Origin of the sequence: Pantoea sp. SORGH_AS_0659, assembly GCF_031453915.1 — a bacterium.
GTDB classification, from domain to species: domain Bacteria; phylum Pseudomonadota; class Gammaproteobacteria; order Enterobacterales; family Enterobacteriaceae; genus Pantoea; species Pantoea leporis.
Genome location: NZ_JAVJAK010000001.1, coordinates 3956020 through 4013690, shown reverse-complemented (window position 1 = coordinate 4013690; position 57671 = coordinate 3956020). Strand labels below are relative to the sequence as shown.

Here is a 57671-nt window from a genome sequence, read left to right as displayed (position 1 = left end):
GAACACAACAATTACGCGATGGACTTTATCGGTGCCTGCGAAGACATCAAGCGCGAACTGCCACACGCGATGATCTCCGGCGGCGTCTCCAACGTGTCGTTCTCGTTCCGTGGCAATGAACCGGTGCGTGAAGCGATTCACGCGGTGTTCCTCTATTACGCCATCCGCAACGGCATGGACATGGGCATCGTGAACGCCGGTCAGCTGGCGATTTACGACGATCTGCCTGCCGAACTGCGCGACGCGGTGGAAGATGTGGTGCTGAATCGTCGTGACGATGGCACCGAGCGCTTGCTGGAACTGGCGGAGAAATATCGCGGCAGCAAAAGCGACGGCGAGCAGGAGAAACAGCAGGCCGAATGGCGCAGCTGGGACGTGGTAAAACGTCTGGAATACTCGCTGGTGAAAGGCATCACCGAGTTTATTGAGCTGGATACCGAAGAGGCGCGCCAGGCAGCAGCGCGGCCGATTGAAGTGATTGAAGGGCCGCTGATGTCCGGCATGAACGTGGTTGGCGATCTGTTCGGCGAGGGCAAGATGTTCCTGCCGCAGGTGGTAAAATCAGCGCGCGTGATGAAGCAAGCGGTGGCCTATCTCGAACCTTATATTCAGGCCAGCAAAGAGGCCGGACGCAGCAACGGCAAGATTGTGCTGGCAACGGTAAAAGGCGATGTGCATGACATCGGCAAAAATATCGTCGGCGTAGTGCTGCAATGTAACAACTACGAAATCATTGACCTCGGCGTTATGGTGCCGAGTGACAAAATCCTCAAAACCGCGATTGCCGAGAACGCCGATATCATCGGGCTTTCCGGCCTGATCACGCCGTCGCTGGATGAGATGGTCAACGTCGCCAAAGAGATGGAGCGCCAGGGATTCACCATCCCGCTGCTGATTGGCGGCGCGACTACCTCGAAAGCGCATACCGCAGTGAAAATCGAGCAGAACTATAGCGGCCCAACGGTGTACGTTCAGAACGCCTCGCGCACCGTGGGCGTGGTGTCATCGCTGCTGTCCGAAACGCTGAAAGAAGATTTCGTGGCGCGCACGCGCAAAGAGTACGACACTGTGCGTATTCAGCACGCACGCAAAAAGCCGCGCACGCCGCCGGTGAGCCTGCAAACTGCGCGCGATAATGATTATGTCATCGATTGGGAAAGCTATACGCCGCCGGTGGCGCACCGCCTCGGCGTGAGTCCGGTCGAAGCCAGCATTGAAACGCTGCGTAATTACATCGACTGGACGCCGTTCTTTATGACCTGGTCGCTGGCCGGCAAATATCCGCGTATCCTGGAAGATGAAGTGGTGGGCGAAGAGGCCAAACGCCTGTTTGCCGATGCCAACGCCATGCTCGATATGCTGAGCAGCACCGGCACGCTCAATCCACGCGGCGTGGTGGGGATTTTCCCGGCCAACCGTGTCGGCGATGACATTGAAATCTACAGCAACGAGAACCGCAATCAGGTGCTGTGCGTCAGTCATCACTTGCGTCAGCAGACCGAGAAAACCGACTTCGCCAACTACTGTTTAGCCGACTTTGTGGCCCCAAAATCCAGCGGTAAAGCCGATTATCTCGGCGCGTTTGCGGTTACCGCCGGAATTGAGGAAGATGCGCTGGCCGAGGCGTATGACAAGCAGCACGATGATTACAACAAAATCATGGTGAAAGCGGTGTCGGATCGCCTGGCAGAAGCCTTTGCTGAATATCTGCACGAACGCGTGCGTAAGGTGATTTGGGGCTTTGCCGCTCATGAAAATCTCAGCAACGAAGAGCTGATTCGCGAAAATTATCAGGGCATTCGTCCCGCACCGGGTTATCCGGCGTGTCCGGAACACACTGAGAAAGCACCGATCTGGCAGCTGCTGGAGGTGGAAAAACATACCGGCATGAAGCTCACCGAGTCTTTCGCCATGTGGCCAGGCGCAGCGGTTTCCGGCTGGTACTTCAGCCATCCCGATAGCAAGTACTTCGCCGTGGCGCAGATTCAGCGCGATCAGGTGGAAGATTACGCCGCGCGTAAAGGCATGATCGTGAGCGAAGTTGAGCGCTGGCTGGCACCCAATTTGGGTTATGACGCAGATTAATAGTCGGTAACGCGCAATAAATGGCGCCGCTACGGTATGTGCACCTCTCCGTAGCGGCGCGATTTATCGCGCGGGTTTCAAACCACCCGTGCTGATGTTAATTAAATCGCGCATCACGATCTGACGTCAGGTCATACAGCTGATATTTACGACCCAGCATCTGCCCACCATCTCGCGTCAACGGCACCCAGTTCACCTGCGCGCGGCCTCGCGTTGGCGTCACGGTAAACAGATCCATCGGCACCGAAATATAGAAGCCTTTAGTGAAGTCGCCTTCGCCATAGGCTTCCGCCGACACGTTGGTTTTGGTGGCGTAGAAGCCCACCATCACGCCGCTATCAAACCGCTTCGACACATCAACGGTAACGCCTTTATCCTTCGCCAGATATTCACCGACGCTGGCTTTCACCAATACGTCCTGCATAAACCACGGACGCCAGTACGCGGTGAAATGTCCGGTTGGCGCTTTGTAATCGGTGAACTGCATCATGTTGTCCCAATCACGCTGCTTCACGTAGTTGGCATCAACCCCGAAGGCCCAGTTGCTATCTATCGGACGATACAGCACTTCGCCGCCGACGCCGCCGTACATGGTTTCCAGATAACCGCCGTAAACCTGGCCGTAGAAACCGTTGCCGAGCGCCTGCATGTAGTTGGCTTGCAGATCGTTAACGTAAACGTTGTTCTCAACGTAATCACGAATATGAGTACGCACGCGCGGCAGCGTTGAATCCGCCGGTGCGCCGTTGTAGTTGAACTTATCGTAGTTATTGGCGAGGTTGCCAAACAGGCTGCCGCCGACCAACAGGTGATCGGTAAGCCAGTAATCGGCGTTGGCCATCACGCCAACCTGATACATGTAGAAGCTTTCCGGTCCGCCGACGGACTGATTCAGCACCGGCGACAGGCTGTAGTTCAGACGATCTTTGCGGATGAAGAAACCTTGCTCGGTGGCACCGGGATCGACCGGATTTTCACGCGTCTGCTGCAGCGGCTGTTCATGCCCCAGCGGATAACCCACGAGTTCGTTATGCAGGCTGGCAACGTTGGTGCGCGTGCTCACCTGCGGCATATTGAAGCGCGACTCGGTGACGTCGATGGTATCGATGCCGGCCGGCAGGTTGTTCATGATAATGCGATTGGCGCGATCGACCCCTTCGCGCGTATCGCGATATTTGGTCTGCTCGCCGGAAACATACAACGTGCTGCCTTTGGTTTGAATATGCGGGCCATTCAGTCCTGCGTTGTACTTCAGATCGGTCAGCTGGTTTGCCACCACCGTTGGCTGCAACAGATCGCCCTGCGGCTGCGGGTTGTAGGCCGGCTTCTCGCTATCGATATGCGACTGATGCAGATCGTTGAAATTGGTGCGCAGGGTAAAGCCGAACATAAAGGTGTTGCCGCGCTCGTAGCTGGCGTTGATGTCCGCCCAGTCGGTGAGGCGATAAATCGCGCCGACGTTGACTTTACTGCGCTGATCCAAACGACCGGCGAAATCATCCTGATAATCGTTGCCTTCGTACTCCAGCTTGAGGCGCAGCGGCTGCCACGGTGTTTGATACTCTACGCCGCCAAACAGCGCCGCCGGACCGTGGAACATCTGCGAGCCATTAATTGAACCCGCTTCGCCACCGCCGGTGCGGCTACAGAAGCTGTCGCTGTAGGAGCAGAACGGGTTCTTAATGGTGCCGCTGTTGCCGAGATAACCCCAGCCCAGACCCAAGGTGAAATCGAACGGGCCCCACGCTTTGCTCGCCACCAGATATTCGCTGTCGAACAGACCGGTACCGCCTAAATCGCGTGAGCCAACCGCCACTTCTGGCAGCCAGTAGCTCTCTTGCCATAGGCGCAGCTTCACATCGAAGGCTTTATCTTTATAGCTTTGGTTGCCGCTGAAACCTTCTACTGCGCTGTAACGGCGGGTACGCACATCGGTATAGCGTACGGTGGTTTCCAGCCACGGGAACAGCTGCAGCGAGGCAGAATAGTAGCGATATTGATCGTTATCGCGGAAGTTGACGCTAAATTCGCCCTCTTTCGCCATACGCGCGGTGGGCGTCTGCATCAGGCCAACGCCACCAAAATCCGATTGAGAAGGACCGACCGGTTCAGGCCAGGTTTCCGCATGCACCTGGCAAGCGGCGGAAACAGAAGCAGCCAACAGGCTGAGAAGTAATTGTTTTTTCATCAGTCTGGTATCCGGTGAGTCAGAACGGAAAGCATGCGCTCATTCAAATCGCTGTGGCCCCATGGCAAGCTCCATGAGGTGAAACCGAGCCAGATAATGCTGCCGGGTTCCACTTCGATATGGCGATGATTCCAGTAGGCAACCGGAACTTGCTGGGTGCTGCCGGACGGCGCAATCACCGTGGCATAGCTGCGTTCCGCGCCGGACAGACGATCGTGGCCTTCGAGGTAATCACGCACTTCGCGGCCAGGCTGCCAGCGCGCTTTACCCGGATTGCTCAACGCCCCCAGCACCAGTACCTGCGTCGGCTGCGCCAGCATATAGAGGTCATAGCTGCCTTGCAGCGTGCGGTTATCCTGTGGACGCAGACGCACGTCATCGGGATCGAGCGAGGTGAACTGGCGGCCCGTTACCTGCAGCGCGCCAAGCTGGTGGATAACCGAGCCGATGGTTGCGGCCAACGACTCGCCGCTGTCGGCTTGCCAGGCGCGCAGATCGGCCAGCAGCTGCTTCTGTTGCTGCTGTGCTACCGCCGTTGCGCCGCGTTCGGCAATCACCGTGCCCGGCCACCAACTGCGCAGTTCAGGATGGGTGAGCAACTGACTAAGATTCTGCGCATCGTTAATTTGCAGTGTGTTTTTTCCCGGCAGATCGTGAACGGTGACTTGCGCCGCCGCCAGTGCGTGGCCAGCCGTGAGCAGCGTCAATGCTGCCAGCATTGGAGTTATTTTTTTCATGATTTCGCCGGCTTCAGAATGGTGGTTTCAACGGGGAAGGCATCGGCGGCCAGCATCTGGTTGGCCTGCAATACCGTGCCATCACGGTTATCGATCCAGAAGGTGTTCTGCCACTCCGCGCCTACGTTCTCCATGCGCACGGTTTCATGCCAGACGCGGCACGGTACGCGTTCACCGGCGATGTCCAGCACCGTATCGTCACCGCGCTCGAAGCGGGAAACCGCTGTGGCGGCACGCACTTTATCTTGCTCGCGCCACTGCACCACGCGCGTCCAGCTGGCACCGTGTTGCAGATGCAGCGCATCGGCGAGCGGATCCTGCGCCAGGTTACTGACGTCAGCGAGGTTGCTCGGTAAACCCAGGGTTTTGATCAGACGGCCATGCTGCATCACCAGCATCGCTTTATCCTGGGTGATCCACTTCTGCTGGCCGTTTTCGTTGTAACCGAGCACCACGAAGATGCGCGGTCCTTCATTGATGCGGGCATAGAGGCTGGCGTAGGGCAGGTTAGCAACCTGCTCGTTGGTGACCGTGACATCATCCGGGCCATTCACGGCCAGCATCACGGTTTGTTCGAGGCCTTTTTGCGTTTGTGTGCAGGCCTGCAACAACAGGCAAAGAAGTAGCAAAGAGAGTCGGCGCACGGTGTATCCCTGTCTAAATAAGCCAAGCAAAAAATAACCACACGGGTGTGTGGTTATGCTTAAAGGTGCTACATCAACGAGTGGTGCTCGTTGTGGTGGTTGTTGTTGTACCGGTATTTGCACCGTCACCGCCGCCAGAAGCAGCAATGCCGAGACCCACTAACGCACCGAGCGCGCCGATACCCACAGCGGTAGACGCGCCGGAAGAGATTGCTCCCGCCTGCGCGCCTGCTGCAGCACCAGCTTCTTCCGGCGCGGCAATCGCAGCGGAAGAAACGGCAACGTAAAGTAAGGCTGCACCGGCAACCATCAGTTTTTTCATAACAACGTTTCCTGCATTTATATGAATCAATGAATGTAGGATTTACCCAGATTTCGGGCGCGTTCAGTATAGGGCAACAAATTACCAGAGTTCAGCATGAGTAAAAGAGGGCAGGAAGTCGGGTTTTTTCTGGTGATAAATACGGCGAATTGGCGTTAGCTGCTTTTTTTTAACGCCTTTTTTCAGGCTAATAGGATAAGTGAATGCCTGCGCATTTCACGGCAGAGTTTTTCACTTTTGCACTAATTATTGGTACGGAATGGGAATAATCGGAATTTACTTATAAGGCTTAAATTAAAATCATAGATCTATCAGATGGATAAACTATTTGTCGGGCTGAATTAGGTCCATTTTTAAGCCAGGTAAGGTGCGGTAAATTGAAATGAATTACGAATTTCCTTACGCCACTTTAAGAATTTTCTAACCCTGTTTAATGCAGTAATTAATAATATTGCGTGTGAGATGGCCTGGTTGACAAAAAAAAGGCGGCAATTACGCCGCCTTATGTAAATTAGCCGGAAAATTAACGCCAGGATTTGTAGCGATTAATTAAGCCATTGGTGGAGCTATCGTGGCTGCTAATTTCAGCGTCATTTTCCAGTTCTGGCAGAATACGGTTTGCCAGCTGTTTACCCAACTCAACACCCCATTGGTCAAAGGTGAAGATGTTGAGAATCGCGCCCTGAGTGAAGATCTTGTGCTCATACAGCGCAATCAGTGCACCCAGACTGAACGGGGTAATTTCACGCAGCAGAATGGAATTAGTTGGGCGGTTACCTTCGAACACTTTGAACGGCACGATGTGCGCGACAGATTCGGCAGATTTACCCGCATCGGTAAACTCTTTCTCCACCACATCGCGTGACTTACCAAACGCCAGCGCTTCGGTCTGCGCGAAGAAGTTCGACAGCAGCTTCGGATGGTGATCGGTCAGCACGTTGTGGCTCAGTGCTGGTGCGATAAAGTCGCACGGAATCAGTTTGGTGCCCTGATGAATCAGCTGATAGAACGCATGCTGGCCGTTGGTGCCAGGCTCGCCCCAGATGATTGGGCCGGTCTGGTAATCCACTGGATTGCCTTCACGGTCAACGTATTTACCGTTGGATTCCATGTTGCCCTGCTGGAAGTAAGCAGCAAAGCGATGCATGTACTGATCGTACGGCAGAATCGCTTCGGTTTCGGCACCAAAGAAGTTGTTGTACCAGATACCGATCAGCGCCAGCAGCACCGGCAGGTTCTGCTCGGCAGGCGTGTTGGCGAAGTGCTTATCCATGGCGTGCGCGCCGCTCAACAGCTGCTCGAAGTTCTCGAAGCCGATGGAGAGAATGATCGACAAGCCGATAGCTGACCACAGTGAATAGCGGCCGCCAACCCAATCCCAGAACTCAAACATGTTGTCGGTATCAATACCGAACTCACCCACCGCTTTACCGTTGGTCGACAGCGCAGCGAAGTGCTTCGCCACGTGCTGCTGATCGCCCGCAGTTTTCAGGAACCAGTCACGCGCGCTGTGGGCGTTGGTCATGGTTTCTTGCGTGGTGAAGGTTTTAGATGCCACGAGGAACAGCGTGGTTTCCGGGCTGAGATCTTTCAGCGTTTCGGCGATATGGGTGCCATCGACGTTAGAAACAAAGTGCATGTTCAGGTGGTTTTTGTACGGACGCAGCGCTTCGGTCACCATGAACGGGCCGAGGTCTGAACCGCCAATCCCGATATTCACCACGTCGGTGATGGCTTTGCCGGTATAGCCTTTCCAGTCGCCGCTGATGATGCGCTCGGAGAAGCCTTTCATCTTCGCCAGCACCGCGTTGACTTCCGGCATCACATCTTTGCCGTCCACCACAATGGGCGTGTTGCTGCGGTTACGCAGCGCAACGTGCAGAACTGCACGCTCTTCGGTGCGGTTGATCTTCTCGCCAGAGAACATCGATTTAATGGCGCCTGCCAGATCGGTCTCTTTAGCCAGCGCCTGTAATTTTTCGAGGGTTTCCTCGGTGATGCGGTTTTTTGAGAAATCCACCAGCATCTGGTCATCGAAAGTGGCAGAGAATTTCGCAAAACGATCGGCATCTTGCGCAAACAGGTCGGCGATTTGCACCGATTTCATCTGCTCAAAATGCTGCTGCAGCGCTTTCCAGGCAGCGGTTTGGGTCGGATTGATATTTTTCATGGCAACACTCTAGTTGATATAAGAACCGTCATTCCATCCGGGGCGTCCTGCTGGCCCGGCATCCATAGCATTCTTGCACGGGGATGAGTATGACCACAGTTACTGGCTAAGGGAAAAAATTTGTGACCGTGGCCGCACTGTTTCAGGTAAATCCGGCAGCGATTGTCGGTGCTGCGCCAGCAGAATTCCCTGTGCCGCATCAGAAAAAAGCCGCTTTTGTCTGATTCGGACACTACTTTAGGCCGCTGTTGGTGGGCGCGTTTGTTCAACGATGCGTTTACCGAAGTGTAAAAGTGAGAAATCCTCAAAGTGCGGGGATGGACAGGGGGGAAAATAATCAGTAATTTATGCGCGCTACTTACACCTCCGGGTGTAAGCCAGAAGAGGCGCGTCGCCCAGGCAGTGTGTTTGAGGATCCGTATCCGCAGAGAACACATCAGGGGGTGTGACGCCGAGGTGGGGCAACACGCGGGGTGTTGCACTGTCGGCTGCAGGGGCTGAATCCTCTGGGTTGTCACCAGAATCGTCCACAGTCGGACGGTTCGCAAGGTGAAGCGCTTTTGGTGACTTGTCTACTACTGATCTTGTCTGCCCAATTCTGCTCTTCTCTTGTGCCTAGGCTGCTACTATGTCTTCCGCCCCAAAACGGAAGAAAGATAACCTGACACGGGGTTCGTAATATGTCCCAAAATCTTATCGTGGCTAAATTTGGCGGCACCAGCGTTGCCGATTTTGATGCTATGAACCGCAGCGCAGATGTTGTGCTGTCGGACGCCAATACCCGCTTAGTGGTGCTCTCTGCCTCCGCTGGCGTAACCAATCTGCTGGTTGCCCTTGCTGAAGGCCAGGAACAAGCGCAGCGCGCTTACCTGCTGGATGAAATCCGCCGTATTCAATATGCCATCATCGATCGTCTGCAATCGCCGGATGTGATCCGCGATGAGATTGATCGCATGCTGGAAAACATCACCATGCTGTCTGAAGCCACCTCGCTGGCGACCTCACATGCGCTGACCGATGAGCTGGTGAGCCACGGTGAGCTGATGTCGACGCTGTTGTTCGTGGAGATTCTGCGCGAGCGTCAGGTCAACAGCGAATGGTTTGACGTGCGTAAAGTGATGCGCACCAGCGATCGTTTTGGCCGCGCAGAACCCGAAGTGGCGACGCTGAAAGAGCTGGCCGCAACGCAGCTGCAGCCGCGCATTGCGGAAGCGCTGGTGGTGACGCAGGGCTTTATCGGTAGCGAAATCAAAGGGCGCACCACCACGCTTGGTCGTGGCGGCAGCGACTATACCGCTGCGCTGCTGGGCGAAGCGCTGCAGGCCGCGCGCATTGATATCTGGACCGATGTGGCCGGTATCTACACCACCGATCCACGCGTGGTGTCCACCGCTAAACGCATCGAAGAGATTACCTTCGAAGAAGCAGCGGAGATGGCGATCTTTGGTGCCAAAGTGCTACATCCGGCCACTTTGCTGCCGGCCGTGCGTAGCGATATTCCGGTGTTTGTCGGTTCGAGCAAAGATCCCGCTGCAGGCGGTACGCGCGTGTGCAACGAAACCAAGAATCCACCGCTGTTCCGTGCGCTGGCGCTGCGTCGTAAGCAGACGCTGGTAACGCTGCACAGCCTGAACATGCTGCATGCACATGGCTTCCTCGCCGAAGTGTTTAACATTCTGGCGCGCCACAGCATCTCCGTTGATCTGGTGACCACTTCCGAAGTGAGCGTGGCGCTGACGCTGGACAGCACCGGTTCAACCACCACCGGCGACAGCTTGCTGACCCAGGCGCTGTTGACTGAGCTCTCTTCACTGTGCCGTGTGGAAGTGGAAGAGAATCTGGCGCTGGTGGCGATCATCGGCAACAACCTGTCAAAAGCGTGCGGCGTCGGCAAAGAAGTGTTTGGCGCACTCGAGCCGTTCAACCTGCGCATGATTTGTTACGGTGCCAGCAGTTATAACCTTTGCTTCCTGGTGCCAACCCCAGATGCCGAGGAAGTGGTACGTGCGCTGCATAAGAATCTTTTTGGTTCTTAAGGCCAGTTTTTAGCATGCGGAATCAAGCCGGACCGGGTCCGGCTTTTTTTATTGGTGAAATTTTTTAAACAATAATTCAAGCCCAACGACATTCACTGCTTCGCGCCAGACATTTCTGATGAACCCCGTCATATCTCGCGAGAACCGTCTCAAATACGCTGCTATCGCCTAAAAATCACCCTAATCCCTTATTCTTCGGTTGCGCTTCAATCGCCAAAAACGATAATCCCGCCGCGAAAACATTAAATTATTTGAGGGAGCAGAGATGAAAAGATTAGTGGCTGAAACGCTGGGCACTTTCGTGCTGGTGTTGGGCGGTTGTGGTAGTGCGGTTTTGGCCGCGGCGTTTCCAGAATTGGGTATTGGTTTTGCTGGTGTTGCGCTGGCGTTTGGTCTGACGGTGTTGGTAATGGCATTTGCCGTCGGCCATATTTCGGGCGGCCATTTTAACCCGGCGGTCACCCTCGGTCTGACGGTTGGCGGACGTTTCCCGGCGGCGCAGGTTGTGCCTTATATTATCGCGCAGCTGGTCGGCGCGGTTGCGGCGGCTGGCGTGCTGTATTTGATCGCCAGCGGTAAAGCCGGTTTCGATGCCGTGGCCAGCGGCTTCGCGTCGAACGGTTACGGTGAACATTCGCCGGGGGGCTTTAGCCTGCAGGCGGGCATGATCGCCGAACTGGTGCTGACCGCCGTATTCCTGATTGTGATCATGGGCGCGACCGATAAACGTGCTCCGGCTGGCTTCGCGCCCATTGCAATCGGCCTGGCGCTAACGCTGATTCACCTGGTGAGCATTCCCGTCACCAATACCTCAGTCAACCCGGCGCGCAGTAGCGGTGTGGCGATCTTCCAGGGCGGCTGGGCATTGGAACAGCTGTGGATGTTCTGGTTGTTACCGATTATCGGTGCCGCGATTGGTGGTGCGATCTACCGCTTTGCACTGGAAAAAGCAGAGTAACTTTGCCGTATTTCAGCGGATCGGCAGCAGCCGATCCGCATTTTGCCCCGCAAGCGACTTCCCGCCTTACGTCAAGATAATGAAATGTTATGATCCCGCGTCCGTCGCTGTGGTCGTTCCCTGCGCGACATTTCATCTGTGGCAATATAAAAAAATTCCTAAGGAAGTCTGGTTATGCTCGGCAAACTTACCCGCCTGTTCCCGCTCTGGGCCGTGCTGCTCTCGGTCGCTGCTTATTATTCTCCTGGCACCTTTCTCGGCATTGGGCCGTGGGTGACTTACCTGCTGATGCTGATTATGTTCGGCATGGGCGTGACGCTAAACATTGATGATTTCAAACGCGTGCTAGTGCGTCCTGCGCCGGTGATCGCCGGGACTTTCCTGCATTATCTGGTGATGCCGCTGGCCGCGTGGGGCCTGGCGAAGCTGTTCCAGATGCCACCGGATCTGGCGGCAGGCATGATTCTGGTCGGCAGCGTGGCCAGCGGCACCGCTTCAAACGTGATGATTTATCTGGCGAAGGGCGATGTGGCGCTGTCGGTGACCATCTCATCCGTGTCGGCGCTGGTAGGTGTATTCGCCACACCGCTGCTAACACGCTTCTACGTTGATACCCACATTCAGGTGGATGTGGTCGGTATGCTGCTCAGCATCGTGAAAATCGTGGTGATTCCGATTAGCCTGGGTCTGATTATCCATCACTCCATGAATAGCGTGGTGCGCCGCGTTGAGCCTTATCTGCCGGCGTTTTCTATGGTGTGCATTCTGCTGATCATTAGCGCGGTGGTGGCTGGCAGCCAGGGCTTTATCGGTTCTGTCGGCTTGATGGTGATTGTGGCGGTGATCCTGCACAACGCGATCGGTCTGTTGGGCGGTTATTGGGGCGGTAAGCTGTTTGGCTTCGATGAATCGACCTGCCGCACGCTGGCGCTGGAAGTGGGTATGCAGAACTCAGGTCTGGCGGCGACGCTGGGCAAACTTTACTTCTCGCCGTTAGCGGCCTTGCCGGGCGCGCTGTTCTCGGTGTGGCACAACCTGTCAGGTTCGCTGCTGGCCGGTTACTGGTCGGGTAAACCGATCGATAAGAAGCAGAAGTAATATTCAAAAAAGCATCACATTCAATTCATGCACATAGCGTAGCGGCGCAATAAATTGCGCCGCTACGCTGCCTGCGCTCTGAATGTATTACAGCTTCAGATAGGTACGAATCCCATCCAGGAACATCTGCGTCGCCAGCATAATCAAAATCAATCCCATCAGGCGCTCCAGCGCGTTAACGCCTTTGTCGCCCAGCAGGCGTAAAAACAGCCCCGACATCAGCAGAATCACCACCGTCAAACCCCACGCGATCAGCAGCGCGCCGACCAGATGCGTCATTTGGTTGGGATATTGATGCGACAACAGCATCAGCGTCGCCAGCAGGGACGGACCGGCCACCAGCGGAATTGCCAGCGGCACGAGGAACGGTTCTTCACCGGCCGGCAAGCCACTCGAGCTGCTCTCCTCTGACGGGAAAATCATGCGGATGGCGATCAGAAAAAGAATGATGCCGCCGGAGATCGACACGGTTTCGGTGCGCAGATTGAGAAACGCCAGAATGCGTTCACCGGCGAATAAAAATAGCAGCATCAGAATCAGCGCAATCAGCATTTCGCGCATCAGTACCACGCGGCGGCGTTTGGGTTCCAGATGCTTCAATACCGACATAAAAATCGGCAGGTTGCCCAGCGGATCCATAATCAACAACAGCAATATGGTCGCGGATATCATTTCAGTCATGTTGGTTAGCCATTATTAGTTGTACTGCTGAAAAAGTTGGCGCAATCGAATTAATTCACTTGCCAGAAGTGCTGCATTTTGTAGAGTTGACGGTCATAGGTAAACCTGATTATTACGCAGACCGGCACGATTATCCGGCCAGTCTTTTCCTCGCACCACACGGCCTCTTTCGAGAGCACCCGAGACGGACAGAAAATGAAGAATGTAGGTTTTATTGGTTGGCGTGGCATGGTCGGCTCAGTGCTGATGTCACGCATGAGCGAAGAACGCGATTTTGATGTCATCAATCCGGTCTTCTTCTCCACGTCACAGCTTGGTCAGGCGGCACCCACATTCGGCGGTAAGTCGACCGGTGCGCTGCAGGATGCTTTTGATATCGAGGCGCTGAAGGCGCTGGATATTATTATCACCTGCCAGGGCGGTGATTACACCAGTGAAGTCTATCCAAAGCTGCGTGAAAGCGGCTGGCAGGGTTACTGGATTGATGCAGCTTCCACGCTGCGCATGAAAGATGACGCCATCATCATTCTCGATCCGGTTAACCATAACGTGATTCGTCAGGGCCTCGATAACGGCATCAAAACCTTTGTCGGCGGTAACTGCACCGTCAGCCTGATGCTGATGTCGCTGGGCGGTCTGTTTGCTAACGATCTGGTTGAGTGGGCCTCGGTGGCGACTTATCAGGCGGCATCAGGCGGCGGCGCGCGTCATATGCGTGAACTGCTGACGCAAATGGGCATGCTGCATGACCACGTGGCGAAATCGCTCCAGGATCCGGCTTCGGCAATTCTGGATATCGAACGCAGCGTGACCGATTTCACCCGTTCTGGCACTTTGCCAACCGACAATTTCGGCGTACCGCTGGCGGGCAGCCTGATTCCGTGGATCGACAAGCAGCTGGATAACGGCCAGAGCCGCGAAGAGTGGAAAGGCCAGGCGGAGACCAACAAAATCCTGCGTACCAGCAGTGTGATTCCGGTTGATGGCCTGTGCGTGCGCGTTGGCGCGCTGCGCTGCCACAGCCAGGCATTCACTCTGAAGCTGAAAAAAGACCTGCCGCTGAGCGAAATCGAACAGCTGCTGGCCTCGCATAACGAATGGGTGAAAGTGGTGCCAAACGACCGCGACATCACCATGCGCGAACTGACGCCAGCCGCCGTCACCGGCACCCTGACCACGCCAGTAGGCCGCCTGCGCAAACTGAATATGGGACCGGAATACCTTTCTGCCTTCACGGTGGGCGATCAGTTACTGTGGGGCGCGGCTGAACCGCTGCGCCGCATGCTGCGTCTGCTGATCGACTAAGCGCAGCGGCAAATCAGAAAGGCCGGGGTTTCCCGGCCTTTTTTTATTATCCAGGCTGCAAAAATTCATGCAAATTGCGCCTGACAAGTGATCCGCTTCCCTTTTTTGCTTGCCCGATAAGTATTTTTCACGATCCTCCCTGGCTTCTGCTATCCCCAAGCTATGATTTAACAGAGATGTGCCGGTTGTTAACTGTTTTTGTTTTTTCGAACTGAATGGTTGTTGTACACGGTGAAGATCTTTCCCACGGACGGTTGTGTCCTCACGGTGTACCTATGGCTCAATGAAAAGCAGCGCACCCGAGGCGATAATCCTGCCGACTCTGGTCGCCTGCGCAAAATCATAGGAAGAAAGTCATGTCAGAGCTTCCCGATCGCCAGGCGATCAATGCCCTTTTTGCCGGGAATTATGCCGATCCCTTTTCACTACTGGGTATGCACCAAACGGCTGCAGGCCTTGAAGTGCGTGCGCTGCTGCCCGATGCCTCCGATGTTTGGGTCATTGAAACCAACACCGGACGCAAATGTGCTCAGCTTACCTGCCTCGACTCACGCGGTTTCTTCTGTGGCGTGATTCCGCGTCGTAAAAACCGCTTTGGTTATCAGCTGGCGGTGAACTGGCACGGCCAGCAAAACCTGATTGATGATGCCTATCGCTTCGGCCCGCTGCTGGAGGAGATGGATGCATGGTTATTGGGTGAAGGCACGCATCTGCGTCCCTACGAAACCCTCGGCGCGCACGGCACCACCATTGATGGCGTGCACGGCACGCGGTTCGCCGTTTGGGCACCTAATGCGCGTCGCGTATCGGTGGTAGGCGAGTTCAACTTCTGGGATGGCCGACGTCATCCCATGCGTTTTCGCCGTGAACTTGGCGTCTGGGAACTGTTTGTGCCGGGCGCGGTAAACGGTCAGCTGTATAAATTTGAAATCGTGGATAATTCCGGCCAGATGCGCATCAAAGCCGATCCTTTCGCCTTTGAAGCACAGATGCGTCCGCAAACCGCCTCGATGATCTGCGGGCTGCCACCGAAAACCGAGATGCAGCCGCAGCGTAAGGCCGCCAATGCTTTTGACCAGCCGATTTCGATTTATGAAGTGCACCTCGGTTCATGGCGACGTCACACCGATAACAACTTCTGGCTCAGCTACAAAGAGCTGGCGGAACAGCTGATTCCTTACGTTAAAGAGATGGGCTTCACCCACATCGAACTGATGCCGATTAACGAACACCCCTTCGACGGCAGCTGGGGCTATCAGCCGCTCGGCATGTATGCGCCGACGCGCCGTTTCGGTACGCGCGATGAGTTCCGCCACTTCGTGGCCGCCGCGCATGATGCTGGCATTAACGTGCTGCTCGATTGGGTGCCAGGCCACTTCCCAAGCGATGATTTCGGCCTGGCGAAGTTCGATGGCACCGAACTCTACGAACACAGCGATCCGCGCGAAGGTTTTCATCAGGACTGGAACACGCTGATCTACAACTTTGGTCGCCGTGAAGTGAGCAATTATCTCTCCGGCAACGCCTTGTACTGGATGGAGCGTTTCGGCATTGATGGGCTGCGCGTCGATGCGGTGGCATCAATGATCTACCGTGATTACAGCCGCGCCGAAGGCGAATGGGTGCCGAACCAGTTTGGTGGACGCGAGAACCTCGAAGCGATTTCGTTCCTGCGTCACACCAACCGCGTTTTGGGTCGCGCCGCACCGGGCAGCGTCACGGTGGCGGAAGAGTCCACCGATTATCCCGGCGTTACGCGCCCTTCAGAAGATGGCGGCCTCGGCTTCTGGTTCAAATGGAACCTTGGCTGGATGCACGACACACTGGACTATATGAAGCTCGACCCGGTGCATCGCCGTTATCATCATCAGCTGATGACCTTTGGCATGATTTACAACTACACCGAAAACTTCGTGCTACCGCTGTCGCATGACGAAGTGGTGCACGGCAAACGTTCGATTCTCGATCGCATGCCGGGCGATGCCTGGCAGAAGTTCGCTAACCTGCGCGCCTATTACGGCTGGATGTGGGGTTTCCCCGGTAAGAAGCTGCAATTTATGGGCAATGAATTTGCGCAGGGTCGCGAATGGAACCACGACACCAGCCTCGACTGGCATCTGCTGGAAGGTGAGGATAACTGGCACAACGGCGTGCATCGTCTGGTGCGCGATCTCAATCACACCTATCGCCATTACGCGCCGCTGCATCAACTCGACTTTGATGGGCAAGGTTTTGAGTGGCTGGTGGTCGATGACTACGAAAACTCCGTGTTTGTATTTGTGCGCCGCGATCGCGACGGCAATGAAATCATCGTAGCCAGCAACTTTACGCCAGTGGCGCGTCACAACTATCGCTTTGGCGTCAACCAGCGTGGCGGCTGGCGCGAGATCATGAATACCGATCAGCACGATTATCACGGCAGCGACACGCGCAATCACGGCGTGGTACACACCGATGAGATGGAGAGTCACGGTCGGCCGCAGTCGCTGAGTTTGACCTTACCGCCGCTGGCAACACTTTGGCTGGTGCGGGAGAGCGACTGATGCTGGAGCAGGGGCAGCCGGAACCGTTAGGTGCGCACTATGATGGGCACGGCGTTAATTTCACGCTGTTCTCCCAGCATGCCGAACGCGTTGAACTCTGCCTGTTCGACGCGCACGGTGCTGAGCGCCGTTTCGCGCTGCCCGCGCGCAGCGGTGATATCTGGCACGGCTATTTTCCCGCGCTGAAGCCCGGCCAGCGCTACGGCTATCGCGTTCACGGTCCGTGGGCGCCGCAGCAGGGACATCGCTTCAATCCGGCTAAGCTGTTGGTCGATCCCTGCGCCAAAGCGGTGGCGGGTGAAGTGGCGGACGACGCGCGTTTCAACGGCGGCGAACGCGAGCCGGATGGTTTGGATAACGCCGCCATCGCGCCGAAATCGTTGGTAACTGCCGAAGATTTCGACTGGGAGGACGATCACGCGCCGCGCACGCCGTGGGGCAACACGGTGATCTATGAAGCGCACGTACGCGGCTTAACCCAGCAGCATCCGGAAATTCCGGAAAGGTTGCGTGGCACTTATGCGGCGCTGGGTCATCCTGCTATGGTGAAGTACCTGCGCCACCTCGGCATCACCGCGCTGGAACTGCTGCCGATTGCCCAATTCACCAGCGAGCCGCGCCTGCGTCGTTTGGGATTGAGTAATTACTGGGGCTACAACCCCTTTGCCTTGTGGGCGGTGGATGCGCGTTACGCCTCGGGCGAAAACGGTTTAACGCCGCTGCAGGAGTTTCAGCAGGCGGTTAAAGCGCTGCATGCCGCGGGCATCGAAGTGATTCTGGACGTGGTGTTCAACCACACCGCCGAGCTGGAAGAGATCGGGCCAACGATTTCCCTGCGCGGCGTGGATAACGCCAGCTATTACTGGCTGGATGGCAACGGCGACTATCAAAACTGGACCGGCTGCGGCAACACGCTAAATCTCAGTCATCCGCAGGTGATGACGTGGGCGCTGGAAGCGCTGCGCTACTGGGTGCGTGTTTGCCATGTTGATGGGTTCCGTTTTGACCTCGCCAGCGTGTTGGGACGCACACCGGAGTTTCATCAGGATGCGCCGCTGTTTGCCGCCATCAAAGCCTGTCCGCTGCTGTCGCAGGTGAAGCTGATTGCCGAGCCGTGGGACATCGGCCCCGGCGGTTATCAGGTCGGCAGCTTTCCGCCAGACTTCGCCGAGTGGAACGACCATTTTCGCGATGCGGCGCGCCGTTACTGGCTGCATGGTCAATTGAATAATGGCGATTTCGCCCGCCGTTTTGCCGCATCCAGCGACGTTTTCCAGCGTGAGGCGCGGCTGCCGCACACCAGCATCAATCTCATTACCGCTCACGACGGCTTCACGCTGCGCGATGTGGTGAGTTTTAACAACAAACACAATCAGGCTAACGGCGAAGACAATCGCGACGGCAGCAGCAGTAACTTCAGCCATAACCACGGCAAAGAGGGACTGCAGGTCAATTTCGATATTGTCGAACGGCGGCGGCGCAGCGTGCATGGCTTACTGACCACGCTGCTGCTGGCGCAGGGCACGCCGATGCTGCTGGCGGGTGACGAACGCGGTCACAGCCAGCATGGCAACAACAACGCCTATTGTCAGGACAACCCGCTGACCTGGTTGAACTGGCAACAGGATGATTTTGGCCTGGTCGACTTCACTGCTGCGTTAATCCGTCTGCGCCAGCGCATTCCCGCGTTGACGCAGGATCGCTGGTGGCAGGAGGGCGATGGCAGCGTGCAGTGGTGCAATGCCAGCGGCACACCACTGGAAACCGAGCAGTGGGAACAGGGGACGCACCGAATGCAGATCCTGCTCTCCGGCCGCTGGTTAATAACAATAAACGCCACGGAATCGGTGAGTGATATCGCCTTACCAGACGGAGAGTGGCGTGCCATTCCTCCTTTCGCCGGGGAAGATAACCCCATCCTGACAACTGTCTGGCACGGTCCCGCACACGGTGTGTGTGTGTTCCTAAAGCAATCATAAGGAGTCAGACATGGTGAAATTAGATAGAACAGATCATCTGATGCTGGCGCGCCAGCTCCCTACACAAACGGTCGCCCTGATCCTTGCTGGCGGGCGCGGTACGCGCCTGAAAGATCTCACCGCGAAACGCGCCAAACCTGCCGTGCACTTCGGTGGCAAGTTCCGCATCATCGACTTTGCGCTGTCCAACTGCATCAACTCGGGCATTCGGCGCATCGGCGTGATCACCCAATATCAGTCGCATACGCTGGTGCAGCACATCCAGCGTGGCTGGTCGCTGTTCAACGAAGAGATGAACGAGTTTGTCGATCTGCTGCCGGCGCAGCAGCGTGCCGCTACCGAACATTGGTATCGCGGGACTGCCGATGCGGTGACGCAAAACCTCGACATTATTCGCCGCTATAACGCGCAGTACATCGTGATCCTCGCCGGGGATCACATCTACAAAATGGATTACTCGCGCATGCTGCTCGACCACGTCGATCGCGGTGCCAAATGCACCATCGCCTGCTTGCCGGTGCCGTTAGCTGAAGCCACGGCGTTTGGGGTGATGGCGGTGGATGCCGAAAACAACGTAATCGATTTTGTCGAAAAACCGCCGAAGCCGCCGTCAATGCCGGGTGACGATACCCGCGCGCTTGCCAGCATGGGCATTTATGTGTTCAACGCCGATTACCTTTACCAGCTGCTGGAAAAAGATCTGCTTGTAGCCGATTCCAGCCACGATTTCGGCAAAGATTTGCTGCCGAAAATTGTCGCCAGCGGCGAGGCGTATGCGCACTCCTTCACGCTCTCCTGCGTGCAGGTTGATGAAAACGCCGAGCCGTACTGGCGCGACGTTGGAACGCTGGAAGCTTACTGGCGCGCCAATCTCGATTTAGCGTCGGTCACGCCTGAGCTGGATATGTACGATCACAGCTGGCCGATTCGTACCCACATGGAGCCGCTGCCGCCGGCGAAATTTGTTCAGGATCGATCCGGTAGCCACGGCATGACAATGAATTCGCTGGTCTCGGGCGGCTGCATCATCTCCGGTTCGGTGGTGGTGAACTCGGTGCTGTTCCCGCGTATTCGCATCAACTCGTTTTGCAATATTGATTCCGCAGTGCTGCTGCCTGATGTGGTGGTTGGCCGATCGTGTCGTCTGCGTCGCTGCGTGATCGATCGCGCCTGCGAACTGCCAGAAGGCATGGTCATTGGCGAAAACCCCGACGAAGACAGCCGTCGTTTTTACCGTTCTGAAGAGGGCATCGTACTGGTGACGCGCGCCATGCTGGCCAAATTGGCCGGAGGCGGTCAGTAAGTGACGAAAGAATATAGAGAAAATTGCCGCGTGGAACGTGTGCGATAACAATAGGGGTTCAGGATGCAGGTTTTACATGTCTGTTCAGAGCTTTTCCCGCTGTTGAAAACCGGCGGACTGGCTGATGTCGTCGGTGCATTACCACAGGCGCAAATAGCCGATGGTACGGATGCGCGGGTGTTGATTCCCGCCTTTCCGGATCTGCGTAAAGGGATTCCTGATACAGAGGTCCTGGCGGAGTTGCAAACTTTTGCGGGACCGGTACGCTTACTTTTTGGACAATTTAACGGCGTTGGTATTTATTTAATCGATGCGCCGGGATTGTATGAACGTCCCGGCAGCCCGTATCACGATACGTCGCAGTTTGCTTACGTCGATAACTACCTGCGTTTTGCGCTGCTGGGCTGGATGGGCGCCGAGATTGCCAGCGGGCTGGATACCGACTGGCAGCCAGATATCGTGCATGCGCATGACTGGCATGCTGGCTTAACCTGCGCCTATATTGCGGCGCGCGGGCGTCCGGCGAAAACGGTGTTCACCGTGCATAATCTGGCGTATCAAGGGCTGTTTTCGGCGCGTCATTTGGATGAGATCCAGATCCCGCGCGCGTTCTTCGACATGCATGGACTGGAGTTCTTCGGGCAAATTTCCTACCTCAAGGCGGGGCTGTTCTTTGCCGATCACATTACGGCGGTCAGCCCGACTTACGCGCTGGAGATTACCCGACCGGAATTTGGTTACGGCATGGAATCACTGCTCGAACAGCGACTGCGTGAAGGGCGCCTGAGCGGGATTCTGAACGGCGTCGATCCGGGCATCTGGGACCCGGCGCACGACCTCCTGCTCACCGCGCGCTACGACAGCGAAACGCTGGAGAGCAAAGCGGAGAACAAGCGCCAGCTGCAAATTGCCATGGGCCTGAAGGTGGATGATAAAGCACCGGTGTTCTGCGTCATCAGCCGTCTGACCAAACAGAAAGGGCTGGATCTGGTGCTGGAAGCGCTACCGGGCTTACTGGCGCAGGGCGGACAGTTGGTGCTGCTCGGCCAGGGCGATGCGGAGCTGCAGCAAGGTTTCCTTGCGGCGGCGGCGGAGCATCCGGGCCGCGTTGGCGTGCAGATTGGTTATCACGAAGCCTTCTCGCACCGTATTGTCGGCGGCGCGGATGTGATTATGGTGCCGAGCCGTTTTGAGCCGTGCGGCTTAACCCAGCTGTACGGTTTGAAATACGGCACGCTGCCGCTGGTGCGTCGTACTGGCGGACTGGCGGATACGGTGCAAGATAGCTCGCTTGAGAACCTGGCGGACGGCGTCGCCAGCGGTTTCACCTTTGAAGACAGTAATGCCTGGTCGCTGCTGCGGGCGATTCGGCGCGCATTTGTTCTGTGGTCTCGTCCTGCACTCTGGCGTTACGTTCAGCGGCAGGCGATGGGGATGGATTTTAGTTGGCAGGTGGCAGCACAAGCCTACCGCGATCTTTATCAACGTTTGCTGTAATGAGAGATTGGGATACTTGATATGAATGCACCTTTCACCTATGCCTCACCCACGCTGACGGTTGATGCGCTGAAGCACTCAATCGCCTATAAGCTGATGTTTACTATTGGTAAAGATCCATCGATCGCGAATAAGCATGAGTGGCTCAACGCCGCGCTGCTGGCGGTGCGTGATCGCATGGTGGAACGCTGGCTGCGCTCCAGTCGCGCGCAGCTCTCGCAGGATGTGCGGCAGGTTTATTACCTGTCGATGGAGTTCCTGATGGGGCGCACGCTCGGCAACGCGTTGCTGGCGATGGGCATTTATGAGGATCTCAATCAGGCGCTGGAAGAGATGGGCCTCGACCTCAGCGAACTGATGGAAGAGGAGAACGATCCCGGCCTCGGTAATGGCGGTTTAGGGCGTTTGGCGGCCTGCTTCCTGGATTCGCTCGCCACGCTCGGTTTACCGGGGCGCGGCTACGGCATTCGTTATGACTACGGCATGTTTAAGCAGAATATCGTTGACGGCCAGCAGCGCGAATCGCCGGATTACTGGCTGGAGTACGGCAATCCGTGGGAATTCCAGCGCTTTAACACGCGCTACAAAGTGCGCTTCGGCGGCCGTCTGCAACATGAAGGCGCGCGGGTGCGCTGGGTGGAAACCGAGGAGATCGTGGCGATGGCTTACGATCAAATCATTCCCGGTTTTGATACCGATGCCACCAACACGCTGCGCTTGTGGGGCGCGCAGGCCAGTAACGAAATCAACCTCGGTAAGTTCAACCAGGGTGATTACTTCGCCGCGGTAGAAGATAAAAACCACTCGGAAAACGTGTCGCGCGTGCTCTATCCCGATGACTCCACCTATTCGGGGCGCGAGCTGCGTCTGCGTCAGGAGTATTTCCTCGTCTCCTCGACGGTGCAGGATATTCTCAATCGTCACTGGCAGATGCATGAAACCTGGGACAATTTGCCGGACAAAATTGCCATCCACCTCAACGATACGCATCCGGTGCTGGCGATCCCGGAACTGATGCGCATACTGATCGACGAGCAGAAATTCAGCTGGGACGATGCCTTTGAAGTGACCTGTCAGGTGTTCTCCTACACCAACCACACGCTGATGACGGAAGCGCTGGAAACCTGGCCAGTGGATATGATTGGCAAGATCCTGCCGCGTCATCTCAGCATTATTTTTGAAATTAACGACTACTTCCTGAAAACCATTCAGGAATATTACCCGGATGATTGGGAGCTGTTAGCGCGCATCTCGATCATCGATGAGAACGACGGCCGCCGCATTCGCATGGCGTGGCTGGCGGTGGTGGTGAGCCACAAAGTTAACGGTGTGTCAGAGTTGCACTCCAACTTGATGGTGCAATCGCTGTTCGCTGACTTCGCGCGTCTGTTCCCGGGCCGTTTCTGCAATAAAACTAACGGCGTGACGCCACGTCGCTGGCTGGCGCTGGCGAATCCGGCGCTCTCCGAGGTGCTGGACGAGGCGATTGGCCGCAACTGGCGCACCGATCTTGGCCAGCTCAACGAATTGACCACGCAGATCGATTATCCGGCCTTTATCCAGCAGATCGCCGACGCCAAGTTTGCCAACAAAAAACGCCTGGCGGATTGGGTGGCGAAGAACATGGATATCGTGCTCGATCCGCATGCGCTGTTTGATGTGCAGATTAAGCGCATCCACGAATACAAACGTCAGCTGCTGAACGTGCTGCACGTTATCACGCGCTACAACCGCATCAAGGCCGATCCCAGCGCAGAATGGGTGCCGCGCGTTAATATCTTCGCCGGCAAAGCGGCGTCGGCCTATTACGTGGCGAAACACATCATTCACTTGATCAACGATGTCGCCAATGTGATCAACAACGATCCGCAGGTGAAGAACAAGCTGAAGGTGGTGTTCATTCCAAACTATGGCGTGAGCCTGGCGCAGATCATCATTCCGGCGGCGGATCTCTCCGAGCAGATCTCCACTGCCGGTACCGAAGCCTCTGGCACTAGTAACATGAAGTTTGCGCTGAACGGCGCGTTAACCATCGGTACGCTGGATGGTGCCAACGTTGAGATGCTGGAGCATGTCGGCAAGGAGAATATCTTTATCTTCGGTAACACTACGCCGCAGGTCGAGAAGCTGCGCACCGACGGTTACAACCCGCGTAAGTATTATGAGGATGATCCTGAGCTGCATCAGGCGCTGACGCAAATCGCCAGCGGGGTGTTCAGCCCGCAGGAGCCAGGGCGCTATCGCAATCTGTTTGATGCGCTGGTGAACTTCGGCGATCACTATCAGCTGCTGGCGGATTACCGCAGCTATGTGGATACGCAGGATAAGGTGGACAAGCTGTATCGCCAGCCGGATAAGTGGCAACGCAGCGCGGCGTTGAATATCGCCAATATGGGTTATTTCTCGTCGGACCGCACCATTCAGGAATATGCGGATGAGATCTGGCACATTTCGCCAGTGAGATTGTAAGGCGAGGATTGCAGAACCAAGTCGCCATGAATGGCGACCCTACGTGAACACCCAAATCGATACCCAAAATCATTTGGACGGCAGGAAGGCGGCAAATGAGCGAATCCCCGGAAGCTTACTTTAGTAAGTGACCGGGGTGAACGAATGCAGCCAACGCACCTGCCGTTCGAAGGATGAAGGGTATTATTTCAACGTGATGCTTTTGACGATCCCATCTGCATCGCTCTGTGCTTGCTGCTGATTATCTGCTGGCAAGGTAATTTGCAGCGTCAGCAGTTTGCCATCCACTTTCGCCAGAATCACCGAAGACCATGAGGTCTGATTGTTGGCAGAAATCACCGTATCCAGCTGCTGTGCCGGCTGGTCTTTCAGCGTCACCGCTTTGTTAGACACCACCTGCAGCTGTGGGTCGCGACCGCGCTGCTGCTGTTCCAGACGCTGTGCCAGCGCATCAAGCGCTTCGTTGGTGGGATCGCCGGCAATCACGATAATCGCGCGCTGACCGGTTTCGTCGGCATAGACGTGCATGTTGGTGGATTCAGAGCCGAGCTTGCCGCTCTTGTCAGACATGCCCGCCGGTAGAGAGAAACTCAGTTTGCCGTCCATCAGGTTAACCGTCTGGGCCGACTGGCTGGCGCTCGCACCGTTGCTGTTCGCTGCCGCATCATCTTTCTTCTGGTCACATGCCGCCAGGCCGATAACCAACAGGCCAATACCCACATATTTCACTACGTTACGCATTCTTTTCCCTTTTACATGATTCCAGTCAGCCGTTATACAAGCGGATTTAGTTAGCAAAAGCAACCGCCGGAGTGTCAGGAAATCTTAGCGTAATGCGGCATTTAGTGTATGTGCAATCAGCCGAAATTGATCTGCTGCTGCGCGGAACGTTCGGCTAAGCGCTTCAGCATGGCATTTAGCAGCACGCCGTAAGCGGGCAGGAAGAAGATCATGCAGATCAGCACTTTGAAGCTGTAATCCACCAGCGCGATTTCGACCCAATGCGTGGCCATAAACGGATCTGGGCTCTTGTAAAAGGCGATGAAAAAGAAGGCCAACGTATCGCTGATATTACCGAGGAACATCGCTGCCGCTGGCGCAATCCACCACTGCGATAAACGGCGCAAACGGTTAAAAACGTGTACATCGAGGATTTGTCCCAGCGCATAAGCCATAAAGCTGGCGCAGGCGATACGGGCAACAAACAGATTCACCTCTTCCAGTGATGCCCAACCTTGCCATTCGCCCTGATAGAACACGCAGGAAACAATGTAGGAGATCACTAGCGCGGGAATCATCACCGCCAGAATAATGCGACGTGCCAGCGGCGCGCCAAAGATGCGCACGGTCAGATCGGTGGCGAGGAAAATAAACGGAAAGCTAAACGCGCCCCATGTGGTGTGAAAACCGAAGATGGAAACCGGCAGCTGGACCAGATAGTTACTGGAGGTGATCACCAGCAGATGGAATAGCGATAGCCAAAACAGCGCATGCATGCGCTGACGTGCAGAGAAGTTAATCATTGTAAGCCTTTTTAGTGATGGGGTGAGGGAACCCAGATTCGTGCATTGGCACGGTGGTAAATAAAAAATCGGCGGCATCTTAACGCGTTGCGCAATTTATGCAATGGTTAATTTTAACGCAATCGTTATCGCCTTGCGTTGGCTTATTCGCGCGCTAGAATGAGCGCCCATTACCCACTACAGACAGAGAATCATGAGCGATCCCTTTTCTGCGCCTGACCATCAGCTTGATGCCCTTGGCCTGCGCTGCCCGGAGCCGGTAATGATGGTGCGTAAAACCGTGCGCAGCATGCAGGCCGGTGAAACCTTGCTGATCATTGCTGACGATCCCGCCACCACGCGCGATATCCCCGGTTTCTGCCGCTTTATGGAGCATGAGTTGCTGGCACAGCAGACCGAAAGCCTGCCGTACCAGTTTCTAATTAAAAAAGGCGCCTAACGCTGACGCAGCAAGCGCAGCGCGTTGGCTGTCACCAGTGCGGTGGCACCGGAATCCGCTAAGACCGCCAGCCACAAACCGGTGAAGCCGAGCAGCGTGGTGACCAGAAAAATCGCCTTTAATCCCAACGCCAGCGCCACGTTCTGACGAATGATGGCGCGCGTGCGCCGTGCCAGCACAATGGTGCGCGGCAGAATCGCCAGCTGATTTTGCGTTAATGCCACATCCGCGGCTTCCAGCGCCACATCGGTGCCGCTGCCCATCGCAATGCCGATGGTGGCGGCTTTCATGGCGGGCGCATCGTTAATGCCATCGCCGACCATTGCCAATGCGTGCTGTGTGCCTAACGTCCTCACCGCCGCAACTTTATCGGCGGGCAGTAAACCTGCGCGGTAATCGATGTTGAGCTTAGCGGCAATGGCCGCAGCCGCGCGTGGATTGTCGCCGGTCAGCATCATGCTGTTAACACCAAGCTTCTTCAGTTCAGACAGCGCGCTGAGGGCTTCAGCGCGCAACTGATCCTGCAAGGCTAACGCGCCAAGAACCTGCTGCTCCTGCAACAGCAGCACCACAGTTTGGCCTTGCGCTTCCAGCTGAGCAATCTGCTGCTGTTGTGCATTATCAAGATGGCTGACTTCGCGCGGCGCCAGCAGTTGATAGGTCACGCCATCTATCGCAGCACGAATACCACTGCCGGCCAGCGTTTGCTGCTGTGCAGCTTGCGGAAGCCTGAGCGCGCGCCGCTCGGCCTCGCTGACAATCGCCCGCGCCAGCGGATGGGTGGAACCCTGTTCTACGGCGGCGGCGATGGTGAGCAAGTTGTTTTCCGCCATCACGCCAAATGGCTGGATGTGGCTGATCTGCGGTTTACCGGCGGTCAGCGTGCCGGTTTTGTCGAACGCCATCATATTTACGCGACTGAGCCGCTCCAGCGCCGCGCCGCCTTTGATCAGTGCGCCCTGACGCGCGGCAGCAGCCAGGCCGGAAGTGATGGCGGCTGGCGTGGAGATCACCAGCGCACAAGGGCAACCAATCAGCAACAGCGTCAGCCCTTTATAAATCCACGGCAACCACGCACCAAAACCCAGCAGCGGCGGCAGCACCATCACCAGCAGCGCCAGCAGCATAATGGCGGGCGTATAGATGCGGCTGAAGCGATCGATAAAACGCTCAACCGGCGCACGATGGGTTTCGGCTTCCTCAATCAGTTGCAGGATGCGGTCAATGGCACTTTGGCCCGGCTGGGAAATGACTTTCAGCGTCACCAGACGATCAAGGCTGGTGGCACCGGCCATGATCTGCTCGCCAGGCTCACGCGCTACCGGCAGCGATTCGCCGGTCAACGCGCTTTCATCAAAGCTGGCGCTGGCGTGCAGCAGTTCGCCATCGGCCGGTAAACGTCCGCCGGCCGCCACTTCAATCACATCGCCGGGCTGCAGCGCTTCTAAGCGGACGTTTTCCCGCTGTGTGCCGTTAATGCGCGTGGCGGTAGCGGGACGCAGCGCCATCAGCGCGGTGACGCCAAGGCGTGCGCGTGTGGCGGCGTACGCTTCGAGGCGTTCACCCAGTTGAAACAGCAGGAGCACCATCGCGGCTTCGGCGTGCGCGCCAATCACCAGCGCACCAGCGGCGGCAATGGTCATCAGCATCTCAATGCTGAACGGCGAACCGCTACGCAGCAGTTTCCAGGCGCTGCGCGCGATCGGCGCTAAACCTAACAACGTGGTGGCGATAAACAGGCGATCGCCCCAAACCGGCGAAAGCTGGCTCAGCAGCCAACTGGCGAGCATCATTCCGCCAAGCAGCAGCAAACCGGCGTTTTCCTGCCAGCGGCTTTCGGGTTGTGGAGGCGATGGGGAATCGCTGGCGCTCAGCGCGAAGCCGGCATTTTTCACCACCTGTTCAATGATGGCGCGGATATCCTGGTCGGCATCGACCACCAGTTTTTCACTGGCAAAAATCACGCGTGCTTGCTGAACCTGCGGTACACGTTGCACGGCGGTTTCGATTTTACGCGCGCAGCTGGGGCAATCCATGCCCGCAATCTGCCAGCGGAATTGATGTGAAGAGAGGGCGGGCCTGTCGCTTTCGGCGTCGCTTTCGCCGCCTGGCGATCCGCTGTCGCTGTCACAGCAGCCGCAATCGCTGTCTGGCGTGATGGGCTGCGCCGCGGAGATGTTCAATGTTGCGGGTTTTACGCTGCGAATCGAGCACAGCGGCTGTGACTGACGGTGTGATTTGCCACAGCGGCAAGGGTGAGCATGTTGATGCATGTAACCTCCGGAATCAGGGGCGGGCTGATGCCCGCGCCCTAATGCTACACTCTGGAGTGGACTCCAGAGTCAAGCGGAAGGTAAGGTTATCTTCAGTAGAGCCACAGTGAACGCACAATCATGAAGTGACCGGCGAAGTAGCAGGCGGCGACGATGGCGCTATCGGCGCTGAAACGGCGGCGATAATGCGAGATAAACCAGACAATATTGGCTAACAGCAGCAACGCGGCACCCACCAGCAGCGAGAAACTGAAGTCAGTTGGACGGAAGAAGTAGTTCTCCGCCGCCATCCAGTTCATCACTAGCGTCATGCCGATCAAGGTGCATATAGGCCAGCGCAGATCTTCCAGTTTGCTCCACAGAATCCCGATAACGATCACGCCAATGATCAGGAAGGTGAGGGGAATCGGCCAGAAGAAACTCATGGTCATGTGTGCGGCAAAACTGATGGTGTACAGCAGATGCGACAGGAAGAATGCGCCTAGCGCATAGAGCATTTGCTGACGCGGTAACAGCATTAACGCGTCACCCACCAGCGTGGCGACCAGCCCGGCCAGAATCAAATAATCGGTGGTGTTGAAGGTTGGCGCTTGCCACGCCCAGGCAACGAGTAACAGCAAGGTGACAGGTTTAAATAGCCAGCGTTGCCATTGCGGACCGCGATATGAAGCATCGACGTAAAGCCAGCCGGAAAAAAGTACGGCAAGGAAAGACCAAAGCATGTTTTCTCCCTTTTCTGGACGAAATGTCCGCCAGTTTGATGAATTTTCCCAAAATCACCCTCTCAGTGTAAGTTACCGGCGCCAAATGTGACAATCAGCCGACTCTGGTTGTATGCTTTGTCGTCTTTACCCGTTCCGAATTAACGCAAAGCACGAGATAAATCATGAGCAAACCACCGCTAATCTTTTTCATCGTACTGGCCATTATTGCCGTTTTGGCGACCCGTCAGTTTATTAAACAGCGCCGCGAAACGGCGGTGAACGATGCCTCGCCGGTGCGCTCACTGAGCGTGGAAGTGAAAACCAAACGCGAATTTCCGTCGCCCAATCGCCGTTCACGTCAGCGTGAAGAGATTGTGGCGGAAGAGATGAAATATGAAGCCTGGTTCCATCCGTTGAACGGTGCCAGCGATATTAAAGTGACGGTGAATGCGAACCAGTATCACCAGATCGATAAAGGCGCGAAGGGCGAGTTGAAGATGAAAGGCACGCGTTTTGTGAGTTTTACTCCGGCCCAATAGGGCCGCCATTCATGGCGACCTGGCTATAAACCGCACGAAACTACATCTTCGGATAATGCTTTTTCTGCCACGCCAGCAGCTCAAACACGCCAAAAAAGAAGATCTTCGCCTGGGTTACGCCGCTCAGTTTTGGGGCGTCTTTGGGCTGGGTGGCGCGCAGCAACACCAGCTGCAGGCCGTGCATAATCACCATAAAGAACAGCGCCACGTGCACGAAATAGCGCAGCGGCGTTGGGAAAGGTTGCACCAGATTGAGCAATAAAAAGGCCCAGACGCAAATCATCAGCAAACGTCCCAAATTAAGCCACATCGTGCGTCTCCTGTTGGCGTTGATATAAGCGATAAGCCACCTGACCGGCAATCTTCTCGCGGTACAAATCCCAATTTGCGGGTGCGACAGGCGTGCCATTTTCCACTTCGCTCTCGACATAAATCAGCGCTTCAGCCGCTAACCAGCCATTTTGCTCCAGCAGCGACAATGTTTCCTGTAACAGCCCTTTACGGAAAGGCGGGTCAACAAACACCACGTCAAACGGCTCGCCCGGCTGGCTTAACCACTGCAGCGTGTTGGTTTGCACCACTTTTGCCTGCGTAGCACGCAGCGTTTGCAGATTCTGTGACAGCTGTTGCGCCACCGAACGCTCCAGCTCCAGCAGCGTGGCCGACGCTGCATAGCGAGACAGCGCTTCCAGCCCTAACGCGCCGCTGCCGGCGAAGCAATCGAGGCAGCGCGCTTCCTGAATATCCGGCGCCAGCCAGTTAAACAGGGTTTCACGTACGCGATCGGTGGTCGGGCGCAAACCTGCGCTATCCGGCACCGGTAATTTACGGCCGCGCCACTGACCGCCAATGATGCGGATCTGGCCAGCGCTGCTGCTGCGGGGGGATTTACTCATTTCGCTCACAACTCGTCATATTTTGTTGCGTAGTTTAACGGGCGTAGCGGGCAGAAGAAACGTTAAAAAAGGGTGCTGTGGTGCGCTGGCTGGAAAGTGTTAGACTACTGAGTTGGTATAGCGCGCGTAATTACCTGATTTTTACGCCGCTCACCCGCTTAAAATTGAATATTTTATCCCCTGGGAACAAGCGTGCTACCGGGAATAAGCCATCGAGGAGTAGGGTCACACAATGGCAAAAGAGAAAAAACGCGGCTTTTTTTCCTGGTTAGGCTTTGGCAAAGAAGAAGAGACGCAACTACCTGCTGAAGAGCAGCAGCAAACTGCCGAGGTGGTCGCTGAGCCTGCCGTTGAAGAGAGTGCGCTCGATCGCGCCGAAGCGCAGGCTGTTGAAACCGTCGCCGTCACTGAACAGGTGGCGGAACAGCAGCAGGTTGAACCGGAACTGATTGAAGAGCCGGTCATCGAGCCGCAGGAACCTGAGCCGGTTACCGCAATCGTTGAAGAGGTGCTGCCAGAAGAGATAGCAGCGCCGGATGTGGTACCGATCGAAGAAGAGCCGCAGCTGGAAGAGCTGGCGCTTGATGAGCCTGAACTGCACGAAGAAGCGCCATTAACTGACGAAGAACTGGAAGCGCTGGCGTTAGCGGAAACCTATGCGGAAGATGCTGAGCTAGCCGAAGCCACGCAGGATACCGTGAGCGATCTGCCGCTGGCCGCTGCGCCAATCATCGCGCAGGAGCAGGAGCGTCCGACCAAAGAGGGCTTCTTCGCCCGACTGAAACGCAGCCTGGTAAAAACCCGTGAAAACCTCGGTTCTGGCTTTATCAGCCTGTTCCGCGGCAAGAAAATCGATGACGATCTGTTTGAAGAGCTGGAAGAGCAGCTGCTGATTGCCGACGTTGGCGTCGAAACCACCCGCCGCATCATCACCAATCTGACACAACAGGCCAACCGCAAGCAGCTACGCGATGCGGAAGCGCTGTATGGCCTGCTGAAAGCGGAAATGTCCGGTATTCTGGAAAAAGTGGATCAGCCGCTGGAAGTGGGTGGCAAAACGCCATTCGTCATCCTGATGGTAGGCGTCAACGGCGTGGGTAAAACCACCACCATCGGTAAGCTGGCGCGTCAGTATCAGGCGCAGGGCAAATCGGTGATGCTGGCAGCGGGCGATACCTTCCGTGCCGCCGCCGTTGAGCAGCTGCAGGTTTGGGGCCAGCGCAACAACATTCCTGTGGTGGCGCAGCATACCGGCGCAGATTCTGCCTCGGTGATTTTTGACGCCATCCAGGCGGCCAAGTCGCGCAATGTGGATGTACTGATCGCCGATACCGCGGGTCGTCTGCAGAACAAATCGCACCTGATGGAAGAGCTGAAGAAAATTACCCGCGTGATGAAGAAGCTGGACGAAGATGCGCCACATGAAGTGATGCTGACGCTCGACGCCAGCACCGGGCAAAACGCTATCAGCCAGGCCAAACTGTTCCATGAAGCGGTGGGCCTGACCGGCATCACCCTGACGAAACTGGATGGAACCGCCAAAGGCGGCGTGATCTTCTCGGTTGCCGATCAGTTCGGCATTCCGATTCGTTATATCGGTGTTGGGGAAGGCATCGAGGATTTACGGCCGTTTAAGGCCGCAGACTTTATTGAGGCACTGTTTGCCCGAGAGGAATGATTGGGATGATTCGCTTTGAAGAGGTCAGTAAAGCTTACCTGGGAGGACGTCAGGCGCTGCAGGGAGTGGATTTCCATCTGCGTCCCGGCGAAATGGCGTTCCTGACCGGCCATTCCGGTGCGGGGAAAAGTACCTTACTAAAGCTGATTTGTGGCATTGAGCGCCCGAGCGCCGGGCAGATCTGGTTTAGCGGCCACGATATTTCGCGTCTGCGTCACAGCGAAGTGCCTTTCCTGCGACGTCAAATCGGCATGATTTTCCAGGATCACCATTTGTTGATGGATCGTTCGGTCTACGACAACGTGGCGATCCCGCTGATCATTTCCGGTGCCAGCGGCGAAGATATTCGTCGGCGCGTGTCGGCCGCGCTGGATAAAGTCGGCCTGCTCGACAAAGCGAAAAGCTATCCGATTCAGCTCTCTGGCGGTGAACAGCAGCGCGTCGGCATTGCCCGCGCGGTGGTGAACAAGCCCGCGGTGCTGCTGGCGGATGAACCCACCGGTAACCTCGACAATGCGCTGTCGGAAGACATCCTGCGCCTGTTCGAAGAGTTCAACCGCGTTGGTGTCACGGTGTTAATGGCAACGCACGATGTCGGGCTGATTGCACGCCGGAATTACCGCGTGATGACGCTCAATCAGGGACGTCTGCACGGAGGCCACGATGGTCAATAAACGCAACAAGCGCGCACCAGCGCCGAAAGCGAAGCAGCCCTCTAAAAGCAAGGCGCTGAAAGGCGGCTGGCAGGAACAGTGGCGCTATGCGCTGCGCGGCACGCTGTCGGATATGTGGCGTCAGCCGCTGGCGACGCTGCTGACGGTGATGGTGATCGCCATTTCCCTGACGCTGCCGAGCGTGTGCTACATGGTGTGGAAGAACGTCAGCCAGGCGGCGACGCAGTGGTATCCCGCGCCGCAGCTAACGGTTTATCTGGATAAAGCGCTGGATGACACTGCAGCGGAGAATGTCACCGCGCAGCTCAAGCAGCTCGATGGCGTGGACAACGTCAACTATCTGACGCGTGAAGAAGCGTTGAATGAGTTCCGCAACTGGTCTGGTTTTGGTGGTTCGATGGACATGCTGGAGCAGAATCCGCTGCCGGCGGTGGCCATCATCACGCCGAAACTTAATTTCCAGAATTCGGACACCATGGCGAATCTGCGCGATCGCGTATCTAAAGTGCAGGGCGTTGATGAAGTGCGTATGGATGACAGCTGGTTCGCGCGTTTAGCGGCGCTAACCGGGCTGGTGGGACAGATTGCCTCAATGATTGGCCTGCTGATGGTGGTTGCGGTGTTCCTGGTGATCGGCAACAGCGTGCGGCTCAGCATCTTTGCGCGGCGCGATACAATTAACGTGCAGAAGCTGATTGGTGCCACCGACGGCTTTATCCTGCGTCCATTCCTGTACGGCGGTGCGCTGTTAGGTTTGGGCGGCGCGGTGCTGTCGCTGCTGCTCTCGGAAGTGCTGGTGTTGCGCCTGCAATCGGTGGTGGCGCAAGTAGCAACCGTATTCGGTACCACCTTTGTGCTGGAAGGTTTCTCCTGGGATGAAGGGCTGCTGTTACTGCTGATCGCCGCCATCATCGGCTGGATTGCCGCCTGGCTGGCAACAGTGCAACATTTACGCCGTTTTACGCCGCAGTAACCAAAAGCAACGTTTTTTGCTATACTCTTCCTCTGCTGCCGACGACCTGGGAGCAGAGGAATTCTCCTATATCCCCCGCCGTCATCTGTGTGTAAAATATTCACTGCTATAATTGAACTTGTGGATAACTTTGTCGTCCAAGTAGCACAGATTGCTTCTGGTTTTTTCGCGACGTTGACATAATGTAGCGTTTGCGCAAGGAACTGTGCAGCAAGTCCATTGAATTTGTGAGGGTTTGAATGACCAAAGAAATGCAAACTTTAGCGATTGCTCCTCTGGGTAACCTGGAATCTTACGTTCGGGCTGCCAACAACTGGCCGGTGCTGACGGCAGAAGAGGAAAAAGCATTGGCTGAGCGGCTGCATTACCAGGGCGATCTGGATGCAGCAAAGACGCTGATCCTGTCTCACCTGCGCTTTGTTGTTCATATTGCTCGTAACTACTCCGGTTACGGCTTGCCGCAGGCGGACCTGATTCAGGAAGGTAACATCGGCCTGATGAAGGCGGTGCGTCGCTTCAACCCTGAAGTCGGCGTGCGCCTGGTGTCGTTTGCCGTGCACTGGATTAAAGCAGAGATTCACGAATACGTGCTGCGTAACTGGCGTATCGTGAAAGTCGCGACCACCAAAGCGCAGCGCAAGCTGTTCTTTAACCTGCGTAAAAGCAAACAGCGTCTCGGTTGGTTTAACCAGGACGAAGTGGAAATGGTCGCACGCGAGCTGGGCGTGAGCAGTAAAGACGTGCTGGAAATGGAATCGCGCATGGCTGCGCAGGATATGACTTTCGACATGTCATCTGATGACGAAGCAGGCGAAGGCAAAGCGATGGCGCCGGTGCTGTATCTGCAGGATAAAACCTCTGACTTTGCCGATGGCATCGAAGAGGACAACTGGGATGCACATGCGGCTGACAAGCTGAGCGATGCGATGCTGAGCCTTGACGAGCGTAGTCAGGACATTATCCGTGCCCGCTGGCTGGACGATGACAACAAAACCACGCTGCAGGAGTTGGCCGACAAATACGGCGTCTCTGCGGAGCGCGTGCGTCAGCTGGAAAAGAACGCCATGAAGAAACTGCGTGTGGCGATTGAAGCCTGATGGTGATCGGGTGGAAAAACGGGGCGACTTTTAAGTCGCCCTTTTTATTACCTGGTCGCTACGCATCATGTTCAGACATTCCGCGCGACATCCTTTCAACGTACCCAACCATCAGCCTGCGCACGAAAACCACAAGCCTGCATAAATGACGCACGCACGCCCTGATCGGCGTCGCCGTCATCGGCAATCCACCAATCTGCTAACGCGCTATTCTGCGCGATTGTCTCTTCCAGCAAGTATTGCCCCACGCCACGTCGACGCGTGACTTCGCGAACGTTGAGGTGGGTAATTTTCCCCTGCGTGCCGCTGAGGGTCAGCTGCAGCGCCGCCAGTAATCGGTCGTTAAAACGCGCCGCATACAAACGCTGCGTGTCGCTGAGTTGTGCTTCCAGTTGCACAATATCGATTTCCGGCCAGACTTTAGCTAAATCGATACGATCCTGAGCGGTTAACGATGCTAAGCGCTGGATTGTCAGCTTCATACCTAATACCTGTACTAGTGCAAAGGCGATAGTGTAGCGAATTTAGACAGTCAGAGCGCTGTCACTTTTTTCTGATGAAAATAGGTCAAATGCCGGTCAGTTTGCCAGGATTGTGGAGTAAGCCATCAACGATAGTTGAAAAAGCCAGCATAACGCGCTGGTATCCTGCTGAAAAATCGGCCATAACAACCAGACGATTCTGCTGATCCACTCAGTCAATTCTGAATATGTCAGTTGATTTACAGAAGAAAGTTCCTGTTTAATAACCTGAAAAATAAAGCCTTATTACCTATAAATGCCAGAAAAGCGTGCTAACCCATTATTGCAGAATGAGTTTTCCTCTTTGACTGGCAGAAAATAAACAATCACAACAAACACGACACAACAGATGGGGAAGTTCGCATGAAAATGAGTAAAGGACGCGCATTACTGGCGGGCTGCGTTGCCCTGGCGATGAGCCATGCGGCGCTGGCTAAAGACATCAAAATTGCCATCGTAGGCGCATCAACCGGTCCGGTCGCGCAGTACGGTGACATGCAGTTTACCGGTGCCGCGCAGGCGATTAAGGACATCAACGCCAAAGGCGGCGTTAACGGTGACAAACTGGTTGGCGTGGAATATGACGATGCCTGTGACCCGAAACAAGCGGTTGCGGTTGCCAACAAAGTGGTTAACGACGGCATCAAATACGTTATCGGCCATCTGTGCTCCTCCTCTACTCAGCCTGCTTCAGACATTTATAACGACGAAGGCGTGCTGATGATCACCCCAGCCGCTACCGCGCCTGAACTGACGGCGCGTGGCTATGCTGACGTGCTGCGTACTACCGGCCTGGATTCCGATCAGGGCCCAACGGCGGCGACCTACATCCTCGACCACATCAAACCAAAACGTATCGCTGTGGTGCATGACAAACAGCAATATGGTCAGGGTCTGGCGGAATCGGTGCAGAAAACCCTGAAAGCCAAAGGCGGCAACGTGGTGCTGTTTGAAGGTATCACCGCCGGTGATAAAGACTTCTCCACGCTGATTGCGCGTCTGAAGAAAGAAAACGTCGATTTCGTTTACTACGGTGGCTATTACCCGGAGCTGGGCCAGATTCTGCGTCAGGCAAAATCCGCTGGCCTGAATGCCGGTTTCATGGGGCCGGAAGGCGTGGGCAACGCTTCCCTGTCTAACATCGCTGGCGATGCGTCTGAAGGCCTGTTCGTGACCCTGCCGAAACGTTATGACCAGCTGCCAGAGAACAAGGCGATTGTTGATGCGATTAAAGCCAACACCGCGTCTAACCGCAAAGATCCAACCGGTCCATTCGTCTGGACCACCTACGCGGCGATTCAGTCGCTGGTGGCCGGAATCGAGCGCAGTAAGAGCGATGAGCCCGATGCGATTGCGAAGAACCTGAAAGAGGGCGCTGCCGTTCCAACCGTGATGGGCAACCTGAACTGGGATGAGAAAGGTGACCTGAAGGGCTTCGAATTTGGTGTCTTCAAATGGCACAAAGACGGCTCTTCTACCGCAGTTAAGTAATCCCCCAAAATTCCCTTTCCCGCACGCGGGAGAGGGAATTATTCAGCTCCAGAGCAGGTCCTCACTATGTCCGAGCAGTTTCTCTATTTTATTCAGCAGATGTTCAACGGGGTGACCCTCGGGAGCACCTACGCGCTGATCGCCATCGGTTACACCATGGTTTACGGCATTATCGGCATGATCAACTTCGCCCACGGCGAGGTGTACATGATCGGTAGCTATGTCTCCTTTATCGTGATTGCCGCCCTGATGATGATGGGCATCGATACCTCGTGGCTGATGATCGCCGCTGGTTTCGTGATGGCGGTGATCATCTCCAGCGCCTATGGCTGGAGCATCGAGCGCGTGGCGTACCGGCCGGTGCGATCGTCTAAGCGCCTGATCGCGCTGATCTCAGCGATCGGTATGTCGATCTTCCTGCAAAACTACGTCAGCCTGACGCAAGGCTCGCGCGATCTCGCGCTGCCAAGCCTGATCACCGGCCAGTGGACGTTGGGCGAGAGCAACGGCTTTGCGGCCACGCTCTCCACCATGCAACTGGTGATTTGGGTGGTGACCTTCCTGTCGATGCTGGCGCTGACGCTGTTTATCCGTTATTCGCGCATGGGCCGCGCCTGCCGCGCCTGTGCAGAAGATTTGAAAATGGCCAGCCTGCTGGGTATCAACACCGATCGCGTTATCTCTCTCACCTTTATCATTGGTGCGGCGATGGCCGCGGTGGCGGGCGTATTGCTCGGTCAATTCTACGGCTCCATTAACCCATTCATTGGCTTTATGGCCGGGATGAAAGCCTTCACCGCCGCGGTATTAGGCGGTATCGGCAGTATTCCAGGCGCGATGATTGGCGGCCTGGTGCTGGGCATTGCAGAAGCGCTAACCTCGGCGTATCTGTCGACCGAGTATAAAGATGTGGTCTCCTTCGCGCTGCTGATTGTGGTGCTGCTGGTGATGCCAACCGGGATTCTTGGCCGTCCGGAGGTGGAGAAAGTATGAAACGCCTCGGTTTGGTCAACGCCGTGATCTCCACGGTGATGTTGCTGATTCTCGCTACCTTCTTTATGGGCGTGCGCCTCGATCTGGACGGCACCAAACTGGTGGTCGCCAATGCGGGCGCGGTGCGCTGGAACTGGATTTTCATGGGTTGTGCGGTGGTGTTTGTCTTCCAGCTGCTGCGTCCGCTGGTGCAGGGCAAATTCAAACGCAGCGGCAAAGGTTTTGTTCTGCCGGGTTTTGATGGATCAACGCCAAAGCAGAAGCTGTTGATGGCGCTGGTGATTGCCGCCGCCGTTATCTGGCCGTTTCTGGTCTCGCGCGGCAGCGTCGATATCGCCACGCTGACGCTGATCTACGTGATGCTCGGTCTCGGGTTGAACGTGGTGGTGGGTTTGTCTGGTTTGCTGGTGCTGGGCTACGGCGGTTTCTACGCCATCGGCGCTTACACCTTCGCGTTGCTTAATCACTATTACGGTTTTGGTTTCTGGGAAAGTCTGCCGCTGGCCGGTTTAGTCGCCGGTGCGTTTGGCCTGATGCTTGGCTTCCCGGTGCTGCGCCTGCGCGGTGACTATCTGGCGATCGTCACGCTCGGCTTTGGTGAAATTGTGCGTATTCTGCTGCTGAATAACACCGCGATCACTGGCGGTCCGAACGGCATCGCGCAGATTCCCAAGCCAAGTCTGTTTGGTCTGGAGTTTGGCCGCCGCGTCAGCGAAGGCGGCTGGAGCACTTTCCATGATTTCTTCGGCCTGAAATACGATCCCAGCGACCGCGTGATTTTCCTCTATCTGGTGGCGCTGCTGCTGGTGGTGCTGACGCTGTTTGTGATCAACCGTTTGCTGCGTATGCCGCTGGGCCGCGCGTGGGAAGCGCTGCGTGAAGATGAGATCGCCTGCCGTTCGCTCGGCCTGAGCCCAACGCGCATCAAGCTGACCGCTTTCACCATCAGCGCCGTGTTCGCCGGCTTCGCGGGGACGCTGTTCGCCGCTCGTCAGGGCTTCGTCAGCCCGGAATCCTTCACCTTCGTCGAATCGGCCTTTGTGCTGGCGATTGTGGTGTTGGGCGGCATGGGTTCGCAGCTGGCAGTGATCCTTGCAGCGATTCTGCTGGTGGTATCACGCGAGCTGATGCGTGATTTGAACGAGTACAGCATGCTGGTGCTCGGCGGTTTGATGGTGCTGATGATGATCTGGCGTCCGCAAGGTCTGCTGCCGATGAAGCGTCCGCATCTGAAGATGAAAAGCAGTAAACAAGGAGAGCAGGCATGAGTCAGCCTTTATTAGCCGTTGAAGGCCTGATGATGCGCTTCGGCGGCCTGTTAGCCGTCAACAACGTGGCGCTTGAGCTGCATCCACAGGAAATTGTTTCGCTGATCGGCCCGAACGGTGCCGGTAAAACCACGGTGTTCAACTGCCTGACCGGTTTCTACAAACCGACCGGCGGCACCATCAAACTGCGCGATCAACAACTGCAAGGTTTGCCAGGCCAGAAGATTGCGCGCATGGGCATTGTGCGTACCTTCCAGCATGTGCGTCTGTTCCGTGAAATGACGGTGATTGAGAACCTGCTGGTGGCACAGCATCAGCACCTGAAAAGCGGCGTGTTCTCCGGCTTGTTCAAAACCCCGGCTTTCCGTCGCGGTGAGAGCGAAGCGCTGGATCGCGCGGCAACCTGGCTTGAACGCATCGGTTTGCTGGATCTGGCTAACCGTCAGGCGGGTAACCTTGCTTATGGTCAGCAGCGTCGTCTGGAGATTGCGCGCTGCATGGTGACGCGTCCGGAAATCCTGATGCTGGATGAACCGGCGGCGGGTCTTAACCCGCGTGAAACGCACGAACTCGATGAGCTGATCGCCGAACTGCGCGGTGAGCACAAGGTTTCCGTGCTGCTGATTGAACACGATATGAAGTTGGTGATGGGCATTTCTGACCGCATTTACGTGGTTAATCAGGGAACGCCGCTGGCTAACGGCACGCCGGAACAGGTGCGTAACAATCCGGATGTGATCCGTGCTTATTTAGGTGAGGCGTAACATGGCAAACCCGATTTTAACTTTGCAGAATGTCAGCGCCCATTACGGTCCGATTCAGGCGCTGCATAACATTAATCTGCACATCAATCAGGGTGAAATCGTCACGCTGATCGGTGCCAACGGCGCGGGTAAAACCACGTTGCTCGGCACTTTGTGTGGCGAACCACGCGCCACCAGCGGCACCATCACCTTTGATGGTAAAACAATCACCGACTGGCAAACCGCGAAAATCATGCGTGAAGCGATTGCCATCGTGCCGGAAGGCCGTCGGGTGTTTTCGCGCATGACGGTGGAAGAGAACCTGGCGATGGGCGGTTTTTTCGCCACGCGTCAGCAGTATCTGGAGCGTATCGATCGCGTTTATCAGCTGTTTTCACGGCTGGCAGAACGTAAAGCACAGCGCGCGGGCACCATGTCTGGCGGTGAGCAGCAGATGCTGGCGATTGGTCGCGCGTTGATGAGCCAGCCGCGTTTGCTGCTGCTGGATGAGCCGTCGTTGGGGTTGGCGCCGATTATCATTCAGCAGATCTTCGATACCATTGAGCAGCTGCGTAAAGAGGGCATGACCATCTTCCTCGTCGAGCAGAACGCCAACCAGGCGCTGAAGCTGGCAGATCGCGGCTATGTGCTGGAGAACGGCCACGTGGTGCTGGAGGACAGCGGCGAAGCGCTGCTGTCCAACGAAGCGGTGCGGAGTGCGTATTTAGGCGCTTAAGTTGGTGCTCGCTGTCCCCCATCCCGGCCTTCCCCCGCAAGCGGGGGAAGGAGACGCTGCCACATGCAGCTTCAGAACGAACATATGGCAGCATCTTCCTCCCCCATTAATGGGGGAGGACCGAGGAGGGGGACAGCGAGCACGCACGAATTAGCTCAGTTTTCATTACCAACCCACCTGTCACATCCCCGTCATAAACCTGTTATTAATCCGTCATTTCCCCGTGTCATGTTACGTCGCGAACTAAAAAATGCGCGTATTCGCGCGTACTTAACAGCACAGGAAAAACCTTATGTCCGCTTTTACGCTTCGTCCCCGCCTGATGAGTGTCTTGCTCGGCCTGGCGCTCAGCGGTAATGCGCTGGCTGCAACTGAGATCCCTTTCTGGCACTCAATGGAAGGCGAGTTAGGCAAAGAAGTTGATTCTCTGGCACAACGTTTTAACCAGGCTCATCCCGATTACAAAATCGTTCCGACTTACAAAGGCAACTACGAGCAGAGCTTAGCGGCGGGTATCGCGGCAGTGCGCGCCGGTAAAGCGCCTGCGCTGCTGCAGGTGTATGAAGTCGGTACGGCGACCATGATGGCGTCGAAAGCTATCGTGCCGGTCAACCAGGTGTTCAAAGACGCTGGCGTGCAGATGGATCCGAAACAGTTCGTGCCAGCCGTTGCCGGTTACTACAGCGACAGCAAAGGCCAGCTGATCTCGCAGCCGTTCAACAGCTCCACGCCGGTGCTGTACTACAACAAAGATGCGTTCAAAAAAGCCGGTCTGAACCCGGATCAGCCACCAAAAACCTGGCAGGAGCTGGCGAAAGACGCCGAAGCGCTGCGCAAAGCCGGCCTGACCTGCGGTTACGCCAGTGGCTGGCAGGGCTGGATTCAGATTGAAAACTTCAGCGCCTGGCACGCGTTGCCGGTCGCCACCAAAAACAACGGCTTTGACGGTACCGATGCGGTGCTGGAGTTCAACAAGCCGGTGCAGGTGCGCCATATCGAAATGCTGGAAGCGATGAACAAGAAGGGGGAATTCACCTACTTCGGTCGCAAAGATGAATCCACCGCCAAGTTCTACAACGGCGATTGCGGCATCACCACCGCGTCGTCCGGTTCGCTGGCCGACATCAAACACTACGCCAAATTTAACTTCGGCGTTGGCATGATGCCGTACGATGAAACCGTTCCAAATGCACCGCAAAACGCCATCATTGGCGGCGCGAGCCTGTGGGTGATGAAAGGCAAAGATGCCAACACCTACAAAGGCGCGGCGGAGTTCATGAAGTTCCTCGCGCAGCCGGAAATCGCTGCCGAATGGCACCAGAAAACCGGTTACCTGCCTATCACCACCGCCGCGTATGAGCTGACCAAGCAACAGGGCTTCTATGACAAGAACCCCGGCGCAGACATCGCTACGCGTCAGATGCTGAACAAAGATCCGCTGCCGTTCACCAAAGGCATGCGTCTGGGCAACATGCCACAGATTCGTACCATCGTGGACGAAGAGCTGGAAGGCGTGTGGACCGGCAAACAGGCGCCGCAAGCCGCGCTGGATAACGCTGTTAAACGCGGTAACGAACTGCTGCGCCGTTTTGAGCAGCAAGTGAAGTAACGCTGTTATCTCGGGGCCGGCGCCAGGCGTTCGCCCCGATTTTTCTCCTGGATTGAGCCTGCTATGTCCTCATCGCGCCCGGTATTTCGCTCCCGTTTTCTGCCCTATTTGCTGCTGCTGCCGCAACTGGTGATCACGGCCATCTTCTTTCTGTGGCCAGCCGGTGAAGCCTTGTGGTATTCGCTGCAAAGCATTGATCCTTTTGGCATCTCCAGCACCTTCGTCGGAATGGCGAACTTTAAACGCCTGTTCAGCGACGAGTACTATCTGGCGTCCTTTTGGACCACCATTGAGTTCAGTGCGCTGGTCACGATTTGCGGTATGACCTTTTCCCTGCTGCTGGCGGCGCTGGTGGATTACGTGATTCGCCTGCGCAAGCTTTACCAAACCTTGCTGCTGCTGCCGTACGCGGTGGCGCCGGTAGTAGCGGCGGTGCTGTGGATGTTCCTGTTTAATCCGGGCCTCGGTTTGTTCAGCCATCTGCTGAACCAAATGGGCTACAACTGGAACTACGCGCAAAACAGCGGTCAGGCGATGTTCCTGATTGTGCTGGCGTCGATCTGGCAGCAAATGAGCTACAACTTCCTGTTTTTCTTCGCCGCGCTGCAGTCGATTCCCAAATCTCTGGTGGAAGCGGCAGCGATCGATGGCGCCGGTCCGGTGCGTCGCTTCTTCAATTTATCCCTGCCGCTGATTACGCCGGTGAGCTTTTTCCTACTGGTGGTCAATCTGGTGTACGCCTTCTTCGATACCTTCCCGGTGATCGATGCCGCCACCGGCGGCGGGCCGGTACAGGCCACCACCACGCTGATCTACAAAATCTATCGCGAAGGCTTCACCGGGCTGGATCTCTCATCCTCCGCCGCGCAATCGGTGGTGCTGATGCTGCTGGTGATTGGCCTGACTATCCTGCAATTCCGCTTTGTCGAGCGTAAGGTGCAATACCAATGATTGAGAATCGACGCGGGCTGGACATCTTTAGCCACACCTTGCTGGTGCTGGGCGTGCTGACCATTCTGTTCCCGCTTTACATCGCTTTTGTCGCGGCGACGCTGGATAACGAGGCGGTGTATCAGGTGCCGATGACGCTGCTGCCGGGCACGCATTTGTGGGAGAACATCGCGCGCATCTGGACGCATGGCGTGAATGGCAACGGTCCGGCGTTTGGCATGATGATGCTCAACAGCCTGCTGATGGCGCTCGGTATCACCATTGGCAAAATCAGCGTCTCGATGCTCTCCGCCTTCGCGCTGGTGTGGTTCCGCTTCCCGCTGCGTTCGCTGTTTTTCTGGCTGATTTTCATCACCCTGATGCTGCCGGTCGAAGTGCGTATTTTTCCGACGGTGGAAGTGATTTCGACGCTGAACATGCTCGACAGCTACAGCGGCTTAACGCTGCCTCTGATGGCATCGGCGACGGCCACTTTCCTGTTCCGTCAGTTCTTTATGTCGCTGCCGGACGAGCTGATTGAGGCGGCGCGTATCGACGGCGCCAGCCCGATGCGCTTCTTCTGGGACATTGTGTTACCGCTGTCCAAAACCAATCTCGCCGCGCTCTTCGTGATCACCTTTATCTACGGCTGGAACCAATATCTGTGGCCGCTGCTGATCATCAACGATGCCAGCCTCAGCACCGCCGTCGCCGGAGTGAAAAGCATGATCAACAGCAGCGGCGGGCCGACGCAGTGGAATGAAGTGATGGCGGCAATGTTATTAACCCTGATTCCACCGGTGGTGGTGGTACTCGTGATGCAACGTGCGTTTGTGCGTGGCCTGGTAGAGAGTGATAAATAAATGGCAGGCGTAACCCTTCAAACCGTTACCAAATCGTATGACGGCAAAAATCAGATCATTCAGCCACTGAATATCACCATTAACGATGGCGAATTTATGGTGATGGTCGGCCCTTCCGGCTGCGGTAAATCGACGCTGCTGCGCATGGTGGCGGGCCTTGAGCGCGTATCGTCGGGCGACATCTACATCGACGACAAACGCGTCACCCACATGGAGCCGAAAGATCGCGGCATCGCCATGGTATTCCAGAACTACGCGCTCTATCCGCACATGACGGTGGGCGAAAACATGGCGTATGGCCTGAAAATTCGCGGCATGGGCAAAGTGCAGATTGATCAGCGCGTGATGGAAGCCGCGCGCAGCCTCGAGCTGGATCATCTGCTGCATCGCCGCCCGCGTGAGCTGTCGGGCGGACAGCGTCAGCGCGTGGCGATGGGGCGCGCTATCGTGCGTGAACCGGCGGTTTTCCTGTTTGATGAGCCGCTGTCGAATCTGGATGCGCGCCTGCGCGTGCAGATGCGTCTTGAGCTGCAACAGCTGCATCGCCGCCTGAAAACCACCAGCATCTACGTGACGCACGACCAGGTGGAAGCGATGACGCTGGCGCAACGCGTAATGGTCATGAACAAAGGCGTGGTGGAGCAGGTGGGCACGCCGGTGGAAGTCTACGAGCGTCCGGCCAGCCAGTTTGTTGCCTCGTTTATCGGCGCGCCCGCCATGAATTTGCTGCCAGGGCAAATCAGCAGCGACGGCACGCGTTTCACGCTGGATGCGCTTAACAGCTTGCTGCTGGGCGAGAGCAGAGCCAAATGGGCCAATCGCCTGCTGACGCTCGGCATTCGTCCCGAACACATTAAACTCAGCAGCCGCGATGCGGGCGGCATTCCGCTGGTGGTTGAAACGCTGGAGATGCTCGGCGCGGACAATCTGGCGCACGGCCGCATCGGTAACGCACGCATGGTGGTCCGTTTGCCACACAGCGAGCGCCCGCTGGCGGGCAGCACCTTGTGGCTGCATCTGCCGTCAGATGCGTTACACTTCTTCGATTCAACCTATGGAAAGCGTCTGGAATGAGTCAACACAACTGGCCTTATCCGCACATTGTCGCGCATCGCGGCGGCGGCAAACTGGCCCCGGAAAATACCCTCGCGGCAATTGATGTCGGCGCGCAGCACGGTCACACCATGATCGAGTTTGATGCCAAGCTGTCGCAAGATAAGCAAATTTTCCTGCTGCACGACGATACGCTGGATCGCACCAGCAACGGTTGGGGCGTGGCGGGCGCGCTGTCGTGGCATAAGCTGTCACAGCTGGATGCCGGCGGCTGGTTTAGCCGCGATTACGAAGGCGAACCGCTGGCGCTGCTGAGCGAAGTGGCCGAGCGTTGTCGCCAGCATCAGATGATGGCGAACATCGAGATCAAACCCACCACCGGGCAGGAGGTGGAAACTGGCCGCAATGTGGCGCTGGCCGCACGCGAACTGTGGCAAGGACAAACCGCGCCGCTGCTCTCCTCCTTCTCTTACGCTGCGCTGGAGGCGGTAATGGAGTCAGCACCTGAACTGCCGCGCGGGTTGCTGCTGGATGAGTGGCACGACGATTGGCAGGCGCTGACGGCGCGTCTGGATTGCGTGTCGATCCATCTCAACCACAAATTACTCGACGCCGAACGCACCGCGCAGCTGAAAGCGGCCGGTCTGCATATTCTGGTGTATACCGTGAATCAGCCCGCGCGGGCGCGCGAGCTGTTGAGTTGGGGCGTCGATGCTATCTGCACCGACCGCATCGATATTATCGGTCCCGACTTCCGCTAGTTCTGCTGCTGTTTCTGGCCCGGCTGCGACTGAATCACCCGCTGCTGGGCGCTATCCCGCTGTTCCTGCACCTTGCGCTGGACATCCTGACTTTGCTGCTGCTGATTCTGCTGCAACCTGAGCTTCTGCTGTTGCTGCTGATTCTGCATCTGCGACTGCATCCGCTGCTGGCTCGGGTTGAAGCCGGGTTTGTTCGGATCGTTGGTGCTGTTCAACGTATTTGCCATGCTGCTTAACGGCAGCAATGCTGCGATCACAATTAGCCATTTGTTCATGGTCTTCCTCCATTCATGCAGCCTGCTGTGTGCTGATGCTGCCAAAGTGGCAACACGCGCTGCAGCCATAAGTTTATGCGATATCACAAACCTATGATCCAGGAGTGCGCCGAATTTAGCTTACTGCTACGCTTTTTACCGTGTTTGCAAACACTTGCATCAATAAATAACAAATGGATACCCAAAATAATTCGAGGCGCAGGAAGGCGGCAAACGAGAGAGTCCCGATGAGCTTACATAAGTAAGTGATTCGGGTGAACGAGAGCAGCCAACGCATCTGCACCTTGAAGTATGAAGGGTATAAATAACTTTAAAAGGATGGTGGCAGGATGAGGATACAGGGCAACGTGCGTCAGTTCGGCTGGGCATTATTGATGAGTTTTACCGTGGTGCAGGGCGCACACGCTGCGCCCGCCAACGCGCCGCCGGTTTCGTATGGCGTTGATAGTGATACCTTTCACCCGGTAAAAGCCAAACATGGCATGGTGGCATCGGTGGATGCGATGGCGACAGAAGTCGGCGTCGATATTCTTAAGCAGGGCGGTAACGCGGTGGATGCGGCGGTTGCGGTGGGTTTCGCGCTGGCGGTGACGCATCCGCAGGCCGGTAATCTCGGCGGCGGGGGCTTTATGCTGCTACGCACCGCATCGGGACGCACCACCGCCATCGACTTCCGCGAAATGGCACCGGCGCGCGCGTCACGCGATATGTTCCTTGATAAGCAGGGCAACGCTGACAGTAAGTTGTCACTCACTTCTCATTTAGCCTCAGGCACGCCGGGCACCGTGGCCGGTTTTGCTCTGGCGGCACAGAAATACGGCACCTTGCCGCTGAGCACATTACTGGCGCCTGCCATCAAACTGGCGCGTGACGGTATCGTAGTGAACGATGCGCTGGCCGACGATCTCGCCACCTACGGCAAAGAGACGTTGATCAACCACGACAACAGCCGCGCGATTTTCTACAAAGCCGACGGTAAGCCGTACCAGAAGGGCGAACGTCTGGTGCAGAAAAACCTCGCGCGTAGCCTGCAATTGATTGCTCAGCAAGGGCCGGATGCGTTCTATAAGGGCAAAATCGCCGATGAAATTGCAGGTGAAATGGCGCAGCACGGCGGCCTGATCGGCAAGCCGGATCTGGCGGCTTATCGCGCGATAGAACGCAAACCGGTGAGCGGCACCTATCGCGGCTATGAAGTGTTCTCCATGCCGCCGCCATCGTCCGGCGGGATTCACATCGTGCAGATCCTCAATATCCTGGAAAACTTCGACCTGGCGAAGTTTGGTTTTGGCAGCGCCGATGCGATGCAGGTGATGGCGGAAGCGGAAAAATACGCTTACGCCGACCGTTCCGAATACCTTGGCGATCCTGATTTCGTCAAAGTGCCGCAGCAGGCGCTAACCAGCAAAGCCTACGCCAAAACCCTGGCGCAGCAGATTGACGTCAATAAAGCGCGTCCATCCAGCGAGATCAAGCCGGGCAAACTGGCGCCGTATGAAAGCAATCAAACCACGCACTTCTCGGTGGTGGATAAAGATGGCAACGCGGTCGCGGTGACTTACACGCTGAATACTTACTTCGGCAGCGGCATTGTCGCCGGACAAAGCGGCATCTTGATGAACAATGAAATGGATGATTTCTCGGCCAAACCGGGTACGCCAAACGTCTACGGCTTAGTCGGCGGCGAGGCGAATGCGGTGCAACCGGCTAAACGTCCGCTGTCATCGATGTCGCCCACTATTGTGGCAAAAGACGGTAAAACCTGGCTGGTTACCGGTAGCCCAGGCGGCAGCCGTATTATCACCACCGTGCTGCAAATGGTGGTGAACAGCATCGATTTCGGCATGAACGTAGCGGAAGCGACCAACGCACCGCGCTTCCATCATCAATGGTTGCCCGACCAGTTGCGCGTAGAGAAAGGCTTCAGCCCGGATACGTTGCGCCTGCTGGAAGCCAAAGGCCAGCATGTGAAAGTGATGCCCGCGATGGGCAGCACGCAGAGCATTATGATTGGGCCGGACGGCACGCGTTATGGCGCATCGGATCCGCGTTCAGTGGATGATTTAAGCGCAGGTTATTGAACGCTAATGCGCAATAAATTGCGCCGCTACGGTATGTGCACGCATTTGTAGCGGCGCGATTTAACAGGTTATTTCAAGCGCGCCATATAGTGCGTATCCACCATTTCGCCGTCGCGCATGGCGTGGCGACGTGCGGTGCCTTCGATCTCAAAGCCAAACTGCCGATACAGGCCAAGCGCTTTATGATTATCGGCGAACACCGTCAGCTCAATGCGCGTCACCTGCAGCCAGTTGTCGCACAAATCAATCATCGCTGACATCAGCGCTTTACCGACGCCGCGCCGATGAAAAGCAGAATCGACGCCCATGCCAAATGTCGCGGTATGGCGACGGCGCGCCACCGACAGCACTTCCACCGTGAGTTGCCCGGCAATCTGATCGTCAATGCACGCCACTAGCATATGCACACCCGGACGCAGATTACTGAGGCGGTCCTGCCACAGCGTCGGCGATTGATACGGCAGATGCAGCGTGTTGGCCTGCGGTTCAGGCTGACTGTACATGCGCGTTAAAGCAGCAGCATCTTCGGGAATAGCGTGACGAACAACGATCTGACTCATGAGCGACTCCTTGTGCAAAATGGATAAAATCCCCTTTAACATCAAGGAATTCTCGCTCTTCGTCAATGCAAAATAATTCGCAAAAGGGCTTTACAGACGCGAATGATAATGATTATTATTGCCATGCGAGCTCGGAAACGTCTCCTGACAACCGGGTAAGCACGACATTGCTCACATTGCTTCCAGGTATTATTTAGCCAGCTCGGGTGCTGGCTTTTTTTTTGCCTTTACAGCGTGTACCAGGTTGCCGCACCGGGCCCGACCGGCAGATTGAAGACAAACACCCAAAGCACAAACAGCAGCGTCCAGCCAATCATAAACACCACCGAATACGGCAACATCATCGCCACCAGCGTACCGATGCCCATATCGCGTCGATAACGCGCCGCCACCGCCATAATCAGGCCAAAGTAACTCATCATGGGTGTAATCACGTTGGTCACCGAATCGCCGATGCGATATGCCGCCTGAATCACTTCGGGCGCAAAGCCGACCAGCATCAGCATCGGGACAAAGATCGGTGCGGTCACCGCCCATTGCGCCGAGGCGGAGCCGATCATCAGGTTGATAAAGCCGCAGATCATGATGAAGCAGACAAACAGCAGCGGCGCGCCCATATCGATTGATGCCAGCAGATTAGCGCCTTTCACTGCCACCACGGTGCCGAAATTGCTCCAGTTAAAAAACGCCACGAACTGCGCAGCAAAGAACACCAGCACGATATACATGCCCATGCTGCTCATACTGGCGGACATGGCGTTAATGACGTCGCGATCGTTGCGCATATTGCCGATCAGGCGGCCATATACCATGCCGGGAATAGCGAAGAAGACAAAGATAAACACCACGATGCCCTTCAGGAACGGTGAACCCGCCAGCGTGCCGGTTTTCGGGTTGAGTAACACGCCGTAGCCCGGAATCACGGTCAGGATCAGCAGCAGCGTAACGCCAAGAACCGCCCAGCCCGCGCCTTTCAACGCCCGACGTTCTTGCGTCGTCAGCGCGCCCATATCGCCTCGCACCGCATCACCTTCGCTGTCGTGATATTTGCCCAGTTTAGGTTCGACGATGCTGTTGGTGATCCAGGTGCCAAGAATGGCAATCACGAAGGTACTGACAAACATAAAGTACCAGTTCACTTCCGGGCCAACATGGTAGTCAGGATCGATAATCTGCGCGGCGCTTTGGGTAATGCCCGAGAGCAGCGGATCGATGGTGCCAAGCAGTAAGTTGGCGCTGTAGCCGCCAGAAACCCCGGCAAACGCCGCGGCCAGGCCCGCCAGGGGATGACGGCCCAATGAGTGGAAAATCATCGCGGCCAGCGGAATCAGCACCACATAGCCCAGCTCAGAAGCGGTGTTGGAGATAATGCCAGCGAAGACGATGGTGAAGGTGATGAGCTTTTTCGGTGCGTTAAACACCAGCGCGCGCATCGCCGCCGAGAGCAGCCCTGAATGTTCGGCAATCCCCACACCGAGCAGCGCAACCAACACGGTGCCGAGCGGCGCAAAGCCGGTAAAGTTGGTGACCAGATGGCTGACGATGCGTTGCAAACCTTCGGCACTCATCAGGCTAACCACGTGAATCACACCGTCTGGTGCGCGTCCTGCCGCGCCAACTGGGCGGGGATCGATCACGTTGACGCCAAACGCTGCGGCAATGGCAGACGCAACAATGATAAACAGTGAAAACAGGGCAAATAGAGTAATCGGATGCGGTAATAAATTACCCAGCCATTCAACGGTATTCAAAAAGCGCTCAATCGGGCGCTTAGCGGGTGGAGTGATGTGTTCTGACATAATTTTTCCTTGTTATTCCTGCTTGCAGGGTCCGTGATGCTCATTGTTATGTAGTGGGTTATCTACAAGACCAATCTCGTTCGCACTTCCTCATCAGTAAAACCTGGGTCGTTTTTTCGTTTTCATTCACTTTTTTTGAACAGAGGGATGAAGTTTTTCAGCTATCAATCAATCCTTCGCAGTACCAAACTGTAAAAAACACTGAGGAGAATTGAACATGATTTATGTACGTAAAGCTGAAGAACGCGGTCACGCTAATCACGGTTGGCTGGATAGCTGGCACACCTTTTCTTTCGCCGATTATCACGATGCCAACTTTATGGGCTTCTCGGCACTGCGCGTGATTAACGAAGATGTTATCGATGGTGGTCAGGGCTTCGGCACCCATCCGCATAAAGACATGGAAATCCTGACCTATGTGCTGTCTGGCACCGTTGAACATCAAGACAGCATGGGCAATAAAGAGCAGATTCCGAGCGGTGAGTTCCAAATCATGAGCGCCGGTACCGGCGTGCGACATTCGGAGTACAACGCCAGCGCCACCAATCCGCTGCACCTGTATCAGATCTGGATTATTCCAGAGCGCAAAGGCATTGAGCCGCGTTACGCACAGCGCCGTTTCGATGATGTTAAAGGCCGCCAGTTTGTGCTGACGCCGGATGAACGTGACGGATCGCTCAAGGTGTTTCAGGACATGACGTTGTCGCGCTGGGTCTTTGCTGAGGGCGAAAGCGATGAAGTGACAGTTGAAGCCGGTCGTCGCGTGTGGATTCAGGTGGTGAAAGGGCTGGTGAGCGTGAATGGCGAACAGGTTGGCAGCAGCGATGCGCTGGCGATTTGGGATGAAAGCGCGCTGAGCATCAAAGCTGACAGCGATGCAGAGATTCTGCTGTTTGATTTGCCACCGGTTTAAAGGTCGCGCAATGAACGGCGCCGCTGCAATATCTGCACGTATTTGTAGCGGCGCGATTGATCGCGCAGGTTTTCCTCAAAGGCAGTGCATGACAAAAAAATGATAAACTCGTCGTATCTCTGATTTCAGGCGCATACGATGAAGAAGAAAAGACCGGTATTACAGGACGTTGCCGATCGCGTCGGCATCACAAAAATGACCGTCAGCCGCTACCTGCGCAATCCCGATCAGGTCTCTGCGGCGCTGCGCGACAAAATCGCCGTGGCGCTGGACGAACTCGGTTACATCCCCAATCGCGCCCCCGATATGCTCTCCAATGCCACCAGCCGCGCTATCGGCGTGCTGCTGCCTTCCTTAACCAACCAGGTTTTCGCCGACGTATTGCGCGGCATTGAGGCCGTCACCGACGAAGCGGGTTACCAAACGCTGGTGGCGCATTTTGGCTACAACGCGCAGAAAGAGGAGTTACAGCTGCGATCGCTGCTCGGCTGGAACATCGACGGCGTGATCCTCACCGAGCGTACCCATACGCCGGGCACGCTGCGCATGCTGGAAGTGGCGGGCATTCCAGTGATTGAGATGATGGATTCGGTCACGCCGTGCCTCGATATGGCGGTGGGCTTTGATAACGTCGAAGCCGCGCGGCAGATGACGCATGCTATTCTGAAAAAAGGCCATCGCCATACGGTTTACCTCGGCGCGCGCCTTGATGAACGTACCTTGCAGAAGCAACAGGGCTACGAAAAAGCGATGCGCGAAGCGGGGCTCACGCCACACAGCGTGATGATGGAAGATGCCTCCTCTTTCAGCGCCGGCGCGCAACTGCTGTGCGAAGCGCAAAAGCGTTATCCGGAAACTGACAGCCTGTTTTGTACCAACGATGACCTCGCGGTAGGCGCGATGTTTGAGTGCCAGCGTCAGGGATTACGCGTGCCGCAGCAGATGGCGATTGCCGGTTTCCACGGCCACGACATTACGCAAGTGGTGAATCCGCGCCTCGCCACGGTGTTAACGCCGCGCGAGCGTATGGGACGGGAATCGGCAGCGATGCTGCTGGCGCGAATTGGCGGCGATCGCACGCTAACGCAACCGCTGGATGTTGGCTTTGAAATCTCCGAAGGTGACAGCATCTGATTTTGGCGATTATTTGAGTCAGTTCACACTTTCGTGCTTTTCCACCTGAGAAGGGTTGCCAGCCTTTCAGTGGGCTCTGACAATGGCAGCTCGATTTGTTATCGGTAACATTGGGCAGAATTCACTGCCGGAGCGCAAAACAATGACAACGCCATCTCCATCGCACCACGTCTTTATCCTGATGGGCGTTTCCGGCAGCGGAAAATCTGCCGTCGCCAATCAGGTCTCTCATCAGTTAAACACTGCGTTCCTCGATGGGGATTTCCTTCATCCGCGCAGCAACATCATGAAAATGGCGGATGGCCATCCGCTGGACGACAACGATCGCCAGCCGTGGCTGCAGGCGCTGAATGATGCGGCATTTGCCATGCAGCGCACGCAGGAGATCTCCATCATCGTCTGTTCGGCACTGAAAAAGTCCTATCGCGACATCCTGCGTCAGGGCAACGAGAACCTGAAATTTATCTATCTGCAGGGCGATTTCGAAACCATCGAATCCCGCCTGAAAGCGCGTAAAGGTCACTTCTTCAAACCGCAGATGCTGGTGACGCAGTTCGCCACGCTGCAGGAACCCGGCGCGGATGAGCCCGATGTACTGGTGGTTGATATCAATCATTCACTGGATGAGGTAGTTGCGGCCACGGTTGCGACCATTGAGGGTGCAATCAACAAGGGTTAGTCATGAGTACCGCAACGCTAGTGTTAACCGCAGCAGGCTCTGTCCTGCTGCTGCTGTTTTTGGTGATGAAAGCGCGTATGCACGCCTTTGTTGCCCTGATGTTAGTCTCCATTGGTGCCGGTCTGTTCTCCGGCATGCCGCTCGATAAAATCGCACAAACCATGGAAAAAGGCATGGGCGGAACGCTCGGCTTTCTCGCCATTGTGGTGGCGTTAGGCGCGATGTTCGGCAAGATCCTGCATGAAACCGGCGCCGTCGATCAGATCGCCATTCGCATGTTGAAAAACTTTGGGGAAAGCCGCGCGCACTATGCGATGGGCGTCGCCGGCTTGATCTGTGCGTTGCCGCTGTTCTTTGAAGTGGCGGTGGTGTTGCTGATCAGCATTGCGTTCGCCGTGGCGCGTCGCACCCAAGGCAATCTAGTTAAGCTGGTGATCCCGCTGTTTGCCGGTGTTGCGGCCTCCGCCGCGTTTCTGCTGCCGGGACCCGCGCCGATGCTGCTGGCGGCGCAGATGCACGCCGACTTTGGCTGGATGATTCTGCTGGGTCTGTGCGCGGCGATTCCGGGCATGCTGATTGCCGGTCCGCTGTTTGGCAGCTTTATTGCGCGGCACGTCAGCTTTAGCGCACCGCCGGAAGATCATCAGCCGGAAGTGGAAGAGGGCAAACTGCCGTCGTTTGGCTTTAGCCTGGCGCTGATTCTGTTCCCGCTGCTGCTGGTTGGCCTGAAAACTATCGGCGCACGCTTCACCACGCCGGGTTCCCATCTGTATGAGTGGCTGGAGTTTATCGGCCATCCGTTCACCGCGATTCTGCTGGCCTGTCTGGTGGCGATTTATGGCCTGGCTTATCGTCAGGGCATGGATAAAGAGAAGGTGATGCAAGTGTGCGGCAGCGCGCTGCAACCGGCGGGCATTATTCTGCTGGTGATTGGTGCGGGCGGCGTGTTTAAGCAGGTGCTGGTGGATTCGGGCGTTGGCCCGGTTTTAGGACATGCGTTGACCGGCGCAGGTATGCCGATTGCGCTGGCGTGCTTCATCCTTTCTGGCGCGATTCGCGTGATTCAGGGTTCGGCCACCGTGGCGTGTTTAACCACCGTCGGTTTAGTGATGCCGGTGATAGAACCGCTGCACTACAGCGGCGCGCAGCTGGCCGCGCTGTCGATCTGTATCGGCGGCGGCTCGATCATTATCAGTCATGTGAATGATGCGGGTTTCTGGCTGTTTGGCCGCTTCACCGGCGCCACCGAAGCCGAAACGCTGAAGACATGGACGCTGATGGAAACCATTTTGGGCACCACCGGCGCGATTGTTGGCATTATTGCGTTCAGTTTGCTGTCGTGATGTAAAACCAGCGCAATACATTGCGCCGCTACGGACCATTACGCGGGATTTGTAGCGGCGCGATTTATCGCGCGATTCTGACCTTCTTAATCCTCTTCCCGCTCATCATCCGGCTGATCCAAAACCGTGTACGCCACGGCGCAGAACAGCGAATTTAAACGCTTCAAATCGCCCAGCAAGCCAAGGTGCAACGAGCTTGTCTCAATGCTTTGCACATTCTGCAGATGCAAGCGCTCGACGTGCGCGTGGGAGAAACGGCGAATCAGGATGCGGAAGCGATGCTTGGATCGGCGCAGGCGTTTGGCGCTGGTGACATCGTGCGACAAAAACACCGACAAACTCAGACGCAGGTTATACAGCACCTGTTCCTGCAAGGTTTGCAGCTCCTCCAGTCCTTCGGCAGAGAAGGCACGGCGCGCGGTCAGTGACTTATCCGCTACGTCGGCGCACATGCGTTCGATAATGTCGCCCGCCTGCTCCAGGTTGAGCGCCATCTCAATGATCTCCGCCCAGCGGCGCGAATCATCCTCCGGCAAATCCTCTTTCGGCATACGCGCCAGATAGAGTTTGATCGCGGTGTAAAGCACATCAACATCATCATCCAGCCGCCGCACCGCGCGCTCTTCGCGCAGGTCGCCGTGCACCACCTTATTGAATGACTCAATCATCTGCTCGACCACATCACCGATGCGCAGTGTTTCGCGTGAGGCGTTAGCCAGCGCTAACGCCGGCGTATCCAGCGCGCTGCTGTCGAGGTGTTTGGGTTTGAGATGGGCTTCGTTTTCGGGATCATCGGCAATCATACGGCGGCAAAGGCGCGCCATTGGATCGGCAAACGGCACCATGACTAAGCAGCGAATCAGGTTGTAGAAGACGTGGAAGAAGATCACCAGCTCTTCGTCATTGACCGGCAGCTTATCCAGCACATCGGCGACAACATTGACGAACGGCAAAATGGCGATGCTGCCAATCAGCTTAAACAGCAGGCTGCCGAGCGCGACGCGTTTGCCCGCTGCATTGGAGCCGCTGGCGTTGATCATCGCCAGCAGGCCGCTGCCGAGGTTGGCACCAATCACCAGACAGAGTGCCACCTTGAAAGAGATGACACCGGTAGCGGTCAGCGTGGCGGTAATCAGGACCGCCGCGAGGCTGGAGTAACTGATGATGGCGAACACCGCGCCAATCAGTGCATCAAGCATCACATCGCCGGTCAGTGTTGAGAACAGTACCTGAACGCCCGCCGCCTGGGTGATCGGTTTGGCAGCCGCGACAATCAGCTGCAGCGCCAGCAGAATCAGGCCAAGTCCAATACTGGCGCGGCCTAACTGCCCAATGCGCGTTTGCTTGCGGCTGAGAAAGAACACCACGCCAAAGAAGATAAACAGCGGCGACAGCCACGACAAATCAAAAGTCAGGATGCGCGCCATGATCGCGGTCCCGACATCCGCGCCGAGCACCACCACCAGCGCGGGCGTCAGACTGACCAGATTCTGTGCAACAAAGGAGGTAACCAGCAGCGTGGTGGCGTTACTGCTCTGCACCAGCGCCGTGACGCCAATACCGGCAAGAAACGCCATCGGTTTTTTTTCGACGCTGCGGCTGAGTACGCGACGCAGATCGGCACCGTAAACGCGCATGATGCCGGTGCGCACAATGTGTGTGCCCCACACCAGCAGCGCAACGGCAGAGAGTAGATTAAGCAGAGTTAACACGTATAGAGGCTCCTCATCCGTCAGGCTCAAACCACACCGATTGCCAGCCTGACGGTGAGCACAACCGGTAAAACCTTCGCCGCGTTGTGTCGCCTTTTTTCGTTTAAATTAAGCAACCTGGCGCAACGTCGACATCTCTAACTGTAGCCCAATCTGCATACCAGCGGGATGCAAATCTGCCACGCTGCGGTTGAGTACATCAACTGAGAGCTCCACGTTTTGCGCGTGCACCCGATAGCGAATCACGTTGCCAAGCAAGCTGTGGCTGAGGATGGTGGCGGGAATGCCCGCCTGCGGCGCACACAGCTGGATCGACTCCGGGCGAATCGCTACCTGACCGCTAAACGCCTGTCCGGTTAGCTGCGTTGCCTGTTCCGCGCTCAGCAGGTTGTAGTTGCCAATAAAGCCAGCGGCAAACAGATCGGCCGGTTGGGTATAGAGCATTTCCGCGTTGCCGTTCTGCACGATCTTGCCCCGGTTCATCAACACGATGCGATCGGACATGGTCAGCGCTTCTTCCTGATCGTGGGTAACAAACAAGGTAGTGAGTTTCAGCTCGCGCTGAATATTGCGGATCTGTTCACGCAGATGGCGACGAATGCGCGCATCCAGCGCCGACAGCGGTTCATCCAGCAACAGCAAGCGTGGACGCGTCACCAGTGAACGCGCCAGCGCCACGCGCTGACACTGTCCGCCAGAGAGTTGATGCGGATAACGCCGCGCGAAGTCGGTGAGTTCCACCAGCGCCAGTACCTCCATCACGCGTTTCTGAATCTCACCGCTGGCCAGTTTCTGCATCTTCAGGCCAAACGCCACGTTCTTCTCAACCGTCATATTGGGGAACAGCGCGTAGCTCTGAAACACCATGCCGATGGTGCGCTTCTGCGGCGGCAGCGGCACGATATCCTGACCTTGCAGCAATACTTTGCCGCTATCGACTTCGGTCAATCCGGCGATACAGCGCAGCAGCGTGGATTTGCCGCAGCCGCTGGGACCGAGCAGCGTAACAAACTCGCCTTCTTCGGCACTGAAATCGATGTTTTCAAAAATGGTGGTCGGGCCGTAGCTTTTGTTCAGCTGGGTGACGCTCAAATAACTCATGGTCAGCCTCGTTCAGGATTGAGGGCATTCGCCAGCCAGGTAACCAGCAGGACGACAGCAAAATAGGAGATCACCAGCGCGCTGGTGAAGTGGCCGCTGCCGTTCCGCATGTTAAACAGATAAACCTGCAAGGTTTCATAGCGGGTGCCGACCAGCATATTGGCGAAGACAAACTCACCAATCAGGAAGGAGAAGGAGAGCAGCACCGCGATAAATACCCCTTTGCGCAGGTTCGGCAACACCACAAACAGCGCCGCCTGCCAGGTGCTGGCACCGAGCAGCTGCGCGGCATCAA

General features: G+C 56.2%; 51 protein-coding genes and 1 riboswitch (2 of these 52 only partly in view). Of the genes, 31 read left to right on the top strand and 20 right to left on the bottom strand.

The annotated features are described in order from the left end of the window. On the top strand, positions 1-2085 hold the 3' portion of the coding sequence (metH, locus tag Q3H59_RS18895) for a methionine synthase (RefSeq protein WP_309836337.1). It extends 1599 nt beyond the left edge of the window; 2085 of the gene's 3684 nt are visible here — the last part of the coding sequence; the start codon falls outside the window, past its left edge; its stop codon occupies positions 2083-2085. 97 nt (positions 2086-2182) lie between these two features. Here the strand turns inward: metH and Q3H59_RS18890 are convergent, their stop codons facing one another. From Q3H59_RS18890 to pgi, 5 genes are all read right to left on the bottom strand, one after another. Continuing rightward, a complete protein-coding gene (locus tag Q3H59_RS18890; RefSeq protein ID WP_110868117.1) occupies positions 2183-4273 on the bottom strand; it encodes a YjbH domain-containing protein in 2091 nt (696 codons plus the stop codon). Beyond that, positions 4273-5010 carry a capsule biosynthesis GfcC family protein gene (locus Q3H59_RS18885; RefSeq protein WP_309836334.1) on the bottom strand — a complete coding sequence of 246 codons (738 nt, stop codon included), beginning with the start codon at positions 5008-5010 and terminating at the stop codon, positions 4273-4275. Before Q3H59_RS18885 ends, Q3H59_RS18890 begins: the two co-directional genes overlap by 1 nt. Then, a complete protein-coding gene (locus tag Q3H59_RS18880; RefSeq protein WP_309836332.1) occupies positions 5007-5654 on the bottom strand; it encodes a YjbF family lipoprotein in 648 nt (215 codons plus the stop codon). Before Q3H59_RS18880 ends, Q3H59_RS18885 begins: the two co-directional genes overlap by 4 nt. A 73-nt stretch (positions 5655-5727) precedes the next feature. Then, positions 5728-5976: an exopolysaccharide production protein YjbE gene (gene yjbE, locus Q3H59_RS18875; protein ID WP_101763117.1), complete on the bottom strand. Its 249-nt coding sequence runs from the start codon at positions 5974-5976 to the stop codon at positions 5728-5730. A gap of 523 nt (positions 5977-6499) precedes the next feature. Then, entirely contained in the window at positions 6500-8146 is a 1647-nt protein-coding gene (pgi, locus tag Q3H59_RS18870) for a glucose-6-phosphate isomerase (protein ID WP_137384941.1), read from the bottom strand. Between the two features lie 373 nt (positions 8147-8519). After that, positions 8520-8714, top strand: a riboswitch (Lysine riboswitch). 112 nt (positions 8715-8826) lie between these two features. On the opposite strand from pgi, the gene lysC reads away from it, so the two are divergent. The 3 genes from lysC (at position 8827) to panS (ending at position 12238) form a co-directional block, all read left to right on the top strand. Then, complete coding sequence (gene lysC / locus Q3H59_RS18865) at positions 8827-10182, top strand: lysine-sensitive aspartokinase 3 (RefSeq protein WP_110868121.1); 1356 nt, start codon at positions 8827-8829, stop codon at positions 10180-10182. Positions 10183-10447: 265 nt separating this feature from the next. After that, positions 10448-11140: an aquaporin Z gene (aqpZ, locus tag Q3H59_RS18860; RefSeq protein ID WP_110868122.1), complete on the top strand. Its 693-nt coding sequence runs from the start codon at positions 10448-10450 to the stop codon at positions 11138-11140. 174 nt (positions 11141-11314) lie between these two features. Beyond that, positions 11315-12238, top strand: coding sequence for a ketopantoate/pantoate/pantothenate transporter PanS (panS, locus tag Q3H59_RS18855; RefSeq protein ID WP_101763113.1), 924 nt, complete (start codon positions 11315-11317; stop codon positions 12236-12238). 87 nt (positions 12239-12325) lie between these two features. On the opposite strand, the gene Q3H59_RS18850 is transcribed toward panS, so the two are convergent. Further along, on the bottom strand, positions 12326-12919 hold the full coding sequence (locus Q3H59_RS18850) for a YhgN family NAAT transporter (protein ID WP_110868123.1): 594 nt from the start codon (positions 12917-12919) through the stop codon (positions 12326-12328). Between the two features lie 195 nt (positions 12920-13114). Here Q3H59_RS18850 and asd point away from each other — a divergent pair, with 195 nt between their 5' ends. The 6 genes from asd (at position 13115) to glgP (ending at position 24015) form a co-directional block, all read left to right on the top strand. Next, positions 13115-14224 (top strand): aspartate-semialdehyde dehydrogenase, encoded by a 1110-nt coding sequence (gene asd / locus Q3H59_RS18845; RefSeq protein WP_101763112.1) that lies wholly within the window; start codon positions 13115-13117, stop codon positions 14222-14224. A gap of 356 nt (positions 14225-14580) precedes the next feature. Beyond that, positions 14581-16767: a 1,4-alpha-glucan branching enzyme gene (glgB, locus tag Q3H59_RS18840; RefSeq protein WP_192236053.1), complete on the top strand. Its 2187-nt coding sequence runs from the start codon at positions 14581-14583 to the stop codon at positions 16765-16767. Next, on the top strand, positions 16767-18746 hold the full coding sequence (gene glgX / locus Q3H59_RS18835) for a glycogen debranching protein GlgX (RefSeq protein ID WP_309836327.1): 1980 nt from the start codon (positions 16767-16769) through the stop codon (positions 18744-18746). Before glgB ends, glgX begins: the two co-directional genes overlap by 1 nt. Before the next feature lie 10 nt (positions 18747-18756). Then, the gene (gene glgC, locus Q3H59_RS18830) at positions 18757-20049 is read left to right on the top strand and encodes a glucose-1-phosphate adenylyltransferase (RefSeq protein ID WP_309836325.1); all 1293 of its coding nucleotides are present in this window, start codon (positions 18757-18759) and stop codon (positions 20047-20049) included. 63 nt (positions 20050-20112) lie between these two features. Further along, entirely contained in the window at positions 20113-21546 is a 1434-nt protein-coding gene (gene glgA / locus Q3H59_RS18825) for a glycogen synthase GlgA (protein ID WP_101763108.1), read from the top strand. A 21-nt stretch (positions 21547-21567) separates the two neighbouring features. Continuing rightward, positions 21568-24015: a glycogen phosphorylase gene (gene glgP, locus Q3H59_RS18820; RefSeq protein WP_192236047.1), complete on the top strand. Its 2448-nt coding sequence runs from the start codon at positions 21568-21570 to the stop codon at positions 24013-24015. A gap of 183 nt (positions 24016-24198) precedes the next feature. On the opposite strand, the gene Q3H59_RS18815 is transcribed toward glgP, so the two are convergent. Both Q3H59_RS18815 and Q3H59_RS18810 read right to left on the bottom strand, forming a co-directional pair. Continuing rightward, positions 24199-24756 carry a DcrB family lipoprotein gene (locus Q3H59_RS18815; RefSeq protein ID WP_061718408.1) on the bottom strand — a complete coding sequence of 186 codons (558 nt, stop codon included), beginning with the start codon at positions 24754-24756 and terminating at the stop codon, positions 24199-24201. 116 nt (positions 24757-24872) lie between these two features. After that, entirely contained in the window at positions 24873-25538 is a 666-nt protein-coding gene (locus Q3H59_RS18810; protein WP_137384947.1) for a 7-cyano-7-deazaguanine/7-aminomethyl-7-deazaguanine transporter, read from the bottom strand. A gap of 193 nt (positions 25539-25731) precedes the next feature. Between Q3H59_RS18810 and tusA the strand changes: the two genes are divergently transcribed. Beyond that, complete coding sequence (gene tusA / locus Q3H59_RS18805; RefSeq protein ID WP_036649974.1) at positions 25732-25977, top strand: sulfurtransferase TusA; 246 nt, start codon at positions 25732-25734, stop codon at positions 25975-25977. Here the strand turns inward: tusA and Q3H59_RS18800 are convergent. Together Q3H59_RS18800 and Q3H59_RS18795 are read right to left on the bottom strand one after the other, a co-directional pair. Further along, positions 25974-28250: a zinc/cadmium/mercury/lead-transporting ATPase gene (locus Q3H59_RS18800; protein WP_309836323.1), complete on the bottom strand. Its 2277-nt coding sequence runs from the start codon at positions 28248-28250 to the stop codon at positions 25974-25976. The two genes, tusA and Q3H59_RS18800, sit on opposite strands and share 4 nt — an antisense overlap. Before the next feature lie 92 nt (positions 28251-28342). Next, positions 28343-28972 (bottom strand): lysoplasmalogenase, encoded by a 630-nt coding sequence (locus Q3H59_RS18795; RefSeq protein ID WP_101763104.1) that lies wholly within the window; start codon positions 28970-28972, stop codon positions 28343-28345. A 164-nt stretch (positions 28973-29136) separates the two neighbouring features. Here Q3H59_RS18795 and Q3H59_RS18790 point away from each other — a divergent pair, with 164 nt between their 5' ends. Continuing rightward, positions 29137-29493, top strand: coding sequence for a DUF2500 domain-containing protein (locus tag Q3H59_RS18790; RefSeq protein WP_101763103.1), 357 nt, complete (start codon positions 29137-29139; stop codon positions 29491-29493). A gap of 40 nt (positions 29494-29533) precedes the next feature. Here the strand turns inward: Q3H59_RS18790 and Q3H59_RS18785 are convergent, their stop codons facing one another. Next, the gene (locus Q3H59_RS18785; protein WP_008109883.1) at positions 29534-29803 is read right to left on the bottom strand and encodes a DUF1145 family protein; all 270 of its coding nucleotides are present in this window, start codon (positions 29801-29803) and stop codon (positions 29534-29536) included. After that, complete coding sequence (gene rsmD, locus Q3H59_RS18780) at positions 29793-30389, bottom strand: 16S rRNA (guanine(966)-N(2))-methyltransferase (RefSeq protein WP_101763102.1); 597 nt, start codon at positions 30387-30389, stop codon at positions 29793-29795. Before rsmD ends, Q3H59_RS18785 begins: the two co-directional genes overlap by 11 nt. A 232-nt stretch (positions 30390-30621) precedes the next feature. Between rsmD and ftsY the strand changes: the two genes are divergently transcribed. The 4 genes from ftsY (at position 30622) to rpoH (ending at position 34811) form a co-directional block, all read left to right on the top strand. Next, positions 30622-32067, top strand: a complete 1446-nt coding sequence (ftsY, locus tag Q3H59_RS18775; RefSeq protein ID WP_280172332.1) for a signal recognition particle-docking protein FtsY — start codon at positions 30622-30624, stop codon at positions 32065-32067. A 5-nt stretch (positions 32068-32072) separates the two neighbouring features. After that, positions 32073-32741 carry a cell division ATP-binding protein FtsE gene (gene ftsE, locus Q3H59_RS18770; protein WP_008109888.1) on the top strand — a complete coding sequence of 223 codons (669 nt, stop codon included), beginning with the start codon at positions 32073-32075 and terminating at the stop codon, positions 32739-32741. Continuing rightward, positions 32731-33714, top strand: coding sequence for a permease-like cell division protein FtsX (ftsX, locus tag Q3H59_RS18765; protein ID WP_101763100.1), 984 nt, complete (start codon positions 32731-32733; stop codon positions 33712-33714). Before ftsE ends, ftsX begins: the two co-directional genes overlap by 11 nt. Positions 33715-33953: 239 nt before the next feature. Next, positions 33954-34811 (top strand): RNA polymerase sigma factor RpoH, encoded by an 858-nt coding sequence (gene rpoH, locus Q3H59_RS18760; RefSeq protein WP_064737937.1) that lies wholly within the window; start codon positions 33954-33956, stop codon positions 34809-34811. A 95-nt stretch (positions 34812-34906) separates the two neighbouring features. Here the strand turns inward: rpoH and panM are convergent, their stop codons facing one another. After that, a complete protein-coding gene (gene panM / locus Q3H59_RS18755) occupies positions 34907-35293 on the bottom strand; it encodes an aspartate 1-decarboxylase autocleavage activator PanM (RefSeq protein WP_309836316.1) in 387 nt (128 codons plus the stop codon). Between the two features lie 85 nt (positions 35294-35378). Then, complete coding sequence (locus Q3H59_RS18750) at positions 35379-35504, bottom strand: hypothetical protein (protein WP_255527713.1); 126 nt, start codon at positions 35502-35504, stop codon at positions 35379-35381. A gap of 191 nt (positions 35505-35695) precedes the next feature. On the opposite strand from Q3H59_RS18750, the gene Q3H59_RS18745 reads away from it, so the two are divergent. The 10 genes from Q3H59_RS18745 to ugpQ all read left to right on the top strand — a co-directional run bounded on the left by Q3H59_RS18745 (position 35696) and on the right by ugpQ (position 45779). After that, the gene (locus Q3H59_RS18745; protein WP_061718403.1) at positions 35696-36823 is read left to right on the top strand and encodes a branched-chain amino acid ABC transporter substrate-binding protein; all 1128 of its coding nucleotides are present in this window, start codon (positions 35696-35698) and stop codon (positions 36821-36823) included. A gap of 66 nt (positions 36824-36889) precedes the next feature. After that, entirely contained in the window at positions 36890-37816 is a 927-nt protein-coding gene (gene livH, locus Q3H59_RS18740; protein WP_101763097.1) for a high-affinity branched-chain amino acid ABC transporter permease LivH, read from the top strand. Continuing rightward, positions 37813-39084: a high-affinity branched-chain amino acid ABC transporter permease LivM gene (locus Q3H59_RS18735; protein ID WP_110868130.1), complete on the top strand. Its 1272-nt coding sequence runs from the start codon at positions 37813-37815 to the stop codon at positions 39082-39084. Before livH ends, Q3H59_RS18735 begins: the two co-directional genes overlap by 4 nt. Further along, positions 39081-39848, top strand: coding sequence for a high-affinity branched-chain amino acid ABC transporter ATP-binding protein LivG (gene livG, locus Q3H59_RS18730; RefSeq protein WP_110868131.1), 768 nt, complete (start codon positions 39081-39083; stop codon positions 39846-39848). Before Q3H59_RS18735 ends, livG begins: the two co-directional genes overlap by 4 nt. 1 nt (position 39849) lies before the next feature. Then, complete coding sequence (gene livF / locus Q3H59_RS18725; protein ID WP_101763094.1) at positions 39850-40563, top strand: high-affinity branched-chain amino acid ABC transporter ATP-binding protein LivF; 714 nt, start codon at positions 39850-39852, stop codon at positions 40561-40563. 292 nt (positions 40564-40855) lie between these two features. Beyond that, positions 40856-42172 (top strand): sn-glycerol-3-phosphate ABC transporter substrate-binding protein UgpB, encoded by a 1317-nt coding sequence (gene ugpB, locus Q3H59_RS18720; RefSeq protein WP_309836309.1) that lies wholly within the window; start codon positions 40856-40858, stop codon positions 42170-42172. Positions 42173-42235: 63 nt separating this feature from the next. Then, a complete protein-coding gene (gene ugpA, locus Q3H59_RS18715) occupies positions 42236-43123 on the top strand; it encodes a sn-glycerol-3-phosphate ABC transporter permease UgpA (protein WP_101763092.1) in 888 nt (295 codons plus the stop codon). After that, complete coding sequence (gene ugpE, locus Q3H59_RS18710; RefSeq protein WP_101763091.1) at positions 43120-43965, top strand: sn-glycerol-3-phosphate ABC transporter permease UgpE; 846 nt, start codon at positions 43120-43122, stop codon at positions 43963-43965. The genes ugpA and ugpE overlap by 4 nt, the downstream gene beginning before the upstream one ends. After that, positions 43966-45039, top strand: coding sequence for a sn-glycerol-3-phosphate import ATP-binding protein UgpC (locus Q3H59_RS18705; protein WP_222234581.1), 1074 nt, complete (start codon positions 43966-43968; stop codon positions 45037-45039). Continuing rightward, on the top strand, positions 45036-45779 hold the full coding sequence (gene ugpQ, locus Q3H59_RS18700) for a glycerophosphodiester phosphodiesterase (RefSeq protein ID WP_309836306.1): 744 nt from the start codon (positions 45036-45038) through the stop codon (positions 45777-45779). Before Q3H59_RS18705 ends, ugpQ begins: the two co-directional genes overlap by 4 nt. Here the strand turns inward: ugpQ and Q3H59_RS18695 are convergent. Continuing rightward, positions 45776-46054: a DUF2756 domain-containing protein gene (locus Q3H59_RS18695; protein ID WP_101763088.1), complete on the bottom strand. Its 279-nt coding sequence runs from the start codon at positions 46052-46054 to the stop codon at positions 45776-45778. The two genes, ugpQ and Q3H59_RS18695, sit on opposite strands and share 4 nt — an antisense overlap. Before the next feature lie 329 nt (positions 46055-46383). Here Q3H59_RS18695 and ggt point away from each other — a divergent pair, with 329 nt between their 5' ends. Further along, entirely contained in the window at positions 46384-48135 is a 1752-nt protein-coding gene (gene ggt, locus Q3H59_RS18690; RefSeq protein ID WP_309836304.1) for a gamma-glutamyltransferase, read from the top strand. A 68-nt stretch (positions 48136-48203) separates the two neighbouring features. On the opposite strand, the gene Q3H59_RS18685 is transcribed toward ggt, so the two are convergent. Beyond that, entirely contained in the window at positions 48204-48695 is a 492-nt protein-coding gene (locus Q3H59_RS18685) for a GNAT family N-acetyltransferase (RefSeq protein ID WP_101763085.1), read from the bottom strand. A 227-nt stretch (positions 48696-48922) separates the two neighbouring features. Next, on the bottom strand, positions 48923-50494 hold the full coding sequence (locus tag Q3H59_RS18680) for an AbgT family transporter (RefSeq protein WP_192412701.1): 1572 nt from the start codon (positions 50492-50494) through the stop codon (positions 48923-48925). 217 nt (positions 50495-50711) lie between these two features. On the opposite strand from Q3H59_RS18680, the gene Q3H59_RS18675 reads away from it, so the two are divergent. From Q3H59_RS18675 to gntU, 4 genes are all read left to right on the top strand, one after another. Next, positions 50712-51407 (top strand): pirin family protein, encoded by a 696-nt coding sequence (locus Q3H59_RS18675; protein ID WP_309836301.1) that lies wholly within the window; start codon positions 50712-50714, stop codon positions 51405-51407. Positions 51408-51545: 138 nt separating this feature from the next. Beyond that, positions 51546-52541, top strand: a complete 996-nt coding sequence (gene gntR, locus Q3H59_RS18670; protein ID WP_101763082.1) for a gluconate operon transcriptional repressor GntR — start codon at positions 51546-51548, stop codon at positions 52539-52541. 142 nt (positions 52542-52683) lie between these two features. Continuing rightward, positions 52684-53220 carry a gluconokinase gene (gntK, locus tag Q3H59_RS18665; RefSeq protein WP_036621490.1) on the top strand — a complete coding sequence of 179 codons (537 nt, stop codon included), beginning with the start codon at positions 52684-52686 and terminating at the stop codon, positions 53218-53220. Between the two features lie 2 nt (positions 53221-53222). Next, positions 53223-54563: a gluconate transporter gene (gntU, locus tag Q3H59_RS18660; protein ID WP_309836297.1), complete on the top strand. Its 1341-nt coding sequence runs from the start codon at positions 53223-53225 to the stop codon at positions 54561-54563. An 86-nt stretch (positions 54564-54649) separates the two neighbouring features. Here gntU and Q3H59_RS18655 read toward each other — a convergent pair whose 3' ends face one another. From Q3H59_RS18655 to Q3H59_RS18645, 3 genes are all read right to left on the bottom strand, one after another. After that, entirely contained in the window at positions 54650-56275 is a 1626-nt protein-coding gene (locus tag Q3H59_RS18655) for a Na/Pi cotransporter family protein (RefSeq protein WP_222211738.1), read from the bottom strand. Between the two features lie 108 nt (positions 56276-56383). After that, positions 56384-57376, bottom strand: coding sequence for an ABC transporter ATP-binding protein (locus tag Q3H59_RS18650; protein ID WP_309836295.1), 993 nt, complete (start codon positions 57374-57376; stop codon positions 56384-56386). Between the two features lie 2 nt (positions 57377-57378). After that, positions 57379-57671, bottom strand: the end of a protein-coding gene (locus Q3H59_RS18645; RefSeq protein WP_101763078.1) for an ABC transporter permease. Its footprint extends 493 nt past the window's final position; the window shows 293 of its 786 coding nt (coding positions 494-786); its start codon lies beyond the right edge, outside the window; the stop codon is at positions 57379-57381.

Excerpts from the sequence above, each read along its gene's own strand:
- Q3H59_RS18745 (WP_061718403.1), top strand. The coding sequence starts at position 35,696 with ATGAAAATGAGTAAAGGACGCGCATTACTGGCGGGCTGCGTTGCCCTG.
- Q3H59_RS18695 (WP_101763088.1), bottom strand. The coding sequence starts at position 46,054 with ATGAACAAATGGCTAATTGTGATCGCAGCATTGCTGCCGTTAAGCAGC.
- tusA (WP_036649974.1), top strand. The coding sequence starts at position 25,732 with ATGAGCGATCCCTTTTCTGCGCCTGACCATCAGCTTGATGCCCTTGGC.
- Q3H59_RS18850 (WP_110868123.1), bottom strand. The coding sequence starts at position 12,919 with ATGACTGAAATGATATCCGCGACCATATTGCTGTTGTTGATTATGGAT.
- pgi (WP_137384941.1), bottom strand. The coding sequence starts at position 8,146 with ATGAAAAATATCAATCCGACCCAAACCGCTGCCTGGAAAGCGCTGCAG.
- rpoH (WP_064737937.1), top strand. The coding sequence starts at position 33,954 with ATGACCAAAGAAATGCAAACTTTAGCGATTGCTCCTCTGGGTAACCTG.
- glgP (WP_192236047.1), top strand. The coding sequence starts at position 21,568 with ATGAATGCACCTTTCACCTATGCCTCACCCACGCTGACGGTTGATGCG.
- Q3H59_RS18680 (WP_192412701.1), bottom strand. The coding sequence starts at position 50,494 with ATGTCAGAACACATCACTCCACCCGCTAAGCGCCCGATTGAGCGCTTT.
- lysC (WP_110868121.1), top strand. The coding sequence starts at position 8,827 with ATGTCCCAAAATCTTATCGTGGCTAAATTTGGCGGCACCAGCGTTGCC.
- glgC (WP_309836325.1), top strand. The coding sequence starts at position 18,757 with ATGGTGAAATTAGATAGAACAGATCATCTGATGCTGGCGCGCCAGCTC.
- gntK (WP_036621490.1), top strand. The coding sequence starts at position 52,684 with ATGACAACGCCATCTCCATCGCACCACGTCTTTATCCTGATGGGCGTT.
- gntU (WP_309836297.1), top strand. The coding sequence starts at position 53,223 with ATGAGTACCGCAACGCTAGTGTTAACCGCAGCAGGCTCTGTCCTGCTG.
- Q3H59_RS18675 (WP_309836301.1), top strand. The coding sequence starts at position 50,712 with ATGATTTATGTACGTAAAGCTGAAGAACGCGGTCACGCTAATCACGGT.
- livF (WP_101763094.1), top strand. The coding sequence starts at position 39,850 with ATGGCAAACCCGATTTTAACTTTGCAGAATGTCAGCGCCCATTACGGT.
- Q3H59_RS18800 (WP_309836323.1), bottom strand. The coding sequence starts at position 28,250 with ATGCATCAACATGCTCACCCTTGCCGCTGTGGCAAATCACACCGTCAG.
- ugpA (WP_101763092.1), top strand. The coding sequence starts at position 42,236 with ATGTCCTCATCGCGCCCGGTATTTCGCTCCCGTTTTCTGCCCTATTTG.
- ugpE (WP_101763091.1), top strand. The coding sequence starts at position 43,120 with ATGATTGAGAATCGACGCGGGCTGGACATCTTTAGCCACACCTTGCTG.
- Q3H59_RS18685 (WP_101763085.1), bottom strand. The coding sequence starts at position 48,695 with ATGAGTCAGATCGTTGTTCGTCACGCTATTCCCGAAGATGCTGCTGCT.
- ggt (WP_309836304.1), top strand. The coding sequence starts at position 46,384 with ATGAGGATACAGGGCAACGTGCGTCAGTTCGGCTGGGCATTATTGATG.
- Q3H59_RS18795 (WP_101763104.1), bottom strand. The coding sequence starts at position 28,972 with ATGCTTTGGTCTTTCCTTGCCGTACTTTTTTCCGGCTGGCTTTACGTC.
- Q3H59_RS18790 (WP_101763103.1), top strand. The coding sequence starts at position 29,137 with ATGAGCAAACCACCGCTAATCTTTTTCATCGTACTGGCCATTATTGCC.
- livH (WP_101763097.1), top strand. The coding sequence starts at position 36,890 with ATGTCCGAGCAGTTTCTCTATTTTATTCAGCAGATGTTCAACGGGGTG.
- Q3H59_RS18705 (WP_222234581.1), top strand. The coding sequence starts at position 43,966 with ATGGCAGGCGTAACCCTTCAAACCGTTACCAAATCGTATGACGGCAAA.
- glgA (WP_101763108.1), top strand. The coding sequence starts at position 20,113 with ATGCAGGTTTTACATGTCTGTTCAGAGCTTTTCCCGCTGTTGAAAACC.
- glgB (WP_192236053.1), top strand. The coding sequence starts at position 14,581 with ATGTCAGAGCTTCCCGATCGCCAGGCGATCAATGCCCTTTTTGCCGGG.
- ftsE (WP_008109888.1), top strand. The coding sequence starts at position 32,073 with ATGATTCGCTTTGAAGAGGTCAGTAAAGCTTACCTGGGAGGACGTCAG.
- ugpB (WP_309836309.1), top strand. The coding sequence starts at position 40,856 with ATGTCCGCTTTTACGCTTCGTCCCCGCCTGATGAGTGTCTTGCTCGGC.
- yjbE (WP_101763117.1), bottom strand. The coding sequence starts at position 5,976 with ATGAAAAAACTGATGGTTGCCGGTGCAGCCTTACTTTACGTTGCCGTT.
- aqpZ (WP_110868122.1), top strand. The coding sequence starts at position 10,448 with ATGAAAAGATTAGTGGCTGAAACGCTGGGCACTTTCGTGCTGGTGTTG.
- asd (WP_101763112.1), top strand. The coding sequence starts at position 13,115 with ATGAAGAATGTAGGTTTTATTGGTTGGCGTGGCATGGTCGGCTCAGTG.
- Q3H59_RS18650 (WP_309836295.1), bottom strand. The coding sequence starts at position 57,376 with ATGAGTTATTTGAGCGTCACCCAGCTGAACAAAAGCTACGGCCCGACC.
- rsmD (WP_101763102.1), bottom strand. The coding sequence starts at position 30,389 with ATGAGTAAATCCCCCCGCAGCAGCAGCGCTGGCCAGATCCGCATCATT.
- Q3H59_RS18810 (WP_137384947.1), bottom strand. The coding sequence starts at position 25,538 with ATGATTAACTTCTCTGCACGTCAGCGCATGCATGCGCTGTTTTGGCTA.
- ugpQ (WP_309836306.1), top strand. The coding sequence starts at position 45,036 with ATGAGTCAACACAACTGGCCTTATCCGCACATTGTCGCGCATCGCGGC.
- Q3H59_RS18890 (WP_110868117.1), bottom strand. The coding sequence starts at position 4,273 with ATGAAAAAACAATTACTTCTCAGCCTGTTGGCTGCTTCTGTTTCCGCC.
- glgX (WP_309836327.1), top strand. The coding sequence starts at position 16,767 with ATGCTGGAGCAGGGGCAGCCGGAACCGTTAGGTGCGCACTATGATGGG.
- panM (WP_309836316.1), bottom strand. The coding sequence starts at position 35,293 with ATGAAGCTGACAATCCAGCGCTTAGCATCGTTAACCGCTCAGGATCGT.
- ftsY (WP_280172332.1), top strand. The coding sequence starts at position 30,622 with ATGGCAAAAGAGAAAAAACGCGGCTTTTTTTCCTGGTTAGGCTTTGGC.
- Q3H59_RS18885 (WP_309836334.1), bottom strand. The coding sequence starts at position 5,010 with ATGAAAAAAATAACTCCAATGCTGGCAGCATTGACGCTGCTCACGGCT.
- Q3H59_RS18785 (WP_008109883.1), bottom strand. The coding sequence starts at position 29,803 with ATGTGGCTTAATTTGGGACGTTTGCTGATGATTTGCGTCTGGGCCTTT.
- Q3H59_RS18735 (WP_110868130.1), top strand. The coding sequence starts at position 37,813 with ATGAAACGCCTCGGTTTGGTCAACGCCGTGATCTCCACGGTGATGTTG.
- livG (WP_110868131.1), top strand. The coding sequence starts at position 39,081 with ATGAGTCAGCCTTTATTAGCCGTTGAAGGCCTGATGATGCGCTTCGGC.
- ftsX (WP_101763100.1), top strand. The coding sequence starts at position 32,731 with ATGGTCAATAAACGCAACAAGCGCGCACCAGCGCCGAAAGCGAAGCAG.
- gntR (WP_101763082.1), top strand. The coding sequence starts at position 51,546 with ATGAAGAAGAAAAGACCGGTATTACAGGACGTTGCCGATCGCGTCGGC.
- panS (WP_101763113.1), top strand. The coding sequence starts at position 11,315 with ATGCTCGGCAAACTTACCCGCCTGTTCCCGCTCTGGGCCGTGCTGCTC.
- Q3H59_RS18815 (WP_061718408.1), bottom strand. The coding sequence starts at position 24,756 with ATGCGTAACGTAGTGAAATATGTGGGTATTGGCCTGTTGGTTATCGGC.